Below are 57478 nucleotides of genomic sequence, written 5' to 3'. Positions count from 1 at the left end.
CTCCTCGACCGTGGACAATAACGACCGTTCGGATGTCCATTGAGAGGCACTGTTTTAAAAACTTCACGACCTCATCACGAGCTTCTTTTAACGTTTTACGATGCAGATCGAGGCGGGCTTGAATGGGATATTTACCAAGACGAAGTTTGCGGTACACTCCGTCCTGCACCCCATCACGCTTAAACTCAACAAAGTCGTCTGGTTTTAGCATTTCGGCGTGATCAAGCGACAAATACTCAGGGTCGTCTTCCGTTAACCATATTGCTGCTTCACGTTTCGCAAGCTGCGCTTCGGTCACTTGGTGAACCTTTGGGTGTTCGGCGGTGTCTTGAGTGATCGGCTTTACATCGCCCATCATCTGTTGGAACAGATCAAAATCGTCATCGTGAGACATAGTAGTAATCTCATTAAGAACAGGGAGGAATAATAGGATTATATCAATGAGTGGTGCATTGAGATCAAATAAAAAACCGGAGTAGGCAAGTAACCGACTCCGGTGCAAAGCGTTTCTAGAGCTAAGCGAGATCTAGTGAGGAGATTTGTCGTTCATAATCTTGTATATGAAGAAACCGCCGTAAAACAACATCAGACCAATTGCCCCAAAGATTACTATCATTGATGATAGACCCACTGCATTACCAAATAGGAGATCAAGCCAAAAGTCCATATGTTTCCTCCAAGATATTTCCGACAAGCATAAAGTTAAAGGGCGGCGATTTTATGCACACTGATCTGGATCAATTATGTTGCTGAGGTTAATAAAGTGTATTTTGTTGTGAGTTATCAATCACATTTTACGTGCTAGTGTTCAGTTCATCATCAAACAAATTCAGATCTTTGTTTTTTTGTAAAAAGCACTTGCGTCTCAGATCAGAATCCGTAATATACCCAGTCGTTGACGAGGATAAGTCCTTGGTTAAACATCTCGGTGAATAGCGCAGTTTGGTAGCGCATCTGGTTTGGGACCAGAGGGTCGGGGGTTCGAATCCCTCTTCACCGACCATATTCAAAAAAAGGCTCTGTAGAAATACAGAGCCTTTTTTGTATCTGATAATAGGTGAGTGGGAGAGACCCGCCCGTGAGCTGGAACGTCAGGCCACCGAATGTCTCTTCACCGATCATGTGATAAAGCCTGTTTTTATAGCAGGCTTTCGTTGTTGTGGCGCGGGTCAATTTCATGAGTCATGATTCAGCCCCGAGTGGGTTCGTGTGAAGTTAGCATATGATGCTGCATGAGAACTTTCTAAAAGGTTCTGGATAAAAACAGAACCTTTTTGACGGCTAATGTTTTGGCATCTTAATTTAGCTTTAGGTTCTTATTAAGATAATAAGCCTAGATATTACACATGGCTTGACGAGTATGACCGAGCGGCTTCACGTCAAAACCACGCTTTTCAAGTAGCTCAATAAGATTATCTTTACCGACCAGATGTAAACTGCCGACGACTACCGTGTAGCGACCTGAATTTTGAGGTAGTACGCTGCCAGTATCGAGCTGTTTCGCCCAATCTCGATTGCGTTCATATAAGAAGGCTTGATTAAAGTCGTCTGTTGCCTGATCAATTAATGAAACTTCTACCAACATATTGCCATCACCGCTTTTCCAGCTTTCTATCAGGCACCGGATTAACTCTTCTCCGCCGTTATATTCTTCAATGGATGACAGAAGCATCTCTTTACCTGCGTCGGGTTGGCCAGCGAGCAAATCAATTTGAAATTGCACCGACTCTAATGGAATGACCGGAGTTTGATTTTTATCTGCTAATTCAATCAAATGCATGTCGACGCCGTAGTCTGGAATGTAGCCGAGCTTATTGACTAAAGCGAGTTGAATGGTAAGTGCTGCGGCCCATGGTGGCGAGTTCAAAAGCTGAGTTTCAGGCAAGCCTAGATCTTTCGCTATTTTTACAAGATGGCGACGTTGAGTTCTGTCTAGGACGTTTTTAGAGCGAGTCGCGGTTTGTGGATAAACCACACCTTTTGAGTTTCTTACGTCCGCTTCGATAATTAATCCGGCACTTTGATTTAAATACTGAGTGATTTTTTTAGGTAATGGGTACATGCTTTTATCACCCACATGTACCGAACCGATGATCATCAGCTCTATTTCATCTTTTTTCGCTAACCAGTGTTGTGGCTCTGCATAGGATGAAAAAGAAGTAATGGCGACAAGTAGAGATGACATCAGCGTCAATAGACGGAACATAGTTTTATCCTCAGGTACGGGGTCTGTAAACTTTATCCCCAAACAAGCCGTGTGACGAGCATCGAATAATGGCGCTGGTTGTTTTACAATTAGAGGCTGTTTGCTGAAAGCCCTCAACATATGTTGAGGGCTTTGTTTTTATTGGTCGTTACCTTCGTGATGGCGGTATTCGAATACTTGGCCTTGTTCGTTGAAGGCGTAAACCGTATAACTGTCTTTCTTATCGCCATACTCCATCCCCGGAGATCCCATTGGCATACCTGGTACAGCTAGGCCTTTGGCATTACGTGGTGGATTTTCTAAAAAGGCTTTAATGTCTTTGGCTGGAATGTGACCTTCGAATAAATAGCCATTGATCTCCGCAGTGTGACAAGAGTAAAGCTGTTCATTGTTGATCCCCAGATCGCGTTTGATGACATTCATTTCATCGTGCAGTTTTTCTTCGACCGTAAAGCCGTTCTCTTCCATGTGTTTTGTCCATTCACCACAACAGCCACAGTATGGCGATTTGTGGTTAATGACATCGGCTGCCAATACGTTGGCGGATGCGGTCGCAAGCATTGCAAAGGTCAATAATTTCAACTTCATAATAGCCTCAAATATTAGTGGTTATTTTACTGAAAAAAGTCGTAGTCGATTTGCATTACTAACGACAGTAATAGATGACAGCGCCATTGCCGCGCCTGCGACTACTGGGCTGAGCAAAAATCCAAATGCAGGATAAAGTACGCCTGCCGCAACAGGGATACCCAGCGAGTTATAAACGAAAGCACCAAATAGGTTTTGTTTCATGTTTTTAAGTGTAGCGCGCGACAGTGCTATCGCATGTACAACTGCCATTGGTGACGTATTCAAAATCGTCATTTGTGAGCTCTCGATCGCCACATCGCTACCGCTTCCCATCGCAATACCAAGGTTGGCTAACGCAAGAGCAGGGGCATCATTAATGCCATCCCCCACCATTGCAACGGTGTGGCCTTGAGATTGAAGTTGCGCAATGTGCTGTGCTTTTTCATCAGGCATGACTTGCGCAATAACCTCATCAATGCTCAACTCTTTACCGATGGCATTGGCTACATGCTGGTTATCTCCGGTTAGCATCACGGTTTTAATATTTTGCGATTTTAATGCAGAGAGCGCTTGTTTTGCATCCGGTTTGATTGGATCAGCAATGGCTATCAAACCTATTAGCTCGCCGTTCAATGCCACAGCTACCGGAGTCCAAGCGTTTTGAGCGCATTCATCTATTGCTTGTTGAAGCGTCTCTGTTGCAACGTTTTCCGCCTGCATAAATTGCAGTGAGCCAATAAGCAGCGGTTTATCTTGATACGTTGCCAAAATGCCGCGCCCACGGATATTCTCAAATTTATCTAAGGTCACCTCTTGTGCATCGTGCTGTTGCGCGAAGTCACACACCGCTTTTGCCAGTGGGTGCTCTGACTGACGTTCGGCGGCGTATGCTAACCCCAACAGATCTTCTTGGCTGGTGGCGTGAGTAAACACGTGCTGCACACTCGGTTTTCCTTGGGTAAGCGTGCCCGTTTTATCAAAGACGACGGTGTCAATTTTGCTGGCTAACTGCAACGCATCCGCGTCTTTGATTAAGATGCCTAGCTCTGCGGCTTTACCCACCCCAACCGTGACAGAAAGTGGGGTCGCGAGGCCAAGAGCACAGGGACAAGCGATGATCAGCACCGTCGTTGTTACGACTAACATGTAGCTGGCTTTTGGCTCTGGACCGACAGCAAACCAAACCAATGCAGCCAGTATCGCTATACCGACAACAACCGGCACAAATACCGATGAGATCTGATCGGCCAATTTAGCGATAGCAGGTTTACTACTTTGAGCAGTGCGTACCATACGAATGATGCGTGCCAGCATGGTGTTCGCCCCAATGCCCGTAGCCTCAATAATGAGAGAGCCGTCGGTATTTAATGTGCCTGCAGAAACGTGGGCCTCTTGTGTTTTGAGTACCGGAACGGGTTCACCCGTTAACATGGACTCATCGATGTATGACTCGCCATTAGCGACTGTACCGTCGACGGGCACTTTCTCTCCCGGCTTGATACGTAACTTCATTCCTAGTGTGATTTCTTCTACCGAGATTTGCTTATCACCTTTCTCAGTGATGACTGTCGCTTGTTGAGGCTGTAAGTTCACCAAAGCCTGCAATGAGCGAGTGGTGTTCGCTTTAGCTTTGGCTTCGATATAGTGGCCGAGTGAAATCAAACCAATGATCATCGCACTGGCTTCGAAGTAAACATGGCGAGAGGCGAGTGGGAACCAATCTGGGAAGATCACCACAAGCATGGAATAGAACCACGCCGCGCCAGTGCCGAGCGCTACTAAGGTATCCATCGTGGCGCGTTTGTGAGTAGCCGCTAACCAAGCGTTACTGAAGAATTGTTTTCCAGCAGTGGCAAGCAGCAGTAAACACACAACACCGATCGCGCCCCAAACCAATTGGTCATTGGTATTGCGAATCATCATATTACCGCCGGCAATCCCCCAGATCATCAAAGGAGCCCCGACGACTAAACCAGCAATGGCATCCAACTTAAAACGTTTTTGTTGCTGATGTTGTTGTTGTGCCTGCTTTTCTTGTTGAGTTGCGGCATCTTGAAGAACTTCCCCTTGATAACCCGCTTGTTTGACGGATTCTAAAATCGTTTGATGCAACGCATCAGAGTCCTCAGTGACAAAGACAAGCGCACTTTGTTCGGCTAAGTTCACTTGGGCTTTTTCTACCCCTTGGACCTTGGTCAGTGCTTTTTCTACGGAAGCCACACAACTGGCGCAAGTCATGCCTTGAATTAACATTTGCAGTTGAACCGTATCAGTTGGTGGCTCTGCTTTTGTTTGGTTGTCTGGCTCGGTATTTTGGTTTTGTTCTAACGTTGATGTTGCTGGTGATTGTTCTGTTTGAAATTCGTTGTTCGCGGTATAACCCAAGCTTGCAACGAGTTCGATGACGCGTTGCTCAGTGAGTAAAGTGCGAATAGTTAAATGCGAGGTAGAAGCGTCAAATGAAATCACTTCAGGGTCAGACGCTAGTAAAGAAGACAGCTTTTTAACGCAGCCGTCACAGCTCAAGCCAGATAAGTGAAACTCATAGTTATGACCGGCTTGATAGCCAAGAGATTCAATCGTTGCAACGATCTCGGATACAGCTGAATGGGTTTTGAGTTTTACTTGGGTCGGGGACAAATTGAGGATGGTGACATCGTGATCCGCGTGTAAAGCTTTCTCAACTTTTCGTGCACAACCCATGCAGTTAAGCCCCGCTAAAGGTACAACAAATTGATTCATAATTTGCCCTCGTTAATAGTGATGCATTGAGCTTAAACCTTGCCGTTAGGGTAAGGTCAAGCCTTTCAGCCTCGACATCAATTTCGTCAAAACCAAGGGAAATGTGGCGGGAACGTCAGGTTTTCTTGCGAGTCACCTCAAGATTTTTTCTCTCCGAATATAAAGTTCCGTTAAAACACCTAAAAGATGAATGAAGTCGATCGTGATTTTAAGGCTGCCTCAATGTCAGTGCGGTGTGAAAAATCTATTTTGACGTTTTTTTGTTTTTATTTTTCGGGTTAACTTGCTGAAAATATTTAATTTATATTCTTTTTGATTTTCTCACTTTGAAGTCGCTCAGATTGCTAGTGGTCGCGTTTTTTACCGCGAAAAAAGTTTGTCATATTTATCCCGTCCAAACGTTATTTCAAGTTCCTTTCATGTCCTAGTTAGCGAATTTGAAAATGGAATAACTAAAAAAATATAGGGGTTAAAAATGTCTTACCTAAAGAAAAGCCTACTTGCTACGGCAATCACAGGCATGATGTTCAGTGGCGCTGCTTTTGCTGATGGTGCAAACAGCGATGCAGCGAAAGAGTACTTAACTAAAGATTCATTCTCTTATGAAGTTTATGGGATCATCGCGATGCAGGCCGCGTACCGCGATTACGATTCTGGTAGCCAAGCAACGGACGATGACCTTGGTGGTATGCAGCTCAACAACGAATCTCGTATCGGTTTTCGTGGTAAAAAACAATTTGCTAACTTCAACCCTACCTTTATTTGGCAAATTGAAGGGGGTTACGTAGACCCTAGCTTTGGTGGTGAAGGTGCAGGTCTTGGTGAACGTGACACATTCGTCGGTTTTGAAAGTGCATCTTGGGGTCAAGTTCGCTTAGGTCGTGTATTAACACCGATGTACGAGTTGGTGGACTGGCCAGCGTCGAACCCAGGCCTCGGCGATGTATACGACTGGGGGGGCGCAATTGGTGGTGCTAAGTACCAAGATCGTCAATCAAACACCATCCGTTGGGACTCGCCAATGTACGCAGACAAGCTCTCTTTAGACGTTGCTGCTGGTGCGGGTGATAAAGCGGGTTTGGGTGGAGGTGATGACTACTGGGGTGGTATCGCCGCTCACTACAAACTTGGCCCAATTCAGTTAGACGCGGCGTACGAAGGCAACCGCAACATTGAGATGGAAGACCAAACGTGGGAAAACAACTCTTATCTAATTGGTGCGCAAGGTTGGTTTGATAACGGTATCTCTTTCTTCGCGCAGTACAAATACATGGAAGCTGATGGAAGCAAAGGCGTGAGTGAGAAGCAAGATGCGTTGTCGACGGGGTTGATGTACACCACCGGTGACTGGCAATACAAACTGGCTTATGCAGCGAATTTCGATTTAGAACGTGACGGCAAGACCATCGATGATACTGCAGATGATGTTGTTTCTGCTCAAGTCATGTACTTCGTCGACCCATCGGCAGTGCTTTACGTACGTGCTCGTACCCTAGACTTTGGTGACGGTGCATCCTACGCGAATGGTTACATTGACCCAGGTAATGGTACAAATCGTTGGAAGTCAGCGGACTACGACGAGTTCTCTGTCGGTGTTGAATACTACTTCTAATTTAGAAGCAGCTAAAAGGGCGGAAACGCCCTTTTTGTCTTGATAACTATTCAAATAAGCCTTTGAAATGACCGGCCTGTAAGTTTCAGAGGCTTATCTAAATTGGTATAAAGTGAGAAACCACGATGAAAAAAACAACGACACTTCTCGGACTTTGCGCAATGCTTTCTGCGCCTGCTTTTGCTGCTCAACTGACTCTGCAAGCGAAATTGGTACCTCGCGTACTCAACGGTGAGTTTGTGTACCCTGAGTGGATTTCTAAAGACAACAGCATTGAACTCAAAAAGGGTGAGAACCAGTTAGCCGTGACGGTTGGGCAAATTGTATATGAAGACGGCAAGCGCCGTAAGTTCGACTCGCAGCCGCTGGTATTGGAATTTGATGCAGAAAAAGACGCCGAACTATCGCTGACTTACAAAGCGTTCCGCACCATCGAAGAAGCGAAAGCCTTCGAACTCGCTCCAAAAGTGGTATTAAAAGACAAAAACGGCAAAGAAGTGGAATTCTCTATGGTTCAACTTCGTAAAGGTGGTTTGCAAGGTTTTCGTGATTACGAACGAGAAGTGGCAGACTATAACAACGCAATGAACAAAGCATCGACCAAGGCAAGCATTGCGTCTTCTCCGGCGGAAACCAAAACACTAAAAGTATCGTTTAATCATCTGAGCCGTGAAGAGCAACAAGAGTTTATGCAATGGGCAATGCAGAACCTGAAGTAATTTCGTTCCGCGCTTAAACCGTAAAATATGAGGGCAGTGCCTGTACTGGTGCTGCCCTGTTTGTATTTCTGCTGTCAAACCGATTGTAGAATTGACTTACGGTGGTAAAATGTCGCCACTTTTATCCTTGACATTACAACGAGAGATCTCTCGTTGATCATTACCCCTAAGGAACTCAAATGACGGTTAAAACTCGTTTTGCTCCTAGCCCAACTGGCTATCTACACGTTGGTGGTGCACGTACTGCACTTTACTCTTGGCTATACGCTAAAAACCAAGGTGGCGAATTTGTACTGCGTATCGAAGATACAGACCTTGAGCGTAACTCTCAGGAAGCGGTTGATGCGATTCTAGAAGGCATGGAATGGCTAGGTTTGGAGTGGGATGAAGGCCCTTACTACCAAACTCAACGTTTTGATCGTTACAACGAAATGGTGGATAAGCTGCTGGCAGAAGGCAAAGCTTACCAATGTTACGCGTCTAAAGAGCTGCTAGATGAAATCCGTGCAGAGCAAGAAGCAAATAAAGAAATGCCTCGCTACGATGCCAACCATCCAAAAATCAAAGCGGCAAACGAAGCGGCAAAAGATGGCGATCCATGCGTAATCCGTTTCCGTAATCCAAAAGAGGGCAGCGTAGTATTTGACGACCAAATTCGTGGTCGCATCGAAATCCGCAACGATCAAATGGATGATCTGATCATTCGCCGTACCGATGGTTCACCAACCTACAACTTCTGTGTGGTTGTTGACGACTGGGATATGGGCATCACGCACGTTGTTCGTGGTGAAGACCACATCAACAACACGCCTCGTCAGATCAACATCTACAAAGCGTTAGGTGCGCCAGTACCGACTTTTGCTCACTGTGCCATGATCCTAGGCGATGACGGTGCAAAACTGTCGAAACGTCACGGCGCAGTATCGGTAATGCAATATCGCGACATGGGTTACCTGCCTGCCGCACTTAACAATTACCTAGTACGTCTTGGTTGGTCTCATGGTGACCAAGAGATTTTCTCTCAAGAAGAGATGATTAACCTGTTCAGCCTAAACGCCGTCTCTAAGTCAGCATCGGCTTTCAACACTGACAAACTGCAATGGTTGAACAACCACTACATCAAAAACTCAGATCCAGCGTACGTTGCAGAGCACCTACAATGGCACCTCGATCAACAAAAACTGGATGTGACTAACGGTCCTGCAATCACGGAAGTGATCAAGCTAGTAGGTGAGCGCTGTCACACGCTAGTTGAGCTAGCGGAGCAAATCCGTTACTTCTACGAAGATTTCTCTGAGTTTGAAGCGGGCGCAGCGAAGAAGCACTTACGTGGTGTGGCTAAAGCACCGCTAGAGCTGGCTCTAGCAAAAGCTGAAGCACTGACAGAGTGGACGACAGCGAACATCAAAGATGGTGTTATTTCTGCTGTCTGTGAAGAGTTGGAAATCGGCATGGGCAAAATCGGTATGCCATTACGTGTTGCTGTAACCGGTGGCGGTCAGTCTCCTTCTGTAGATGCAGTAATGGAACTGGTTGGCAAAGAGCGTTGTATTGCTCGCATCAAAATGGCACTAGCATTTATTGCCGAGCGTGAAGCAAACGCATAAACACGATGAATGACTAGTCAAAAAGCCGTGATATTTAACACGGCTTTTTTGTATTCTAAAACTGACAAGTATCTATTCTTCTATCTTTTGATTTCTATTTTTAATCGTGAAAGCTCCCCTCAAGATTCATCGCTACAGATGCATGGATTACTTGAGGTCAATACTATTTAATCGCCCCATGAACGTCAGGATCTCTAAGTTATCTTTGTGTGCTTCCAATAATGCTTTTTTGGTTTGCATATAGGCAGCCAACTTACCGTATTTACTGATAGAACGTACGATGGTTTTATATTTATATTCGCCATTTTCGTTAAACTCTCGCCATTTAGCGATGTAACAAGTATCTCGGTTATCAGGGTTCTCAAGAGTTGGATTAGGTTTGTGAACAATTTTAGGTTCAACGCTGTGAGGAAGCCGAGTCATTAGGTAGGGATCTTTCAATAGACGTCGCCAAAATTTGCCCCACATTTGCCGACCCAATTCATTCCTGAGTTTGATGGCTTTCTTCAAGCCTTTCTTTTCTCCAATACGCACAAATCCCACCGAGCGGTGCAGTACCGTATCCTCCGGTGTATGGATATGAATCTTGAAGGCAGTTTTGCCTTTCGAGATAAAGCGGTGTCCGGTGTTAGTGATTAAATTGCTCTTAGACATAGTGCTAACTAATAATCTTGTTAATAGCCAAAAGGGTAAGCAAAACTCATAGACAATTAAAGTAATAAAATACAAAACTGTAAATAGAGTGCCAATAAAATGATTTCAAGAGGAGGAGGTCTGAATAGTAAGTACTTACGTGTCAGGACATTCTCGGCAAAGGTTTGTACCTATAATGTCCCGGAAAATGAGTATAAAAAGTCTTAGCCCAATAAGGAGCTAAGACTAAAATATGGCGCCCCCAGTAGGATTCGAACCTACGACCTGTCCCTTAGGAGGGGACTGCGCTATCCAGCTGTGCCATGAGGGCGTAATGCCAATAGTCGTAATTCATTGGAGCGTATTGCTGAGTCAAAGCTTGGCAACGGTATCGATTCACTTGTCCGTGTCAATCTGAACACCTAACGACGACAATGGGCATCATCAAAAAAGATGACTTGCCTATGATATTCAAAAGTGAGGATACCTCAAGGTTTAATGCTTGCTTTTATAATATCTTGTTCATAACGTCGCCAATTTGGACACTCGATGCTAAATTTGGCTGATCAATGGTCAATTCTGCTTCGTTCTCATAAATACGTGATACCGTCAATGTGATCTCACTTTGTGAAACTTTGTTACGTGGTAAACCATTTTGGTCAATGAAAGAGGCGGTATGCCACAGTTGCAAGGTGTCACCTTCTTTTACGCCATGCATACGACCAAGATCCATGGTTACAGTGTTGCCATAAACCGCCACCACTTCTGGTAGTGTGATTTTACAAGACAACTCTGACTCCAAATCCAGCATGATATTACGACTAACGCGAAGCATCATCTCGCCGTAGGCCGACGCCCAAAAACGAGCGCTTCTGGTATCGACTTGACTGGTTTTCGCAAATGGCCAATGAGCGACTTCTCGATAGTTTTTGTGGAAGACTTCATGGCCGGTTTTGCCATCAAAAACCTTCATCTCTAACGCAAACTGACGGTTGATAATGTCATCTTGCAATATTTGAGATTCGACGGTGGCGGTTAAATCCGTAATCACGCCACCAATGATGTATTGTGCTCCGTTGTCTTGAGCAATCATTTGAGTGCGGGCAGGGTAATGGCTGTTGATGGAATAGTCAGTGGTTCCTACGGACACAAAGCTACGAGAGGTTTGATCCAATTGGCGGTTCACCACTCGGCTGAAGTCATCCCCAACTTGATAGAGCTGTCCCATTACGGCTTGCTGTGGTGATGCGATCTCAATGTTACCGACAAGCATCGTCTTCTTGTATTGAGCGGTATGGCAACCCGTTGCCGACGGATAAATGTCTACACGGATTTTGACCTCGACTTTTCCGCGGCGCTTACGTTCAGATTCGACCAGAATGTAACGGACTTCATGGTTAGTGAACAGATACTCTTTACGACTTTCTTCCAATAGCGGCATTAAATTGCTCACACTGCCAATATCGGCGCCCGAAAAATTAACAGCTTTAAATAGAGCGTCTTCCAGTGCATGTAATCTTGCCGTTTCTTCAGAAGAAACGATGGTGGCAACGCCTGTTACTTCGTACCACGATGCCACGGCTCTAAAAGGCAAAAGCATTATGAAAGTGATTGAAAATAGGCTGATTAATATTTTTTTCATTGATTATAACCATTCAGGTATAAATATTGCTTTAACAATTCTAGTGAAGTTTGGTGGATTTGTCTTCGTTAGGCAAACAAAGGAAAGCAAAGATTGTTCCAATATTCACTTTCTTGGAAAGTAATTAATGAGAGCTGTGTCACCTAAGATTATCTGGAGAATCAAACCATGAGAAAGTGGCTTATCGCCGCATCGATGATGGCGCTTTTGACATCATGCGCGTACTCACCAATTTACAATGGTAAAGAACCCTATTCGGGGAGCCAGTTCATGCTTATGGACAGTCCACGTCATACGATGGACTTTTTCATTGAAAGCATGACGGAAGATCTAATGGTTTCTAATGTAGCGGTATCAGCGCGCACGCCGATTGCTATTACGTCGTTTGTTGATCTACAAAGTATGGATGCAACGAACTGGTTAGGTAACTCTGTATCTGAAGGGTTTATTCATCAGTTCCAGCGCCGCGGTTTTAAAGTGGTTGATTTTAAAACCACAGGCTCAATTCAAGTGACTCATCAAGGTGACTTTGCGCTAAGTCGTGATTGGCAAGAGTTGGCCCACGAGCAGCAAGTTCAATATGTATTAACCGGAACCATGTTGCGCCAAGAAGGTGGCGTATTGGTGAACGCTCGTGTGGTGGGCATGCAAAGCCGTGTCGTCGTCGCAACAGCACAAGGTTTCTTGCCTGCGGATCGTATTGGTCGTGATTTAGATACATTAAACAGCATCCGCACACAAGATGGTGTGCTGATTCGTTCTGATCCAACCATTCGTCAGCCTTACACCGTGATCCTCCGTCCATAGGATAGAACCATGAAGAAGTTATTATTTATTATTGCCACACTGATTTTGGTGGGGTGTCAGCCATTACAACAGATGCGCCAAGATGAGATCTTAGTGGCGGTGGGTTATGCAAGTGTCACTGAACAAACTGGTCGTACCGTTGAAGAAAAGCGTGTGCGTGCTATGCGAGCATCAAAAATCGATGCTTACCGCGAGTTAGCGGAACAAGTTTACGGCATGAGAGTAAGCGGTCGTGCAGAGTTACAAGATCAGCGTTTAGGCATAGAGAATACGACGGGAGCCGTTGATGGCGTAATTCGAGGGGCTGAAGTCGTGCGGAGTTACCTCGTCGAAGACAGTTACGTGACAGAGCTGCGTCTCGATATTCGTAAAATGGATAAATTGCGTGATTACGGAGAAGTACAACAGGTGCCAGAGAAGCGACAACAGACCTTGTTCTAATTCGCATAGAGCGAATATTCCCAGTGTAGATAATCTGTCCAGCGGCTAATTGATAACAATTGGTCGCTTTTTTACACGTGACATACCAGACAGGGGGATTGAGCTGTGATAGTTAAGCTTTAATATTGGTGCCTAGTGTGGAAATGGTGTGGGTTTTCCCGCCAGCATTGTAAGTCATACCCACTTTGCCATGGGTGCGCTGAAGCATGTTATTGAGTTTATTAAAGCTCAATTGTGCGCGATGAAGCGATTCACCGTTGACTTGATTGACTTGTTGGCAGTCAAGCACGATTGATTGAATTTGGGTGACAACCTGACTTAGGTTTTCATCCTCACTAAGCTGATTGACGTGTGGATGAGAGGCGATTCGCTGATCTGTGGTTCTCAGTTGTTCAATAAGTGTCATTTTTTGTTTAGCAATACTTTCTATCTCTGTAGAAACATGGGCGGTAATCGCTTGTGTTTCCTGACGCAAAACAGCAGAAAGTGCCTTGGCATTTTCTAGTTGGAAGTTTACGAGATCGACTAATGCTGCCATACAATACTTACCTTGAGCCTAAGTCAGTTAGCTTTTGCCTTGCAATTCGTTTTCAAACTTAATCATATTGTCAGCCAGTTTTTCAGGGTCGACTTTGTATGAACCGCTTGTTATTGCTTCTTTGATTGCCGCCACTTTTGCGCTGTCATAAGCCGGTGAATCAGCCATATCCTTTTGGAGTTTGCTGACGGCTTTACCTTGTTGACTGAGTGATACCGCGTCTTGTTGTGCTGGCGATTTTTTTGATTCTGTCGTGCTGGTCGCATTCGAATCGTTACGTGCAGGTGTGCGGTTGGTCGTCGTCATCACTTGCCCTGAACGTATATTGTCTATACCTGCCATGTTTAACCTTTTGCCTTGTATCGTAATACGGGTATTCAGGGTATCGACCTATGCAAAAAGAACTTTAGTCCTATTTTGCGTTTTTATTGATCAAACTTGAACACGTTAACAGTGAGTATCAAAAATTAACAGTGATTTCCGCAATGTCAGTCACTATGCCTTCAATTATACGTTGTGACTTATCATTTTTCACTCTGACTTGATCGCCAGCTGCACCATCTTGCAGCGCTGTGCCTTGTGTTGTGATTGTCATGCCAGCATTTATCGCTTTTATGGTCACTCTCTCATTGCGGCACACTACGCAAACGTCATTCCGCTCAACAACATCACCAAGACGTACATTACGCTTCAGTTTTGCTCCAATAGCTTGTTCATAATGAGAAAAACCGTCTTTACGAAAGCGTTGTAACTCAATCATAGAAATCGTTACGTCGGCGGCGCTGATAATTTCTCCTCTTCCAAGCGGGCGCGTGGCCACAATCATGGGGATCGAGACTGAAACCCTCACAGGTACATACACTTTCCAATCGTCAGCTGGGCATTCGACCAAAACATTAATGTTGCTACGTGTGCTGCTGGTGGAAGAGGCAGAAGTATCAAGGGGGGCTGGACAATCCGTTGCTTTTATTCTTGAGTCAATATTTGCCGCATTAGCGGATAACTCGCCACCTGTAGGTTGTTCAACGGTGGCAAGAATATGCTGCTCTGCGGCCGCTTTTATTTGTTCTATCTGACTATCAGTGGCTGAGTGAACAAAAAAACTAAACATACTGAGTAAAATGCCGATAAACTTAGCGTATTTTGTAATTAGCGCTCTACATGTTGCCATAGTCAATGGTGTCGAAGTTAAAGTGAAATACGCCATACTGTCTCCTTGGTATCGTGTTGACCAAGGGTAGAGTATCATTTAAAAACAAAAAGTTTGAGATGGAGATGAGCATATGACGGGGATTCTTGACTCGGTGAATCAGCGTACGCAACTCGTCGGTCAGAACCGATTGGAATTATTGACCTTTCGACTGATGGGACAACAGCGTTACGGCATTAACGTATTTAAAGTGAGAGAAGTACTGCAGTGCCCTAAGCTGACGTTAATACCGAATCTACACCCGCTGGTAAAAGGTATCGCTCATATCCGCGGGAATACTGTATCTGTTATTGATTTGAGCCTGGCAATTGGTGGCCGTCCAACCACTGATATTGATAAGTGTTTTGTTTTGATTGCTGAGTTTAACCGTTCGATCCAAGCGTTTTTGGTCTCGTCGGTTGAGCGTATTACCAACGTGCATTGGGAGGCGATATTGCCGCCGCCAGAAGGGGCGGGTAAAGCGCACTACTTAACCGCAGTGACGAATATCGATAACGAGTTAGTTGAAGTTCTTGATGTTGAAAAAATCTTGGCTGAAATCGCGCCAGTGGATGAAACGATGGATTCTGCTATCGGTGAAGAGATTGCGCAAGCAGAACAAGAAAAGCCTATCGTGCGACGCGTGCTTATTGCTGATGATTCCACCGTGGCTCGTAAACAGGTAGAGCGAGCGATTACGTCAATTGGCTTCGAGGTCGTATCAGTGAAAGACGGCAAAGAGGCGTACAATAAGTTGATTGAGATGGCTCAAGAGGGCAACATCTACGAACAAATATCACTGGTGATTTCCGATATTGAGATGCCAGAAATGGACGGTTATACATTAACCGCTGAAATTCGAAGACATGTCGATTTGAAAGACCTTTATGTTATCCTCCACTCTTCGTTAAGTGGTGTTTTCAACCAAGCGATGGTTGAACGTGTAGGGGCCAACTCCTTCATTGCGAAATTTAACCCAGATGAATTGGGTAACGCGGTTAAATCTGCATTAACACAATAAAAGAGACATTAATGACTGCTATTACAATCAGTGATCAAGAGTATCGTGACTTTAGCCGTTTTCTAGAATCGCAATGTGGCATCGTACTAGGGGATAGCAAGCAGTACCTCGTGCGTAGCCGACTGAGTCCGTTAGTGACGAAGTTTAAGCTCGCATCCTTATCTGATTTGCTACGTGATGTCGTATCAGGGCGTAATCGTGAGTTACGCGTAGCCGCTGTCGATGCGATGACGACTAACGAAACCTTGTGGTTTCGAGATACTTATCCGTTCACCGTTTTAGCTGACAAACTATTACCAGAAGTGGCGGCAAATAAACGCCCAATAAAGATCTGGTCTGCAGCCAGTTCATCAGGCCAAGAGCCATACTCTATTGCGATGACGATTCTGGAAACGCAACAGCGTAAGCCTGGCATGCTGGCAAATGTTTCCATTACGGCAACCGATATTTCTGCGAGCATGTTAGAAATGTGTCGCGCAGGCGTGTATGACAACCTCGCTTTAGGGCGTGGACTTTCTCCTGAGCGTCGCCGAACTTTTTTTGAAGATGCCGACGGTGGTCGAATGAAAGTGAAAGACAATGTGAAACGCTTAGTCAACTTTCGTCCACAAAACTTGATGGACAGCTACGCGCTCATGGGCAAGTTTGACATCATTTTTTGTCGTAATGTGTTGATTTATTTCTCACCTGAAATGAAGTCAAAAGTGCTCAACCAAATGGCAAACAGCTTAAATCCAGGCGGTTACTTGTTACTTGGTGCGTCAGAATCGTTAACGGGTCTGACTGACAAATTTGAAATGGTACGTTGTAATCCAGGGATCATTTACAAGCTTAAATAGCGAAATCTCTTAAATAGATAATAAAGCCTGATCTAGTGTCAGGCTTTTCTTTTTCTGTGTTCATTGTCACTTTGGTTTCGCCTTTATTCTTGAGTGTAGGCGATACACCCTCGCGCTTCTCTTAACGAAACCGCCTCTCGTCTTTGCCTAGTTATCTTATCTAGGTGTATCTTTACTAAACCTAAGCATCTTTAGTTTACTTGAGTATAAATAACCTGAACTCCGCTTATGTAAGTGAAGTGGGATGACATTCCAATCACTTTGGCTTACTTATTGCTGTCTAAACGGATGATAGCGAGCCACCAATATAGTGTTCCCTTTTTTTGGCACACTAATTGCTTTTAGTTATCAATAACGGTCAGTTCTTAATTGTAGAGGCAAACATGGCTATATCTTTTGACAATGCACTAGGCATCCACCAGCACACGGTGGGCGTACGTGAGCGTAATGCTGAGGTGATTTCTACCAACATCGCGCAAGCAAACACGCCTGGTTACAAATCAAGAGGTTTAGACTTTGCTAAGGAATTGCAGGCGGCAGCCTCAGGGGCAAGCATTGGTCTTAGTCGTACTGATGGTCGGCATATTCCTGCCACTGCAACGTTGACAGGTGACAAACTATATCGTCTTCCCACTCAACCAGATACGGGTGACGGCAATACGGTCGATTTGGACTTAGAGCGTAACTTATTTATGCAAAATCAAATCAGACATCAAGCATCACTCGAGTTTCTAGGCAGCAAATTCAAGAACTTAACCAAATCTATTAAAGGGGAATGATTTAGATGAGCTTATTTAACGTTTTCAATGTGACAGGTTCCGCAATGAGCGCTGAGTCTGTTCGTCTGAATACTACCTCAAGTAACTTGGCGAACGCTGACAGTGTTAGCAGTTCTGCGAAAGACACCTACAAGGCGCGTCATGCTGTATTTGGTGCGGAGTTAAGTAACGCCATGCGTGGCGGTGATACGGTGCCAGTGAAAGTGATGGGAATTGTAGAAAGCGATAAACCGCTGAGTGCGGAGTACAAGCCTGATCATCCCCTTGCAAACGAAGAAGGCTACATTTACAAGCCGAACGTTAATGTAATGGAAGAAATGGCAAACATGATTTCGGCTTCTCGCGCATACCAAACCAATGTGCAAGTCGCGGATTCAAGTAAACAGATGCTGCTGCGTACGCTGCAGATGGGTCAATAAGGATAAGGAGGTAGCGTATGGCCGGAATTAATAACGTTGGTCAAAGCGGCTTGTCCTATATCGACCAGCTTAAAAGCCTACAAGAGAATAAAAAGACTGAAGAGAGCACTGGTAAGCAGGATCTTAAACAAGAAGACTTCCTATCTTTGCTTACTAAGCAATTGTCTCAGCAAGACCCTTTTAAGCCGGTCAGCAATGATCAGATGATTGCGCAAATGGCTTCATTTGCGACCGTAGATGGTATTGGCAAGATGAACACTCAGTTTGAGAGTTTAAACTCGTCAATGACATCGAACCAAGCGTTGCAAGCTTCCTCTTTGGTCGGGCGTGATGTTTTGGTCCCAGGCGCTGCTGGTGTGAAGCAAAATGATGCTTCGATGGCGGCAATGGTTAAGCTTTCACAACCTATCGACAATTTATTTGTTCGTGTAGAGGATGAAGTAGGCCAACTGGTTCGTACTTTTGAGGTCGGTGCGAAACCCGCTGGTGACTCTCGTGTGCTTTGGGACGGTAATGATCAAAACGGAAATCCACTGCCTGCTGGTAAATACAAAGTCAAAGCGTCTGGCTTAGTGGATGGGGAGTCAAAAGAGTTCCCAGTATCCACTTATGCCAATGTAAATAGCGTATTGCTGGGTAAGGGTGATGGAAACGTATTACTCAATCTAGCTGGTTTTGAATCACCAGTTCGACTTGCAGAAGTACTGGAAGTCGGTAAAGCGTAAGCAATAGCTCGCTAGATTAGGAGATTTTTGGAATGTCATATGTATCTTTAAGCGGTTTGTCTGCCGCCCAACTGGATTTGAACACCACCAGTAACAACATTGCGAACGCCAATTCGTACGGCTTTAAAGAGTCCCGTGCTGAGTTTGCCGATGTGTACTCAAATTCTTTATTCACTAACGCAAAAACCACACCAGGTGGTGGTGCACAAGCAAGCCAAGTGGCCCAGCAGTTCCACGAAGGTTCAAGCATTAACACCAACAACCCTATGGATTTACGTGTGTCGGGAACCGGGTTCTTTTCTGTAGCAAAAGACCGATTGACCCCACAACAAAATGAAATGACACGTAATGGTGCTTTTCATTTGAATAAAGACAACTATATGGTGACCGCGAACGATGAGTTCTTACTCGGTTATCAAGTGAACCCAGACTCCGGTGAGGTTGCTTCTTACGAGCCTCAGCCAATCAATATTCCGGCAGAATTTGGAAAACCAAAACAAACGGCAAATATTGAAGTGGGCGCAAACCTACCTGCTAATGGCGACTTGAAAGATCCAGCGCAGTTTGATTTTTCAGATCCAGATACATATAACCGTTCAACGTCTTCGACTATTTATGACTCGATGGGTCAGTCTTACAAGTTAAGTACATACTACTTGAAAGATCAGACTCAACCGAACACTTGGAACACTTACTACACAGTAACGGATAAAACGGGTGAGAAACCTCTGGACGTCGCTGCGGGTGATGCTCAAACGGCAACAGGTCACGTCGGTCATACAATGAAGTTTAACAACGACGGCACGTTGGCAAGTCTCAATGGTGGTAACCCCATTACGTCTGTTGCACTTGGCGACCCTGCAACCAATACGACCCCAGTCGATATGAATGGGGCCGATCCTGCACAAACTCTGAACTTTGGTTTAGGCTCTACAACGCAGTTTGCCGCTCCCTTCGAGCTGACGAAGTTTGACGAAGATGGTGCTACGACGGGCTTCTTAACCAAAGTTGACTTTGATGAAAATGGTAGCGTATTGGGCACATACTCAAACGGTGAGAACGTGACATTAGGTCGAGTGGCACTGGTGCGTGTTCCTAACGAGCAAGGTCTAGATAAGAAGGGTGGGACCCAATGGGATTCAACTCAGAACTCCGGTGACAAGATCTGGGGGGAATCAAATAAAGGTTCTTTCGGTACCATCAACAGCGGTATACTGGAGCAGTCAAACATTGATATGACTCAGGAACTGGTGGATCTGATTTCTGCTCAGCGTAACTTCCAAGCTAACTCACGGTCGTTAGAAGTACACAACCAGTTACAACAAAATATTCTGCAGATCCGTTAATTTACTTAAGTAAACATGGCGTGCACTTGTCGGTTTGCTCACATCATGACATTCAGCTGCTTAGTCTGACACACCTCAAGTCGGACTGAGCATGCTTCTATCTCTCGCTTGCCGCTGTTGCCGCCAAGGGGGATCCAAATCTTGCCAGCTTTAATGGTTTATCCATTCGGATTGCCACCCACATTCTTTCTTTTGTCTTATTTCATTGATTAATAACGCTATTTTTTATTGGCATAACTATTGCTTTGTCCATTGTATAAAGAAGTTTTGGGAGTAATTTATGGATCGCGCACTGTTTCTCGCAATGAGTGGCGCCAAGCAAAATATGCAGGCTCTACAATTGCGCGCCAATAACTTGGCAAACGTGAGTACGACAGGCTTTCGTGCTGATTTAGCGCAGGCCCGTTCAATGCAAGCGTATGGTGAAGGTCACCCTTCGCGTGTATTCAGCATGACAGAGCGTCCGGGACATAATTTTGCACAAGGCAGTGTGATTACGACAGGCCGTGATCTGGATGTCACGATTGAAGGCAGCGGCTGGATATCGGTCTTGGATCATACTGGAAAGGAAGGGTTGACCCGCAATGGTAACCTTAAAGTCGACCAAAATGGCATGTTAACAAACGCAAGTGGCCATTTGGTGCTGGGCGAAAACGATGCGCCGATTACTTTGCCTATTCCTCTCTCCAAAATTGAAATTGGTCGTGATGGTACCATCTCTGTGCTTCCTCAAGGTGCCCCGGCTGAAGCATTCCAAACGGTTGATCGTATCAAACTTGTTAAGCCTAACGATCAAGGCTTATTTAAAGACACCAATGGCTTATTTCGCCATAAAACTCCAAACCAACCTTACGAAGCAGACGCGACGGTCAGTCTCCAAACTGGAGCCGTTGAAGGCAGTAACGTCAATGCCGTAGGTGAGATGACGGCATTGATTGACTTACAACGTCAGTTTGAAATGCAAGTCAAGATGATGAGCACCGCTGAAGAGATGGACAAATCTTCAGATTCACTGCTTCGTATGAGTTAACAGAGTTAGAGGTTCACTATGCATCCAGCACTATGGGTAAGTAAAACGGGTTTAGATGCCCAACAAACCAACATCGCAACCATTTCAAACAACTTAGCGAACGCCTCAACAGTCGGCTACAAAAAGAGCCGTGCGGTATTTGAAGATTTGTTCTACCAAAATATCAATCAACCTGGTGGTCAATCTTCACAAAATACGGAACTGCCAAGTGGCTTAATGTTAGGTGCGGGTTCCAAAGTGGTGGCAACGCAAAAAGTGCATACCCATGGTAACGCACAAACAACGACTAATGCATTGGACATGATGGTTGAGGGGGATGGTTTTTTCCAAGTCACGCTCCCTGACGGTAATATCGGTTACACCCGCAATGGTCAGTTTACATTGAACGGTGAAGGAACACTGGTAACGTCAGGTTCTGGTTACCCTGTTGAACCTGAAATCGTGATTCCTGAAGATGCCATTTCCATCACGGTTGGCAACGACGGTGAAGTATCTGTCCGTGTTCGTGGTCAGCAAGACAACCAAGTCGTGGGCCAGTTGACGATCACTGACTTTGTTAACCCAGGAGGTCTAGAGCCAATCGGTCAGAACCTTTACTTACCAACGGGCGCAAGTGGTGATCCGCAAGAAGGTGTTCCTGGTTTGGATGGCTTGGGGGAAGTTCGCCAATCTATGCTAGAAGCGTCTAACGTGAATGTCACCGAAGAGCTGGTTAACATGATAGAAGCGCAGCGCGTTTACGAAATGAACTCTAAAGTGATCTCGTCCGTCGATAAGATGATGGGCTTTATTAACCAGCAGTTATAACGGTTGAGAGCAGGAAAAAGATGGCCACAATGAAGCGTATTTGCCTACTTACTCTGATTGTCACGATGTCTGGTTGTGCCATGTTGGAGCCGATTGATACGGATGAAGTGACTCAGTCAACAACGGTTGTTGACGCAGTTGAAGGTGACAAATCGAAAGAAGAAAGCAGCGGCATTGTGGATACCCTGCGCGGCAGAAGCGATCCGGTGGCGGGTGACCCTGCATGGGCACCGATCCACCCGAAAAAGAGGCCAGAGCATTACGCAGCAGCAACGGGGTCTTTGTTTAGCGCCGAGCACATCAGTGACCTTTATGATGACTCTAAACCTCGTGGCATTGGGGATATCATTACGGTCACGCTCGATGAAACAACCAGTGCGACCAAGAGCGCTAATGCGGATTTATCCAAAACCAACGAAGCGCAAATGGATCCGCTCGAAGTCGGCGGAGAAGAGCTACAAGTTGGCGGTAAGTACAATTTCTCCTACAACTTAAACAACACGAACACATTCGCTGGTGACTCCTCAGCAAAACAGAGCAACAGTATCAGTGGTTATATTACTGTGGAAGTGATCGAAGTGTTGACAAACGGCAACTTAGTGATTCGCGGAGAGAAGTGGATGACACTCAATACTGGTGATGAATACATTCGTTTAAGCGGCAGTATTCGCCCAGATGACATCAACTTTGACAACACCATTGCGTCAAATCGCGTTTCTAACGCAAGAATTCAGTACTCAGGCACAGGGCTACCACAAGATATGCAAGAGCCGGGATTCTTGGCACGATTCTTTAATGTAGCACTGTAAGGTGTCGCGTTGACGGCAATTTGACGGCAAGAGATAAGTAAGCATGAAGAAAATCCTTTTAGTACTGATGAGCGTTGTGTTGTGGTCTACCGCAGCCCAAGCCGCACGTATCAAAGACGTCACGCAAGTGGCGGGCGTGCGGAGCAACCAACTCGTGGGTTATGGTTTGGTTTCAGGCTTACCAGGTACAGGTGAAGCGAACCCGTTTACTGAGCAAAGTTTCGCCGCGATGCTGCAAAACTTCGGCATTCAAATGCCGCCAGGCACGAAACCAAAAATCAAAAACGTGGCCGCGGTAATGGTCACGGCAGAGTTGCCGCCATTTTCTAAGCCAGGCCAGCAAGTGGATGTCACCGTCTCCTCCATTGGCAGTGCAAAAAGCCTGCGTGGTGGCACGTTGCTACAAACCTTTCTGAAAGGTCTGGATGGTGAAGTCTACGCGGTGGCACAAGGCAACTTAGTGGTGAGTGGTTTTAGTGCCGAAGGCGCCGATGGATCTAAGATTGTCGGCAATAACCCGACCGTTGGCCTTATCTCTAGCGGTGCAACGGTGGAGCGTGAGATTCCCAACCCATTTGGTCGTGGTGATTACATTACCTTCAATTTACTTGAGTCTGATTTCACTACAGCACAACGCATGGCTGATGCCGTTAACAACTTTCTTGGCCCACAAATGGCCAGTGCGGTCGACGCGACATCGGTACGTGTTCGTGCGCCGCGGGATGTGAGTCAACGTGTGGCATTTTTATCGGCGATTGAGAACTTAGAGTTTAATCCAGCCGATGGCGCCGCAAAAATTATCGTCAACTCCCGTACCGGTACTATTGTTGTCGGTAGGCATGTGCGACTTAAGCCAGCGGCGGTGACTCACGGTGGGATGACCGTCGCCATTAAAGAAAACCTTAACGCTAGTCAACCAAATGGTTTTTCTGGTGGCGAGACGGTGGTGGTCCCCGATACTGATATTGAAGTGAGTGAAGAGCAGGGCAAAATGTTTAAGTTTGAGCCTGGTTTAACCTTAGATGACTTGGTCCGTGCGGTTAACCAAGTGGGCGCTGCGCCTTCGGATTTGATGGCTATATTGCAAGCATTAAAGCAAGCTGGTGCCATTGAAGGCCAGTTGATTATCATTTAAAAGGTTAGGCGCAAATTATGGTTAAAAATCCTAACGACATCGGCTTTATTCATGACATCAGCTCGCTTGACACGTTGCGTCAGAAAGCAGTCAAAGAAGGCAAAGAGGGTGAACAAGAGGCGCTGCGCGCGGCGGCTCGTCAGTTCGAATCCATTTTCACGTCAATGATGCTCAAATCGATGCGTGAGGCCAACGAAGGCTTTGAGTCTAATCTGATGAACAGTCAAAACGAAAAGTTCTATCGCCAGATGCAGGATGAACAGATGGCGAGTGAACTCAGTGCTTCTGGCTCGATGGGGTTAGCCGACATGATTGTTGCACAACTGACAGTCGGGCAAGATAACGATAAGAGTGAAACGGCAATGCGTGATGCGTCGAACAACGCGGTGGAATACCGTCGTGTTGATCCGAAAAAAGCGCGTGAAATCGAGCAACGTTTGATCGAGTCAGGTCAGTTATCACGGCCAAATCGTGAGTTAACTCAATTCGATTCGCCAGAATCTTTCGTCAATTCAATGAAGCCATATGCTGAAAAAGCGGCAAAAGCGCTGGGTGTTGAACCATCTTTGCTTCTTGCCCAAGCAGCGCTTGAAACGGGGTGGGGACAAAAAGTCGTCAAGAATGCACGCGGCAGCAGTAATAACTTGTTCAACATCAAAGCCGACCGAAGTTGGCAAGGTGATAAAGTAACGGCTCAAACGCTAGAGTTCCATGACAACACGCCAGTTAAAGAAACCGCTGCTTTCCGTTCTTACTCGAATTATGAAGACAGTTTTAATGACTTCGTGCGCTTTTTAAACGATAACCCACGTTATGAGACTGCGCTACAGCAGGGTACAGGTTCTGAATCTTTCATTCGTGGAATTCACCGCGCCGGTTATGCCACGGATCCAACCTACGCCGATAAAGTTTTGCAAGTGAAGCAAAAAATCGAAACGATGTAATACCAGCCTTGGTTAATTACTGAGTACCCTCGTCTGTTCAACGACTAATCGAAATGTGGCTTTGTGTTCATGCATTTTTTCGCCGCTAGTTTCTAAACCATTACTCACGGTAATTTGAATAACTCCCTCCGTTATCCTTACACTGCTTTTCGAAGGCTTGCCGTCATAGTGCAAGCTTTTATTTTCCGTTCTTCTTATAAAATTCAGCTGGCACGCCTTTTGCTTTAATTAAATCAGTGGTCGGTTTTGACCGATTTTATTTCGTTTTTGGGGGCATGTATGGCGTCAGATCTTCTGAATGTAGGTACTCAAAGTGTGCTTACCGCTCAGAGGCAGTTAAATACCACTGGTCACAACATTTCCAATGCTAATACAGAGGGTTATAGTCGCCAGTCTGTTATTCAAGGTACGAATGACCCGCGTATGTTTGGGGGTTCTACCTACGGTATGGGCGTGCATGTGGAAAATGTTCGCCGCTCGTGGGATCAGTTTGCCGTAAATGAACTCAACCTCTCTACGACTAACTATGCCCAAAAACTCGATGACGAAAAAAACCTAGACCTTCTATCGAGCATGCTTTCTTCGGCTTCCTCGAAAAAAATCCCTGAAAACATGAACGAATGGTTCGATGCTCTAAAAAGCATGGCGGATACTCCAAATGATATGGGGGCACGTAAAGTTGTATTAGAGAAAGCCCAACTGATCAGCCATGCCTTAAACGACTTTCATGAAACGGTACGTCAGCAATCGGATGTGACAAACAAATCGCTAGATATGGGCATTGAGCGTATGAATCAACTGGCTGTTGAGATCCGTGATGTTCATCGGTTAATGATGCGTTCTCCTGGTCCTCATAATGATTTGATGGATCAACATGAAAAGTTAGTGAATGAGTTATCCGAGTACACCAAAGTCACGGTGACGCCGCGTAAAAACGCTGAAGGGTTTAACGTGCATATTGGTAATGGTCATACCCTAGTTTCGGGAACAGAAGCCAGCCAATTAAAGATGATTGATGGATCACCAGATGTTCACCAACGTCGACTAGCGATGGTTGAAGGACAGGGGATAAAACCGATCAAAGCGGATGGTATTGACGGCAAAATCGGTGCACTACTGAAAATGCGTGATGAGCATCTTCCACAGGTGATGGACGAGCTTGGTCGTCTGGCAACGGGGTTTTCTAGCGAAGTGAACCATCTACAATCGCAAGGTTTAGATCACAACGGCAACGTGGGTGAACCGTTATTTACCGATGTGAACTCTGAACGGTTGGCGACATCACGTGTGGTGGCAGGGCCGCAGTCGACGACTGATATGGCGGTATACATTAATGATATTAGTGCGCTGAAAGGTGGTGAGTACTCGCTACGTTATGACGGCGATAATTACAATGTGACAAAGCCAAACGGTGAAACCTCAAAGCTGAATACTGATGGCAATAATGCGTTTTATCTAGATGGTATGAAAGTAGAAGTACGTCAAGCACCGAAAGTCGGAGAAGCGATTCTACTTCGTCCTACACGTGCTGGTGCTGCTCAAATGACAGTAGAAACCAATGACCCTAAAGCCATTGCTGCGCAAAGTTATGAGGCATCGACAACTTTTGCGCAAGGTAATGCCCAGTTTGAAATCATGCAGGCAGGTGACTTACGTGAATTTGAAGTGGTGGTTTCTCCTGATGGAGGCCAATTTGCCGTTACTGATACCAAAGGCAATGTGATCATGGCGCCACAGGCATACCCGCCAACCGGCCCCGTTGCTGTTAGTTTACCCAGCGACCACCCCGACTTCATAAAGGGTGAGGCAACAGTATTTGAGCTCAGTGGCGGGGCATTTGCGAACGATAAGTTTGCAGCAAACTTAGTTCCATCTGAAGGTGACAACGGCAACTTACGCAAGATGCTAAACATTCAAACCGACAAGAAGATGAACGGTGACGATTCGACTATTTTAAATTTGTATTTTAATTTGAATACCGACGTGGGGTTGAAAACGTCAACAGCAATTCGATTAGCCGACGTGGCAAATTTAGAAAGTGAAGCGGCACATGAGCGTGTAGCGTCTATTTCTGGCGTGAATTTAGATGAAGAAGCGGCAAACATGATGAAGTTTCAACAAGCATACATGGCCTCTTCACGCGTGATGCAAGCGGCGAACGATACGTTCAACACTATCTTGCAGTTGCGATAAGAGGAGGTTGTAGATGTTAACGCGTATTTCCAGCTTCCACAATTACCAGTCGGTGCAGAACGATCTACGCCGGCAGGAAAACAAAATACACCACAATCAGGAGCAGCTTGCTTCTGGTAAGCAGTTGACTAAACCAAGCGATGATCCGTTGGCGACACATTACATTCAGAGTATTGGTCAACAAGAAGAGCAATTAAACCAATACCTAGACGCAATTGTGTTGATTCGTAACCGTTTAGAGAATCAAGAAGTCATGATTGCCAATGCCGAAAACTTTGCCGATGAGTCTAAGCGCTTGACGATGGAAATGATTAATGGTGGGTTTTCCGTTGAAGACAGGCAAGCTAAGAAGCGTGAACTAGAAGAAATTGCGAGTAATTTTCTTCATTTAGTTAACTCGCAAGACGAGTCTGGTAACTATGTCTTCGCGGGCACAAAACCGAAAAATCAGCCTTTTTATCGTGATCAAGATGGTAGCGTGCAATATTCCGGCGATGACTACCAGCGCAAAATGAAAGTATCCAGCATGCTTGAAATGCCAGCAAATAACCCTGGCAGCAAGTTATTTATGGAAATAGCTAACCCGTTTGGTGACTATCAACCGAATTACGATCTACAAGATGGTTCTGAACTACTTCTCAATAAAGCCACCAATGCTGATGCGAAAGACGAGGCAGCTTACCGAGTGACGTTTGTTGATATGAGCAATGGCAAATTTGGTTACCAATTGGAACGTAATGGAAAAGTCGTTGATGCTGATGAGTTTTCTCCGGAAAAAGGCATTGAATACAAAGGTCTGAATATGCAGATAAAAGGTCAAATTACGCCTGGTGATAGCATTGAGATCGAAAAGCGCGAGTCTTTCAGTATTTTTGATACCTTTGAGCAAGCAATGTCTTGGTCTGATGAGTCGGTATCGGACACATCGGCCACGGCCAAGCTGCATCAAATGACGGAAGAGTTCCAAGCCGCATTTATCCATTTAAACAAAGCACGATCCGATGCGGGTGCGCGGTTAAGTACGCTCGATATCCAAGAGCAAAACCACGAAGATTTTAATTTGTCTCTAGCCAAAGCGAAGAGCAACTTTGAAGACTTGGATTACTCCAAGGCGGTTATTGAATTTAGTGAAAACTCACGCGCGCTGCAGGCATCGCAGCAAGCTTTTGGTAAAACCAAAGACTTAACACTGTTTAACTACATTTGATTTGGCTCACCGTTCATTGTGCGGATTTTAATGCCTTATGTGCCAAGCCTTAAGTGCGAAAAATCGACAGATAATGTGAGTAATTAACACTGAGCAACACGATGTTACCTAAAGCGGCAATACCCACTAAGCGGCAACAAGAAAACCGTAACGGCAATGAGGAAGATAGCCTCTATCGTGGTATGTGTTTCAGTGTTTAGTGTAAGTTGTTGTTAATTTTGGTTTTTTTGTTCGTTGCAAGGTTGGCACACAAATTGTATTAAAAACACCAGAACAAGTTTGGAAATTCTATACCTGCGTTAAGGCAGATTTAGCAAGTTAGTATTACGGTCAGTGCTTATCCAAATGAGAGTACAGCTGGCCGCTTCGCAAAAGCTTGCGGACTCAAAAGGAGAGCAAAATGGCTGTAACAGTTAGTACTAACGTTTCTGCGATGACCGCACAGCGTTACTTAAACAAAGCGACAGACGAATTAAATACTTCGATGGAACGACTATCTTCAGGTCAGAAGATTAACAGTGCTAAAGATGATGCGGCAGGCCTACAGATTTCTAACCGTTTAACGGCACAGTCTCGTGGCCTTGATGTTGCCATGCGTAACGCGAATGATGGTATCTCGATAGCCCAAACCGCTGAAGGTGCGATGAATGAGACTACGTCGATTCTACAGCGTATTCGCGATTTATCGCTTCAATCTGCGAACGGAACGAACTCATTGTCTGAACGTTCCGCGATAAACGAAGAAGTTAACGCACTACAAGATGAGTTAAACCGTATCGCAGAAACAACGTCGTTCGGTGGGCGGAAACTGCTTAACGGCTCTTTTGGAGAATCTTCCTTCCAAATAGGTGCGAGCTCTGGTGAGGCGATCAGCATGGGTTTATCCAGTATCCGTGCCGATGATTTTCGTATGGGCGGCCAAAGTTTTATTGCGACTGAAGGCAAAAATAGTGAATGGGGCGTACCAACGGATGCAAATGACTTAAAATTTGAATTCACCACCCAAGATGGTGAAGCCGTTGTTGTTGACTTGTTTGCAAAGCAAGGGGATGACATTGAAGAGCTTGCAACGTATATAAACGGTCAGACAGACAAGCTGAAAGCGTCGGTTGACCAAGATGGTAAACTGCAAATATTTGCCGCAGAATCGGATATTGAAGGTAACCTAGCAATTTCCGGTGGTCTAGCGACGGAATTAGGGCTTAATGATGGTCCAGGTGCTAAAACAACCGTACAAGACATTGATGTTCGTGACGTAGGCGGGGCACAAAACGCAGTCGCTGTTGTGGATGCTGCACTTCAATACGTCGATTCACAACGTGCAGATCTTGGTGCAAAACAAAACCGTTTAAGCCACAGCATTAATAACTTGGCAAACATCCAAGAAAATGTAGAAGCGTCAAACAGCCGTATCCGTGATACAGACTTTGCGAAAGAAACAACAGCGATGACGAAAGCACAAATTTTGCAACAAGCAGGTACCTCTATCCTTGCTCAAGCGAAACAATTGCCAAACTCTGCAATGTCTCTATTGCAGTAGTTTACCTAGCTTGTGTTCATATTATCCAGACGTGGATAGAGCGCGAGCTATTGGCAAGCAGCTTTAAAATGGAATGTGCGGCTCTCTCACTTTTTATCTGCCAATCATTCTCGATGTAAAGCTGCCCCCGGTATGCCGGAATGGGGTCATTTCTCTTGATCTCCACATAGGCTCTGGCGACCAACCTAGCCCCAGTTCTCTCAAAGGAAAAGGGGCTTTTCTTTTCTTACTTGCTGAGATTGTTGTATTTTTATTGGTGGTTTTTCATATCATCAGGCCCTTCTGCTCAACTTCGAGAAACTTGATCTCTTCCTGACTTTTCTCCCATTTTTTAAGCTAAATCTCGCTCAGTTCTTTTTTTCAATTTTTTCCTAAAGCTTCTGACTTTGGTGTCGTTAATAAAGGTAACTTTGAGAGAACTACTTGGTTTTCCGAGACGTCGGAAACCGCATTACCGGAAAATCAATTGGAGAAATTATCATGGCAGTGAATGTAAACACAAACGTATCAGCAATGACCGCTCAGCGTTACCTCAACAACGCAAACTCAGCGCAACAAACGTCAATGGAGCGTTTGTCTTCGGGTTCTAGAATCAACAGCGCAAAAGATGACGCTGCGGGCCTGCAAATCTCAAACCGTTTGAATGCACAAAGCCGTGGCCTGGATGTGGCTGTTCGTAACGCGAACGACGGTATCTCAATGGCACAAACGGCGGAAGGTGCCATGAACGAGACCACCAACATCCTGCAACGTATGCGTGACTTGTCTCTACAATCGGCAAACGGCTCTAACTCAAAATCAGATCGTGTGGCGATTCAAGAAGAAGTAACCGCACTGAACGATGAACTCAACCGTATTGCAGAAACCACATCGTTTGGTGGTAACAAGCTGTTAAATGGTACCTTTACAACCAAGTCGTTCCAGATTGGTGCCGACTCTGGTGAAGCCGTGACACTTACGTTGAATAACATGCGTTCAGACAACGTGAGTATGGGTGGCTCTAGCTATAAAGCGACAACGGCAAAAGATCCGGACTGGGGAGTATCAGGCACTGCAAATGATATCGCCATTGAACTGACTGACACGAACGGTGAAGCCCATACCATCAATATCGCGGCGAAAGAAGGCGATGACATTGAAGAATTGGCAACCTACATCAATGGTCAAACCGATTTGGTAAAAGCGTCAGTGGATGAAGAAGGCGCGCTACAAATTTTTGCAGGTACGAATAAAGTGGATGGCGACGTCACATTCAGCGGTGGCCTTGCTGATGAGCTAAACATGGGCGCGGCTAAGGCGGTTACGGTTGATAATATCGACGTTACCTCTGTTGGTGGCGCACAAGAATCGGTAGCGGTGATTGATTCGGCGCTAAACAACGTCGACAGCCATCGTGCAGAATTGGGTGCCTTCCAAAACCGTTTCGACCATGCGATCAGCAATTTGGACAACATTAACGAAAACGTGAATGCGTCGAAGAGCCGTATCAAAGATACTGACTTTGCGAAAGAAACCACCGCAATGACCAAGTCACAAATTCTATCGCAAGCGTCAAGCTCTATTCTGGCGCAAGCGAAACAAGCACCAAACTCAGCGCTAAGTCTGCTAGGTTAATGGTGCTAAGAAAGTCTTTAAAAAAAGCCAAGTTTTGCTTGGCTTTTTTTAGCGCATTAATATTTTAGGTAACCAAGAGAGAGAGCATGTGTAGATCCGATGGTCTCTTTAAAAAGCAAGTTCTAAGTTTGGATGGTTAAATTAATAAATGACCGGAAATAAAAAACGCTGCCATTGGCAGCGTTTTTTTGTGTTCAACTCAGTAAATCTTTACTTAGTTACACGTAAAACCGGAGTCTCACCAACAGTTACAGAACCGGAAAGCTTGTTCAGCTCTTTGATTTCATCCATGTTAGAGATTACAACTGGAGTTAGCGTTGATTTCGCTTTTTCTTCTAGAAGAGCTAGGTCGAATTCAATAACTGTATCGCCAACTTTAACCGCTTGGCCTTCTTCAGCGATGCGCGTGAAGCCTTCGCCTTTTAGCTCAACAGTATCGATACCGAAGTGAACGAAAAGCTCAACACCGTCGTCAGATTCGATCGAAAATGCGTGGTTAGTTTCAAAGATCTTACCGATAGTACCGTTTACAGGAGCTACCATTTTGTTACCTGATGGCTTGATAGCAATACCGTCACCAACGATTTTCTCTGCGAAAACCACATCTGGCACGTCTTCGATGTTCACGATTTCACCAGAAAGTGGTGCGATGATTTCGATTGCACCAGCATCAGCGCTGTCATCAGATACAAGCTTCTTAAGTTTGTCAAACAGACCCATTGTGTCATGCTCCTAAGGTTTGGTTTTATTCTGTTGAATTATAGTATACCAATATAGTCCATTAGACGACTTTTTTCGCCGTCTAATGGTCATTAAGTATTGAATTAATTGGTACTACTGATTACTGAGCTTTCTCGGCAATAAACTTTTCTACGACTGCTTCGATTTCTGCGGCCGTTGGTAGAGAAAGGGCTTTTTCGGCCATTGCCTTCACGTCTGCGAAGTTAGAGTCACGAACCACTTTTTTCACTTTAGGGATAGAGATTCCGCTCATTGAGAACTCGTCCAAACCCATACCTAGAAGTAGCAATGTCGCACGTTCGTCACCTGCGAGTTCACCACACATACCAGTCCACTTACCTTCAGCATGCGAAGCATCAATAACTTGCTTGATTACATTCAGTACCGCTGGTGACAGTGGGTTGTATAGGTGAGAAATCATCTCATTACCACGGTCAACCGCTAGTGTGTACTGAGTTAAGTCGTTCGTACCGATAGAGAAGAAAGAAACTTCTTTTGCTAGGTGGTGCGCGATTGCTGCCGCTGCAGGTGTTTCAACCATTACACCAATCTCGATGTTTTCGTCGAATGCATGACCTTCAGCACGTAGCTCCTCTTTGTATTCTTCGATGGCTTTTTTAAGCTCACGAATTTCTTCAACAGAGATGATCATTGGGAACATGATGCGTAGCTGACCGTGCGCAGAAGCGCGTAGGATACCACGTAGCTGATCACGAAGGATTTCACGACGATCTAAACTAATGCGTATAGCACGCCAGCCTAGGAATGGGTTCATTTCTTTTGGCAGGTCCATGTACGGAAGATCTTTGTCTCCGCCGATATCCATAGTACGGATGATGACAGCTTGCCCTTCCATTGCTTCAGCAACTTCTTTGTAAGCTTGGTATTGCTCTTCTTCTGTTGGAAGTGCATCACGGTCCATGAAAAGGAACTCGGTACGATACAGACCAACACCTTCACCACCGTTACGGATGATACCGTTACAGTCTTTCACTGTACCGATATTACCGCACACTTCTACACGATGACCGTCAGTGGTTTCTGCGTGTAAGTCTTTTAGTTTTGCTAGCTCTTCTTTTTCAGCGAGGAATTCCGCTTTAACGGCTTTCGCTTCTTCAAGTTCAGCTTCTGAAGGGTTAATAACGACCTTATTATTCATCGCATCAAGAATCAGCATATCGCCGTTCTTCACTTTCTTAGTGATGTCGTTAGTGCCAACGATAGCTGGAAGCTCAAGCGAGCGAGCCATGATAGACGTGTGAGAAGTACGACCGCCGATGTCACAAGCGAAACCCAGTACGTAGTCTAGGTTGATTTGCGCAGTTTCAGATGGGGTTAGGTCGTAAGCCACTAGGATAACTTCTTCACTGATGTCGCTTAGAGAGACAATATTGATGCCTAGTGCGTTTTTCACAAAACGAGAGCCGATATCACGGATATCTGTTGCTCGTTCTTTAAGGTATTCGTCGTCTAGTGATTCAAGAGCTTTTGCTTGCTCTTCGATAACTGAGTAGATTGCCTGATCCGCAGTCATCTTATCGTTTTTTATAAGTGCTAGGATTTCCTCTTCTAGCTCTTCGTCTTCAAGAAGCATGATATGACCTTCAAAGATCGCTTCTTTCTCTTCACCAAACGTTTCAAGCGCTTTTTGCTTGATTGTTTCTAGTTGAGCTGCAGATTTATCACGAGCGTCAAAGAAACTCTGAACTTCAGTTTCTACTTGATCGTCAGAAATAGTGTGTGTGTTTAGGACAATTTCATCTTCTTGAAGTAGTAATGCTTTACCGATTGCAATACCAGGAGATGCTAGGATGCCTGAAATCATAGCCTTACCTTAAGTTTGGTCAACTTTATAAAACGGGAGAATAATGGGTGCGCTAACGAATAGTTTTAGCTTAGTTTTGAGCTTATTTCCAATGAAGCCATTTTGCTTTCACAAAATGGCTTCTGAAATAGGAGACCGAGTTAGTGTAGTTGGTCCATTAGAGCAACTAGGTGATCAACGGCTTGCTGAGCTTGTGGGCCCTCAGCAGAAATAGTGACTTGAGTCCCTTTTACTAGGCCTAATGTTTGTAGTTTGAATAGGCTCTTCGCGCTAGCATTTTTACCATTAGAAGTCACAGTGATGTCTGCGTCGAATGCTTTTGCTTCTTTAACAAACTGTGCAGCTGGACGAGTATGAAGACCGTTTTCTGCTGTGATTTCTACTTGCTTCTCGTACATGTGATATACCCCAATAAATGTATTTTTTTGTTAGTAGTGACTAGATTTAGCTTAACTGCTTTATATCTTGTGCGCTAGCACGGGAGAGTTCAAAGCGAGTCAGTTCTGATACTAGTCAAAAGTTTGGTAACAACGCAACTGTTAGCTAGCGCCATTACTTTAAAACTTTTTTTGTTTCGCTTCTTTATTTTGAAGCTAAAAATAAAACACCCTGATATTACCAAAGGTTGGGCAGGGATCAACAAAAAAGCCCCGTTCAGGGGCTTTTTTAAACGAAAAATTGATTTGGACACATATTATTGTTGGTTCTCTTTTTCGGTAAAGATACCTGCAAATAGTGCTGTACTGAGGTAACGTTCCCCTGAACTTGGCAGAATTGTAACAATGGTTTTCCCTTCAAATTCAGGGAGTTCTGCAAGTCGGTTGGCTGCAACAACAGCCGCACCTGATGAGATGCCGGCTAGGATACCTTCTTCTTCCATTAGGCGTCGAGCCATCTCAATCGCTTCTTCTGAGGTGACTTGTTCAACGCGGTCAATAATGTCTAAATCGAGGTTACCTGGAATGAAACCAGCGCCGATACCTTGGATTTTGTGCGGAGCAGGTTGGATTTCTTCGCCAGCAAGTGCTTGTGCAATCACTGGAGACTCTGCTGGCTCAACTGCGACAGAAGTGATGGCTTTGCCTTTTTCACCTTTGATGTAACGGCTTGTACCTGTGATAGTACCGCCCGTACCGACACCAGCAACGAATACGTCGATTTCACCGTCTGTCGCTGCCCAAATCTCAGGGCCCGTTGTCTTTTCGTGAATTTCTGGGTTAGCAGGGTTGTCAAATTGCTGAAGAAGTAGGTACTTCTTAGGGTTGCTAGCGACAATTTCTTCCGCTTTAGCAATCGCGCCTTTCATGCCTTTCGCTGCTTCAGTCAGTTCAAGGTTAGCACCTAGTGCTTTAAGTAACTTACGACGCTCTAGACTCATTGATTCAGGCATGGTCAAGGTCAGCTTGTAACCGCGAGCGGCCGCTACGAACGCTAATGCCACACCTGTGTTACCACTGGTAGGCTCTACAAGCTCTACACCTGGCTTAAGAAGGCCCGCTTTCTCTGCTTCCCAAATCATGTTTGCACCGATACGGCACTTAACACTAAAGCTAGGGTTACGCGCTTCAATTTTCGCGAGAACTTTACCTTTGCTCACTTTGTTTAGGCGAACGATAGGTGTGTTACCAATAGTAAGAGAGTTATCTTCGTAGATTTTGCTCATAGTTATGTTCCTTCATTACACGTTGTGTGAATATGGATAGAAGAATATGCGGTATGAAAAAAAGGGAAAAGGATTAAAAAGTTATATCTTATTAGGTTGACCCAGATCTCGATAAAAGAAAAGGGAAAAGCTTGCGCTGATCCCTTTGCGTAATCACTAGTAGGTTATCGCTGGTGCTTAAATTCCGCTACCCACATTGCGGTTGCACCGCATATTGCTACGGGCATCACGATAAGGTTCAATATTGGAATCGTTGTAAAAACGGATACCAACACACCAAAGCTATATGCTTTACCTTGCTTTTGTTTCAATTTGTAACGCATGTCATTGAATGAGATTTTGTGGTTATCAAATGGATAGTCGCAGTACTGAATCGCTAACATCCAAGCCGTGAAAATAAACCACAAAAATGGGCCGACCGTTTGTCCCAGAGCTGGGATGAGTAATAGCAAGAACAAGCCAATCGCTTTAGGCAGTACGTACAGCAGCTTTCTCCATTCTCGACTTAAAACACGAGGAACATCTTTAATGACTGCGGTGAAACCATCATCATTCACTTTTTCCCCTGTCAGGCTCTCTTCCACTTTTTCTGCCAATAGACCATTAAACGGTGCGGCGATGAAGTTAGCGAGTGTGCTGAAGAAATAGGAAAAGGTGGCAAGGATGGTCAAGGCGAGTAAAGGCCATAGAATATAGGTCAGCCAAGATAAAAAATCGGGTAGTTGTCCAATCCAGTCTTCAATCCAAATGTTAAGGTTTGAAAACAGATAGAAGAGCGCACCACCCACGAGCAAAATATTTGCAAGTAAAGGTAACACGACAAAGCGTCTTATCTTGGGGGCAAGTGCTAATTGTATTCCGTATAGGAAGTAACCAAACCCGGTTCTTTGTTGATTATTTAGCTTCATGTCTTTATTTGCTTCGTGTGAATGGCAACTCATTGTACCTGTGAGGATTTTTCTTTCAATGTCCTGACAAATGAGGTGCTGTTAAGTGGAATCGTGGCAAGAATCACAACAAAAAATGGAACTTCTTGCATTAAGTTGTTCTAAATCTACATATAGTTTTGGTAAAGTAAACGCATCATTCAGATTTTTTGCACTTGGGTTGCTGCTCAAGAACTACGAGTAGTAAAAACAAGTATATTGAGAGTAAATAATGCAGGAATTGCGATTCGTACTCATTGTTGTTGGCGCATTAGCCATCGCGGCATTACTGTTTCATGGTTTATGGAGCAGTAAAAAAGAAGGCAAAGCAAAATTTGGTAACAAGCCGCTTGGTAAGCTGGATGTTGATCAAGGAGACAAAAACGACGTTGCCGATAAAGCACGAAACTTTGCTTCGGCTCCTGAGGATGACTTTGAGATCATTCGTAAAGATCGCAAAGAACCGGATTTTTGGGGGGAGAACGCGTTCGACAATAAGTTCGAGTCCGACCCTTTGTTTGACGGTATACCAGAAGTAAAACCCTCAAAGCGAGAACCAGAAGATATCCCTCCTTTTGTCGCTACCAAAGATAATGAAGAGGAAGTCGAGTCTGTTACTCAAGCCCCATTGGTTGAAGAACCATCTCAGCCACAACATGTGAAGGAAGAGACGATTCCATCAGCGTTTGATATAGCGGATCAAGAACAAAAAACAGAAGCGGCTAGAGAACCTGATGTGGCAGAACCTCAACAAGAGTCAAAGCCAGAACCTGAAATGCAAGTGATTGTATTGAACGTTCATTGTGCCGGTGAAGAGCCATTTGTCGGCACAGACCTATTTGAAAGTATGCAGCAAAATGGCCTAATTTATGGTGAGATGAATATCTTCCATCGACATGTTGACCTATCTGGCAACGGCAAAGTGCTATTTAGCGTTGCTAATATGATGCACCCTGGTACGTTTGAGCATGCTGATCCTGCTGAGTTTACAACGAAGGGTATTTCATTCTTCATGACATTGCCTTGTTATGGCGAGGCTGAACAGAACTTCAACTTAATGCTCCGAACAGCGCAGCAAATTGCTGATGACTTAGGTGGTAACGTACTTGATGACCAGCGCAACTTAATGACGCCCGATCGTTTAGCGTCTTATCGACGTCAAATAGTTGAGTTTAATGCCGCTAACGCATAATCTTAACAGCAAATAATAATAGGGCTCCGGATGGGGCCCTTTTTCTTGGATTTCCCAACCTCACCGATTGAAAATACACGGGGCTTTACTATGTCTGAATCAGTACTTCAGCGACTAGAAGAACTAAAAGAGTCGTTGCATTACCACGCTGTGCGTTACTACGTGGAAGATAATCCAGAGATCCCTGATGCCGAGTACGACCGCTTAATGCGAGAGCTCCTGGATATTGAAGCTGAGAACCCTGATTTAATTACCGTAGATTCACCAAGTCAACGTGTCGGTGGACAACCTCTCTCTGCGTTTAGCCAAGTGACACATGAAGTACCGATGCTTTCGCTTGATAATGCGTTTGATGACAGCGAACTTGATAGTTTCCACAAACGAGCACAAGAGCGTGTAGGCACTCAAAGCGTTAAGCAATATTGTTGTGAGCCGAAATTGGATGGGTTAGCCGTGAGCTTGCTGTATGAGAACGGTGTGTTAGTTCAGGCGGCAACACGAGGCGATGGCACTACTGGCGAGAACATCACAGAAAACGTGCGTACGATTAAAGCCATTCCTTTAAAACTCAGAGGTAATGACTGGCCAAATCGTCTTGAAGTTCGTGGTGAAGTCTTTATGCCGAAAGCAGGGTTTGAAAAGCTAAATGAATTAGCAAGGAAGAAAGGCGAAAAAATCTTTGTTAACCCACGTAACGCTGCGGCTGGTAGCTTACGACAATTGGATTCACGTATTACGGCTTCTCGTCCGCTTAGCTTTTATGCATACAGTGTAGGTGTGGTGCAAGGCGCAGAATTAGCGGCGAGTCACTACGAACGCTTCTTGCAAATCAAATCTTGGGGGCTGCCGATGTGCCCGGAGACCAAGCGAGTCGAAAGTTTGGCTGACGTAAAAGCCTATTACCAAGATATCTTGCAGCGTCGTGATGCCCTTCCTTATGAAATTGATGGTGTCGTCATTAAAATTGATGATATTGCCGTGCAAGAGCGACTTGGCTTTGTTGCTCGCGCTCCACGCTGGGCGATTGCTTACAAATTTCCCGCTCAGGAAGAAATGACGACACTGAATGAGGTGGAATTCCAAGTCGGTCGTACTGGTGCGATTACGCCTGTTGCTAAACTGGAGCCTGTATTTGTTGGCGGGGTAACGGTAAGTAATGCGACGCTTCATAACGCAGACGAGATAGAACGTCTGCAAGTTAAGATCGGTGACCAAGTCGTCATTCGTCGTGCTGGCGACGTTATCCCTCAGGTGGTGTCTGTTATTAAAGAACGTCGACCAGAAACGGTGCGAGACATTGTTTTCCCATGCCAATGCCCGGTTTGTGGCTCTCACGTTGAACGTATTGAAGGGGAAGCCGTGACTCGCTGTACCGGCGGTTTGGTCTGCCAAGCTCAGCGAAAGCAAGCCCTCAAGCACTTTGTATCTCGTAAAGCATTAGACGTTGATGGTTTAGGTGATAAGGTTATCGAGCAGCTCGTCGACCGTGAAATGGTGAAAACACCAGCTGACTTATTCAAGTTATCGGCTGGTATTTTAACAGTGTTGGACCGTATGGGGCCTAAGTCTGCGCAGAACATTGTGAATGCGTTAGAAAAATCCAAAGAAACAACATTGCCTCGCTTTTTGTATTCTCTTGGGATTCGTGAAGTTGGCGAGACAACCGCCGCAAACCTAGCAAGGCACTTTAAAAGCTTAGAAGCGATTCAAAATGCAACGAAAGAGCAGTTGGTTGAGGTGCAAGATATTGGTGTGATAGTGGCTCAACATATCACGACATTCTTTAGCGAAGAGCAAAACCAAACGGTAGTTCAAGACTTACTCGAGCAAGGCATTCATTGGCCTGAAATTAGCGCGGCCGAACCAGTGGGTGAATTACCATTAGCAGGTAAGACGGTGGTACTAACGGGAACACTTTCTCAATTAGGTCGTACTGAAGCTAAAGAAGCACTCCAAGCTTTAGGCGCGAAAGTCACAGGCAGTGTCTCTAAGAAAACGGATATATTGTTTGCTGGTACAAGCGCGGGCTCTAAATTAACAAAAGCGCAAGAACTTGGTGTTGAGATTAAAACGGAGCAAGATTTAATCGAATTAATGAATTAATCCATATCAAAAAAAGTAAAAAATAACTAAAAGCCCCACAAGGTATGCCTGTGGGGCTTTTTCTTGCGCATAATTAAGTCGTTTTTTTCCATCTATCTTAGAGTTTTAATCATTTCAATGATCAAAACCTATCCTTGAGTTATTCAAAGGGTTTTATCTTCTATTTTGCGACTTGCTTCATCTATAGTTTGTGCGTTTAAAGGTAACGTTTTGATATTGATAGGTTTATATAACTGCTAGGTAACATTGTTAAAAGTAAGATCTGGATCAACAACTTAGATGGAACTTTGGTGTGGCTCATATTTTTTTAGAAAAAAAATAAGTTCCATTTGGTTTTTTTTAGGTGCGAAGTTAGTCTTGTGCTCGTGGGTACACATTGTGTATGCAGTAACAAAAAAGAACCGAATTAATAATAATGAGGTTTGTTTAGGAATTGACTTCTCTCCTTCGGCGGCCAACTAAAGGCGAGATAGAAATTACAGCTATATCCATTTTTAGGAGTTTTTCCATGGACAAAATGATCAAACGTACTCTTTTAGGTGCAGCTATTGCTAGTGTAGCTGCTGCAGGGTCGGCAAACGCAGCAGTTCAACTTGCTGGTGAGAACTTTGAAATTTACGGCACAGCGGCTGCCTACAACATGTTTATTACAAACGATGCTGATGGTAAAGATTCAACAAATACCGTTGGTATTGAATCAAAAATCGGCTTTAAAGGTAAACACGTTTATGAAGACTTTGGCGCTGATTTCTTGTGGCAAATCGAATCTGGTTGGGCATCTCATGACGATTCATCTTGGGCTTCAGACCGTGGTATTTTAGGTGGTCGTGACACCTTTATTGGTCTAGGTTTTGATGCGGGTAATCTAAAAATTGGTCGTATGACGCACGCCGCTTACGACATCGTTGACTGGCCACACTCAAACCCAGGTCTGGGTAACGTGTTCGACTGGAATAACGACTTGGGGGCAGGCTTCCAAGACCGTGCAGATAACATGATTCGCTTTGAATCTGCTGCGATGGGTCCAGTAAAAGTTAATGTGACAGCTTCTGGTATGGAAAGCTCAACGTCTGACATTATCTTGTCAGGTGCGGTTTACTTCACGCAAGATATGTTTGGTTTACATGCTGGTTACTACAACCGCGGTGAAGCAGAAGATAAATCGTTTGCCGATCACTCTTATGCCATCGTCGGTGGTAACCTGTACCTCGATAAGTTAACACTATCTGCTGCATACAAAATGATGGAGTATGATGGTAATGATCAAAACGCGATTTCAGCAACTGCGCAGTATATGTTTACTGATAAATTCCTAGCGAAATTAGGTTACGCATCAACTGATGAAGCTGATGGCACAAAAGATACTGATGACCAAGCGATTACTGCTCGTCTAGGTTACTTGCTACCAAGCACTTACCTTTACGTGGACGTACGCAGCTACGACTTCAATGCTGATGATGACTCTGCCGATAATACTCGTCTACTCATCGGTGCTGAGTACTACTTCTAAGCTAGGTTTTTATGACCTTTCTATTATAATGCGAGCACCTTTGGTGCTCGCATTTTCTTAAAGAGGATTAAATAGTGAAATTATTGAAAAAAACAATTGCGATAACAGCGATGATGGCATCATTTAGTTCTTTTGCTGCTGTGAACGTTGAATTCGATGTGGCGATTGAGCCGTTACTGGTGAACGGTGAAGAAGTGAGTTCGCTTGTTTCTCAGATGACCCAAGTTGAATTGCCTAATGGGGCCAACCAACTGGTAGTGAGAGTCTCAAAGCTGATCAGAAAGAATGGCGTATACACAAAATTCAAGTCAGAGCCTGTCGCTGTTACTTTGGACGCATCAGATACCACAGTGATTATTGAGCCGGGCAAGCATATTAACTCCGTGCAGGAAGTGGGTGACTTTGAAAAAAATCCAACGCTGAATATTCTAAATAAAGCCGGAGAAGCAGTGGAAGTACACTCAGGGATCTTGCAACGAGGAAAAGGGTTAGTGCGAGATTACGCAGAGGAACTTGCTGCTTACAACATGGACAACGATTACACATTTTCATTCAAAGGGAAGGAGTCTGTAGCTAGTTCTAACAGCTCCGAAGCAGAGATTTCAAATACAAAAGATGAGGCTTCAATTGTCGTTACGGAAAAAAAACGTGATAACAACCCTGAAAAAGTGACCATATCTTTGCGCGAAACTATACAAGTAGAAAGCTTGAAAGGACAATTTAAGAGTTTGTCGCCAACAGAAAAAAAAGAGTTTCTTAGGTGGGCGATAATGCAGTAGCTCGTCATTAATAATTAAACCAGTGAGCATGCTCACTGGTTCTATATTAAATTGATGATGTTATGTTAGGCAATACCAACGATGTTGCTAGTGTTTCCCACCAACTAATTTACAATAACCAATTGGCACATACATTACCGAACCATCAGGATAAACGCATTCAACATTATTACCTGTACCAGCACCTTGAGAACCGGCCATTTGAGCCGTAGCGCTGAAAGCTAATACAGACGCTAAAGTCGCTAAAAGAAAAACTTTCATTTTTGTTCCTCCACTTACCTGTTACCTAAAAAATATAATGTCCTAAAAATATAAGCATTTAATTTATTTAAATGCCATGTATTAAGTATGTATAGGGACTTAAAAAGATCAAAAAATAATTCAATAGTATTTTATTTTTTAAAATTAAATTAGAAAGTATTTTTTAGTTCAATACGTTTCTATCTTATTGATTATGATATTTAGATAAAGAGATTATTGATATTTAAGGAGAGGATATTAATAATATTATGTTACTTAATTATTGTTGGATTTTAAATAAAGCAATGAAATTAAAGAGGTTGTTTAGATAAGTAGCAATGGAGCCGAGTTCGCTCCATTATTTTTGCATAATTTAATCAGACTCTGGTTCAATTATTAAAATTATGCCATCTACAGCAGTGATTTTTACGCGTGTGCCTGCTGGAAGTGCTCGCTCCGATTGTGCAGACCAAGTGGTATCGGCAACCTGAATTCGATTGAGTCCGATATTAAAGTCTTCTTCTATGGTGATAGTACGCCCTATGAGCTGCTTATATTTTTGGTTTAAGTCTCGCTCTTGATCTTCTTGTTTGTCTTTTGACCATTGTCGACGCCACCATAGCCAAGTTGTGATTAGGCTGAAAGTGGCAAAACATAGCCATTGCAATTGCCAACTCATAGGAAGAACGGTAAGCAGAGCCCCGACAATAAGGGCTGAGAGACCGAGCCAAAGAAAGTAACCTGCCGTGCCGAGCAACTCTACAGCCAGAAGGGCAAAACCGAATGCTAGCCAATGCCAGAAAGAGACACCTTCCAGTAAACTAAAAAAGTTCATAAGCTATTCTTTATTTTGTGGTTTAAACATCTCAGCAATACCAGCAACCGATCCCATTAGTCCAGTTGCTTCTAACGGTAACATGATGATCTTACCATTTTCAGCTTGACCGATACTCTTGATCGCTTCGGTATAACCTTGTGCGATAAAGTAATTTACGGCTTGCATGTCACCTTTTGCAATCGCTTCTGAGACCATATAAGTGGCTTTCGCTTCTGCTTGCGCTGCACGTTCACGAGCTTCAGCATGGAGAATCGCAGACTGCTTCTCCCCTTCTGCTTTCAGAATATCCGATTGTTTATGACCTTCTGCTTTTAGGATCTCCGCTTGGCGAACCCCTTCAGCTTCAAGGATTTCAGCTCGCTTATTACGCTCTGCCTTCATTTGTGCATTCATCGCTGCAGTCAGATCTGCTGGTGGTTGGACATCTTTAATTTCAATTCTCGTGACTTTTACGCCCCACGGATTTGTTGCTTGGTCGACGATAACAAGTAGCTTTGAGTTGATCATATCGCGTTGGCTCAGCATTTCATCCAGTTCCATTGAGCCTAATACGGTACGGATATTCGTGAGCGTCAGGTTTCTTATCGCATGCTCGAGGTCATTAACCTCATAAGCGGCTTTTGCGGCGTCAACGGCTTGGACAAAACACACCGCATCAATGACCACATTTGCGTTGTCTTTACTGATTACCTCTTGTGCAGGTATATCTAATACACGTTCCATCATGTTGATTTTATGACCGATTCGATCAATGAATGGAATAATCAAGTTTAGTCCTGGCTTAAGCGTAAGGGTGTAGCGGCCAAAACGTTCCACTGTCCAGTTATTTCCTTGAGGAACGGTTTTTATTGCGGAAGCAAGAATGACAACGGCAAGAACGACAAAAATACCGATGGTAATCAGTGAATCAATAGGCATGAGTTATTCCCTTAAGTGCATAATGTCGGATTCATTTTTACCTATTTATAGACAATAGACAATTGAAGTTCTGAGAACCTTAAGAGGTTATTGGGTTTTTATATCACAAAGGCCGGAATATCCGGCCTTTAATTGAAGTTTTCGCTTTTCAGCAAGTTAGTACAGAATCGAATATAGCTGACGGCGATATTTGCTTGCTAACGCGTTGCCTTGACCTAGTGCGCTGAGAATATCCATAAAAGTCTTCTTCACTTCACCGTCTTGGGCTCCCAAGTCTTTTTTAAGAATATTCCAAAGTAGATCTAGCGCTTCTTCATCACGACCCACTTGGTTATATTGTACGGCAAGTTCACAAGCGAGTGCGAAGTTTTCCATATTTGCAGCATAGGTTTGCTCCAGTCGCTGCAATTCAGGGCTATCCGCGGCCTGTAAGTGCAGTTCGAGCTTTGCGATTAGGCTCTTGTAGTAGTTATCTTGGTATTCAAGTGAGATAGAGCCTAATAGCTCTTGGGCAACATCAAATTGTTTGGTTTCTAACAAACAATCTGCCATGGCTAATTTTACATCACCACGCTCTTGCAGCTCTTGTGGCAGAGTATGGATAATACTCAATGCTTGGGCATGTTCACCTTGCTGAAGAAGCTCGCTAACCTGCTTTAGCAGTTGTTCATCCGGGCTTGGTAAGTGTTTTTGCAACATAGTCGCAATGGCGTCAATAGGCTGAGGACCACCTAAACCATCAACGGCTTGGCCATTGACAAATAAAGCGATAGTTGGAAGTACTTGTACGCCAAACTGGGAAGCTAAGGCTGGTTGATCTTCACAGTTAAGTAAAGCAAGCGTAAATGCTCCGTTGTATTGTTGAGCCAGAGATTGTAACTCAGGGAGTACCTGTACGCTTTCTGGTTGAGTATTTGCCCAAAAGTGGATCAAAACAGGGGTGTTCATTGATCCTTCAAGTGTTTCGCGAAAGTTCTGTTCTGTTATCTCAACGATAAATGGGGATTGCATCAGAGTATCCTTGCTTTGTGTCTTGTCGTTGATTGTAGATATGGAGTTGATTTATGAGAAATTCAAGCAGTAGAAAAGAAAAACGCGACCTAAGCAGCGCTGTCCTTATAGCGCGCGAAGCTGCTATAAAAGTATAAAGCGTTCTCGAGGTGAATGGTGTGGTATCAAAATAGGATGAACATGGCCAACACTACACCCACACTAAGCCAGTTAAGCTGATTCAATGTCATTGTTGTCTCGCATTAGTACAAAACATAATGGGTGGCGATACCAAATCTAGTCAAAGTTAAGTACTCAATTCGTATTATTGAGTGCAGAATTTTGTCTAGGAATTGATTCGTTTGGTTGAGGCTTTTTAACCTTCATGCTCATAATGACATCACATTATTACGCTAAAATTACATGACGACAAAAATCAAGCGACTCGCTGCAAAATTTTATCAAGTGTGCGGGTTGGTAACACTCGTTTGAGTACCGAAAACAGTTTGGTTGGCATTGTAATACGATAACGAATTTTAGGAGAAGAGCTGGTTAATGCATGAAGAACCGGTTCGATACAGGCTGATGCGGGTAAAACAAACTTATTATTAGACTTATCGTTATCCAAACGTTTTTTTTGTCCTTCATAAGCGAGACGGTGCGGGCTGGATCCAACATCAATCCACTGTTCGAATGCTTTTAATGCATTGCTTCTAAATCGGGTCTCAATTGGACCTGGCTCTATCAATGCTACTTTGATGTTGGTATCGGCGAGTTCTAAGCGCAGTGTATCTGTCCAGCCTTCTAGTGCGAATTTCGATGCATTGTAGGCCCCTCGATATTTCATTGCAGCAAAGCCAAGCACGGAACTATTTTGGATAATACGTCCTTCGCCTTGTGAACGCATATGGGGGAGGACTTCCTGAACCAGTTGATGCCAACCAAAAAAGTTGGTTTGGAACTGGGCTTTTAAAGCCTCGGTCGGTAAATCTTCAAGGGCACCTGGTTGACCGTATGCGCCATTATTAAATAGTGCGTAAAGCTTACCGTTGGCTATTTTCAGGGCTTGTTCGGCACCAATACTGATGCTGTGGGGGTCATTGAGATCCAATTGGATACAGTTCAATCCTTCAGTTTGGAGCCGTTCCACGTCATGTTTATGCCGGCAAGATGCAATCACATGAAAGCCTTTCTTGTTCAGAGCATGCGCGCAGACATAACCAATTCCAGTGGAGCAACCAGTGATAAGAATCGACTTTTTCATAAATTTAGCTCACAGAAACGATGAATGAACCTCATCATTCATCAGCTTCGCTCTTGAAGCAAGTGCTTGAGTGCAGGCTCTATTCTGGAGTAGCTAAATTTAAAACCAAGTTCTGTAAGTTTTTTGGGTTTGGCTCTCATGCTATCGAATAATAAGCAGGCAGATTCACCCATTGCGATTTCCATGACCCACTTCGGTGTGAAGAGAATGTGCGGCCGCTTTAGGGTTTTAGCGAGAGTGCTGCTGAAAATCCGGTTAGTGACGGGATGAGGTGCGCACATATTGAACGCACCGTGTGCATGAGAAGTTTCAAGCAGATACATGATGGCGCGAACCATATCGAGGATGTGGATCCAAGGCATATATTGATTGCCGTTTCCCAGTGGTCCGCCGACCCCAAGTTTATAAGGCAATAACATTTTCGCTAAAGCCCCGCCATGCTCTCCCAGCACCACGCCAGTTCGTAAAAAGCACACACGAGTCTGTTCTGACTTGGCTCTTTTGGCAATATGTTCCCATTGTGCGCAAACCATGTGCGGGAATTCATCACTGTTTACTTTGAGGCATTCGTCGAAAGGATGTTCTTGTTGATCGCCATAGTAACCAACAGCGGAACCGCTAATAAACACGGAAGGAGGTTCGGTGCTCGCGTGGATCAATTCAACGATTTTCTCGGTAATTTCCCAGCGGCTTTTGCAGATTTTCTCTTTTTGTTGGCGGGTCCATCTTTTGTCTGCGATAGGCTCACCCGCAAGGTTAATCACGGCGTCAATATGATTGAGATCGGCCAGGCGATCAAGAGAATCAAGGTATTCAATATTACCAAGATCAGTGTGTTGTAAGTGTTGTCTTGCGCGCTCAGGAGAGCGTGTGAGGAGCACCACTTGGTGTGTGGTGAGTAGCTTAAGCAACTCTGAGCCAATAAACCCAGTTCCACCTGTTAGTAATATTTTCATGGCATCTCTTTGAATGTACAACTATTACGACATTATAGTCGTTTTGTGCTTGGCTGATCATCTCTGCGCTTCTTATTTTGTTGATTCGCACGAAGCCGTAAAGCGCACTATCTACTTCACATATTGAAAAAATGTAACTAAATGTTATTAGTGGAATGGGCTTGTTCACGGTAGGGGAAATGAATTTATGCCAAACTGAAAGAATCGCCAATGGAGCTGATATGGATAACAACAAACACGGCCAGCAAGGAGGACCAGTATGGAAGCATTTATCGCTCTCTTTAGAGCGCTGATGAATAGTACTCGAGACCTGCTACCTATTGTTATCGTCATCACTTTTTTTCAATTAGTTGTATTGCAAGAACCTCTTCCTCATCTTGCTTCCATTCTTTTTGGCTTATTGTTTGTCGTTCTGGGGCTTACCTTTTTTATTTTTGGTTTAGAGCTTGGCCTTTTTCCTATTGGAGAAAGCATGGCACAAGCGTTCGCGAAAAAGGGCAGTGTATTTTGGTTGTTGGTGTTCGCATTTTGTTTGGGATTTGGCACGACGATAGCTGAGCCGGCTTTAACCGCTGTTGCGGAAGAGGCCTCTGAGGTGGCTGCTGAAGGAGGGATGATCGCAAATTCAGAGCAGGCCATACAGGAATATGGTTTAGGCCTACGCGTGACCGTCGCGCTTTCGGTGGGGATTGCCATTGTTGTTGGAGTGCTGCGCATTTTAAAAGGATGGCCGATTCACTACATGATTATTGGAGGTTATGTGGGCGTCGTTGCATTAACGTGGTTTGCGCCTGAGTCGATAATTGGGATCGCTTATGACTCGGGCGGAGTAACCACATCAACGATTACCGTGCCTTTGGTGACGGCGCTCGGAGTGGGGCTCGCATCCGCAATTAAAGGGCGAAACCCCATGGTGGATGGCTTTGGGTTGATCGCTTTTGCTTCATTATTGCCGATGATGTTTGTCATGGTTTATGGAATGGTCGTGACATGATTTCGTTTGCGCACTTTACTGAGACATTGTTGTCGACGGTTCGTGATGTTATTCCCATTACGACCATTATTTTCGGGTTTCAATTGGCCGTATTACGGCGTCCGGTCAATAACCTCAAAAAGGTATTGTTGGGATTCTTTTATGTCATTTTGGGGTTGTCACTGTTTTTGCTTGGGCTCGAAATGGCGTTATTTCCGCTAGGGGAAACCATGGCGGCTCAGCTTACTGCACCTGATTTTTTACGCGAGTTTAAAGTGTCGGTTGGCCAGAGATTAATATGGGCTGATTACTACTGGGTTTACACTTTTGCCTTTTTTATTGGTTTTAGTACCACTATTGCAGAGCCATCGTTAATTGCGGTTGCAATAAAGGCAAATCAGGTATCGGGTGGCAGTATCAGTATTAATGGCTTACGAGTTGCGGTTGCACTGGGCGTTGCGATTGGCATTTCTCTTGGCAGTTATCGAATCGTCGTGGGAGACCCGATCCATTACTACATTATTGCCGGTTACATTGTGGTCGTGATTCAAACCTTCTATGCGCCTAAATTGATTGTTCCTCTCGCTTATGATTCAGGAGGCGTTACAACTTCTACAGTGACCGTTCCACTTGTGACCGCGCTGGGGTTGGGGCTTGCCTCGACAGTACCAGGGAGAAACCCAATGATAGATGGTTTTGGTCTGATTGCCTTTGCCAGTTTGTTTCCGATTATATCCGTAATGGGGTATGCGCAAATAACCCAGTGGCTGAATAAAGACACCTCGGAGGATGAATGAAATGCGCTTTAAATTGATACTTGCGTTTGTTGAAGACAGCAAAACAGACAAGGTGCTGGATGCGGCTCGCGATGCTGGCGCCACAGGTGCGACCGTTATTAATAATGCTCGCGGACAAGGCTTAAACCAAAAGCGAACTTTTTTTGGTTTAACGTTAGAAGTACAAAAAGATGTGCTGCTATTTGTGGTGGAAGAACATCTTTCACGACATATATTGGAAACCATCAATGAGGTTGGAGAATTTGACCGAGAGTCAGGACAGGGTATTGCGATTCAGATTGATATTGAAGACGCAGTAGGCGTCGCGCACCAAGTCGAGACGTTGACGAAAGTGGTCGAGGATGAGTTATGAGTAATCAAGAAATAGTCAGAGTTCGCGATGTGATGGCGGTTACTTATGTCATGGTCGATGGTTTAATGACGGTTTATGAAGGCATTACGCTCGCCAAAAAATATCAGGTTAAAGCGCTGGTGGTGAAAAAGCGCGATGATAATGATGAATATGGCATTGTCTTGATGAATGATATTGCGAAGAAAGTACTCGCAAATAATCGTTCTTCCCAGCGCACTAATATCTATGAAATTATGACCAAGCCAGCGTTGTGTGTCGCTCCTGATATGAATGTGAAATATTGTGCTCGTCTGTTTGAACGGTTTGGGATTAGCCGTGCTCCTGTCGTTGAAGATGGAGAAGTCATTGGCATGGTCAGTTATAACAATATCGTGATAAATGGCATGGTACGAGAGGAAGAGTATTAGACGGAAGAGATGAATTTATATTTAGAACAATGATGCTTTTGAATGCGGAGAAGAACAGTACGGTGTATGTCTCGTGGTGTTACTCCTGCTTTTAAATGGAATCAGTACGGCTCAGTCGCTGGTTGAGCTGTTGTCAAAAAGCCGTAGAATAGCCTCATACTTTTTGAGGAGACGAAGTCGTGAAACTATTTTTTGCCTCAGATTTGCATGGCTCTTTGCCTGCAACCAAAGAAACCATCGAGTTGTTTCTTGCTTCTGGTGCTGAACACTTAATTCTGTTGGGTGACACACTCAATCACGGACCAAGAAATCCAGTTCCAGAAGGTTACAATCCGCCACAGGTTGCGGAGCTGTTGAACCAGTACAGTGAGAGCATCATTTCCGTACGTGGAAACTGTGATAGTGAAGTCGATCAAATGTTATTGAACTTCCCTATGATGATGGATTACTCATGGGTGCTGCTTGAATCGGGTACGCGAATCTTTTTGACTCACGGCCATTTATACCATTCCACGAAACGACCGCCACTGCGAAAAGGTGATGTTATCGCTCATGGCCATACGCACATACCGGTTGCGGAGAGGCAAGAAGGTGTCGTGATCTTTAATCCAGGCTCAATGACGTTCCCACGTAATGGTTTACCGAGAAGCTTTGGTTTGCTGGATGAAGGGACTCTAACGGTGCAAACCCCAGAAGGTAAAGTACTGGCTCAGACAACCATTTAATTTGGCATAAAGTCGATGCATTTGAAAAAAGAAAGGCAAGGGAGCTGAGTGTTCCCTTGCCTTTCTTTTTATATTGACTGAGTTCAGGTTTTTGCATCTGCATGACCTAAGTCGCGCTCAGGATCAATCATATCTCTTACTCGCTGTTTTAGTACTTTCGCTTCTGGGAATCCGCCGTCTTTTTTCCGCTCCCAAATCTGAATGCCATTACAAACAATCTCAAACCGACCACCTGTATCTGGGTGCAGACTAATGATTTCGATTTCTTCACTAAATGTGTGTAAGAGTTCTTGTGATAACCAAGTTGAACGCAACATCCAGTTGCACTGGCGACAGTAATAAATGTTGATACTCGCTTTTTCCATACCCCTTCCTCTGAGCGACCTCCAGCAAGAGTGAGAATACTTGGCCAGCCCATACGCAAAAACAAAGGGGCGTCTGTCCCTTATTATTCAAACAAAATTAGTTTTGAAACAGTACCGTAGAGCCGTGATTGAGGCTAGTGAGCAGCAACGTTTTTTCGTTGACAACGTCAATGCGACGACTTTGCTCCGCATCAAGTTTGAAAATTTGAGTGATCAAACGTAATTGCTCTTCAGAAAAATCTTTCGATTGAGAAGAGGAAATGTCTTTAAACTCAGAAGGCGATACGAGCAGATAGTTGTCACTCACTTCCCAATGGCCTTTTTCTGAAATATTAATGGTTGATTCTGCGGCCGAGCTTTGAGCGAAAAGCTTGATATTGGCTACGCGGATATAATCTCCGTTAGGCAGATATTTGACGTTAGATTCAACATTAACACGACGTAGTAAACCTACCGGATCATCGGGCAAATTATCTGATATGACGGTGACCATCGTCGATTGCCACTCATTCGAAGTGAGAACCTGTTCAACTTTTAAATCGCTATCCCAGTATAACCAAGCACTGAAAAGAACGGATACGGCCAAAACCGCAGATGCTACTTTTATCTTCATTCTGGCCTCCTTTACTTACATATATCGGCTAGGTCGTTTTGCTCGGCGAGAATACGCAAAGTCACGTTTTCATACGAATGTTGGCTGTCATGAATATAGTTCAGGATCAGTTGATTGTTTTGACCACCTGTCGCTATTACTTCAATCGGCATAGAGTCTTCTGCATGGTATTTAACATAGCGACTGATGCACTGCTCAATCGACGGTAGCCATTTATTAATTTGAGGGTGATTGACTGGCGTCATCACCGGCACTTTTTGGTATTCGCCGATCTGACGGAACTGAGATTCTGCCGGATTAGTGAATAACAATACACAGATCGGGAACAGCAGAGCGACTAGGACAATAACGCGAGAAAGCCAGTTGTTGTTCGTATGAGGCGCTGGTTTTGGCTGCGGCTCTGCTGGTTTAGTAAGCGGGTTAGCGTCTAACGTCGTTTCTGGAGTATATTCTGTCGATAAGGGCTCGTCAGTCATTTCAGCTTCAGAAACAGGAGCTTCATGGTCAGAAGTTTGTTGTTCCGCTTCTGTTGTAGAGTCAGCGGATAGTGGGCTCATGCGTTCAACAGAACAAATGAGTTGGTAGCCACGCTTTGGCACAGTTTTAACAAATTCTGGAGATTTTGTTGAATCCTTCAACATCTTACGCAGAGTAGAGATAGCTTGCGTTAGGCTTGAGTCATCCACCTCAAAACCTTGTTCACGCCAAACAAACTCGTGAAGCTCATGACGGGTTAAAATTTCGTTTGGTCTCTCTGCCAACATCAGGAGTATACGGCTTTCGTTGCTTCCTAATCGCACAATGTCGTTGTCGTTTTGTTGGTCAGCGAGCGAATTACTATTTGGGTCAAAGGTAAACCTTTGAGCAAGTAGAAATTTGGTGCCGATGTTAGTCATTTAGTTCTTCTTAGATGGATGATGTTGTAATAATGGTGATTTATATCACAAAATAACGTAGACGCATGGGATATGCGTGATGTTTTAGATGCTTTTAGTCGAGTAGGATAATTAAATTTTGCTAAAAAAACACCGTTTTTAGCAATATTGACCTTGAATTTACATTTGTCAGCCACATGTTACATGACATATCAGTAAGGCAATTTCCGGAGAGTTACACACTTCTCTCCATGGAAAAGCCGATTAGTTTAGATGTTATGGAGCAAACATGAGCGAAACCGTATCTCAAAACAAAGAAACGCGTGGTTTTCAATCAGAAGTTAAACAACTATTGAATTTAATGATCCACTCTCTTTACTCAAATAAAGAGATTTTTTTGCGCGAGCTGATTTCTAACGCATCAGATGCCTCGGATAAGCTGCGTTTCCAAGCGCTTTCAAACCCTGATTTATATGAAGGCAATGCCGAGCTTGGCGTTAAGTTGTGGTTTGATGAAAGTGCGAATACCTTAACCATCTCTGATAACGGTATCGGTATGAGCCGTGAGGATGTGATTGAGCACTTAGGTACCATTGCCAAATCAGGGACCGCGGAATTTTTCTCGAAACTATCCGAAGAGCAGGGCAAAGATTCACAACTTATCGGTCAGTTTGGTGTGGGCTTTTATTCTGCATTTATCGTTGCGGAAGCGGTGACCGTGCGCACTCGTGCTGCTGGCCTACCTGCAGAAGAAGCGGTTCAGTGGCATTCGACGGGTGAAGGTGAGTACACCATTGAAACCATTACCAAAGCGTCTCGCGGTACTGACATCGTTCTTCATATGCGTGACGAAGGTAAAGAATTCTTAAATGAGTGGCGTCTACGCGATGTGATCAATAAGTATTCGGATCACATAGGTATTCCTGTTTCAATCCAAACTGCCGTGCGTGATGACGAAGGTAAAGAAACGGACGAGAAAAAGTGGGAGCAAATCAACAAAGCTCAAGCTCTATGGACTCGCAATAAATCTGAAATTTCAGAAGAAGAGTACCAAGAGTTCTACAAACACGTATCGCATGATTTCGCGGATCCACTCGTTTGGAGTCATAACCGCGTAGAGGGTAAAAACGACTACACCAGCTTGTTGTATATTCCATCCAAAGCGCCATGGGATATGATGAACCGCGACCACAAGTCAGGTCTTAAGCTTTACGTACAACGTGTGTTCATTATGGATGACGCAGAGCAATTCATGCCGTCATACCTACGCTTTGTACGTGGTCTGATAGATTCAAACGATCTGCCATTGAACGTATCGCGTGAGATTCTACAAGACAACAAAGTCACTCAATCGCTACGTAATGCTTGTACTAAGCGTGTGCTAACGATGCTAGAGCGTATGGCTAAGAATGATGAAGAGAAATATCAATCATTCTGGAAAGAGTTCGGTCTTGTGATGAAAGAGGGGCCAGCAGAGGACTTCGCAAACAAAGAGAAGATTGCTGGTCTATTGCGCTTTGCTTCAACTGAAGTGGATTCTGCGGAGCAAACCGTGGGTCTGGCTGCTTACGTTGAGCGCATGAAAGAAGGTCAAGATAAGATCTACTACTTAACGGCAGACAGCTATGCGGCCGCGAAAAATAGCCCTCATTTGGAGCAGTTCAAAGCCAAAGGTATCGAAGTTATCTTAATGTACGATCGCATTGATGAGTGGTTGATGAACTATCTAACTGAGTTTGATGGTAAGCAATTCCAGTCAATCACTAAGGCTGGCCTTGATCTGAGTCAGTTTGAAGACGAAGCGGAAAAAGAAAAGCAAAAAGAAACGGAAGAAGAATTCAAGTCGGTCGTTGAGCGTGCAAAAACATACTTAGGTGATCGCGTCAAAGAAGTGCGTACTACGTTCAAGTTGGCTTCAACGCCAGCGGTTGTGGTAACGGATGACTTTGAGATGGGAACGCAAATGGCCAAGTTGCTTGCTGCTGCAGGCCAGCCAGTGCCCGAGGTGAAATACATCTTCGAAATTAACCCAGAGCATGAGCTGATTAAGCGCATGGCAGATGAAGCCGATGAAGAAGCATTTGGCCGCTGGGTTGAGGTTCTTCTTGGTCAAGCGATGCTCGCGGAGCGAGGTTCAATGGAAGACCCAACGGAGTTTTTAAGCGCAATCAATACGCTTTTGACTAAGGTCTAACCGCCTAGCTACATCAAAAAGCTCGCACTTCGCGAGCTTTTTGTTTGTTGTCGCAAAAATTTGCATATCCGGTGTTGAGTTAGCAATCAATAAAAGGTGAAAGGGGGACACTGTTAACATTCTTTAGTCTTAATTCACTTTTTGCTCATAGAACCTGTGGTAGAATTTGCGACTTGAATGTGAGTAATAAGGCGTGTATTTTTGCTCGCCTAAATGTTATACCGAAACTTATCGTTGCGAGTGCTTCTGAGGTTTAATATCTAGGAAGTCCGGCTATTGTGAGCTTCGGTATAAATCTTAAATATTAAAGAGGATAAATCATGCGCATCATTCTTCTAGGTGCTCCAGGTGCTGGTAAAGGCACACAAGCAAACTTCATCATGGAAAAGTACGGTATTCCACAAATCTCTACTGGTGATATGCTTCGTGCTGCTATCAAAGCAGGTACAGAGCTTGGCAAACAGGCTAAAGCTGTTATCGACGCTGGTCAGCTAGTTTCTGATGATATCATCCTTGGTCTTATCAAAGAGCGTATCGCTCAAGAAGACTGTGCAAAAGGTTTTCTGTTAGATGGCTTCCCACGCACTATTCCTCAGGCTGATGGCCTAAAAGAAATGGGCGTTGACGTAGATTATGTTATCGAATTTGACGTCGCTGACGATGTGATTGTTGAGCGTATGGCGGGTCGTCGTGCTCACCTTCCTTCAGGTCGTACGTACCACGTTGTTTACAACCCACCTAAAGTGGAAGGTAAAGACGATGTAACGGGTGAAGAACTTGTTGTTCGTGATGACGATAAAGAAGAAACGGTACGTGCTCGTCTAGGTGTTTATCACGATCAAACAGCACCACTTATTGATTACTACGGTAAAGAAGCAGCAGCAGGCAACACTAAGTACCTAAAATTTGATGGCACTAAGCAAGTTGCTGAAGTTAGTGCAGATATTGAGAAAGCACTCTCTTAATTTACTGAAGTCAAAAAAATAATATTTTGATATATTGAAAGCGGCCCAAGTGGTCGTTTTTTTTATTCAGATGCTTGGTATGATGAACCTTTTCACTAAGTGATCGTACAATCCAAGCCGTTTACCATGATTAGGATGTTATGAAAGAGAATAATAAGCAAGGTGTGCTCTTGGTTAACCTAGGAACACCAGACGAACCAACAGCTCCTGCCGTAAAGCGTTTTTTAAGTCAGTTTCTTCATGATCACCGAGTGGTAGACATGACTCGATGGCTTTGGTGCCCACTCTTACACGGAGTGATTTTGCCTGTACGTTCACCAAAAGTTGCTAAGCTTTACCAATCAGTTTGGATGGAAGAGGGCTCGCCACTGATGGTGTACTCTAAGCGTCAAACAGAAAAATTGGCTCAAAAGCTTGATATGCCAGTCGAACTTGGCATGACTTATGGAAATCCAAGTTTGCAATCAGGTTTTGAAGCGCTGTTGGCTCAAGGTGTGGATGAAGTGATTGTATTACCTTTATACCCACAATACTCAGGGACAACGACAGCCGCCGTTTCTGACGGGATCACGAAAGCATTCAAAAGTTTACCAGTGATGCCAGCATTTAGTTTTATTCGCGATTACCATAATCACCCCCAATACATTGCTGCGCTGGCGCAATCTGTTCGAGATCACTGGCAAGAGCATGGCCAAGGTGAGTACCTACTGTGTTCATACCACGGTATTCCTCAGCGCTACGCAGATAATGGTGACATTTATCCTCTTCACTGTGAAGAGACTACGCGTTTATTGGGCAAAGCACTTGAATTAAATGAACAGCAAATAGGGATGACCTATCAATCCCGATTTGGCCGAGAAGAGTGGTTGCAACCATATACGGATAAGACACTTGAAATACTGCCAGAAAAAGGCGTAAAAAAAATCGATGTAATTACACCGGCTTTTTCTTCGGATTGCTTAGAAACGTTGGAAGAAATCTCAGAAGAGTGCCAAGCAATATTTCTTGAAGCCGGAGGAGAAAGTTTTAACTATATTGCTTGTTTAAATGATAATGCACTTCATATAGAGATGATGGCTGAACTCGTTCGTTCTAAGATTTAGCATAATCGCAAGATGCTTTGCATCTCGGTGCTTGAACCAGTTTGGGTAAATACAAAAAGGGTCGCTGATGCGACCCTTTTTGTATTGTTTGCTAGAGCAATTAAGCAACCTGTACTTGTTGCTCTTCTAATTGCTCTGCAGTGCTGTTAGTGTTTTCGGCACCATGCATCCAACCAACCAGCGTATTGGAGAACAGGAGTAGGATCACACCACTGACGGTCGCACTTACCGCAATACCACTAAAGATAGCTAAAGCACCTAACTCACCCACGTGTGAACCGACATAACCCGCGACATAGTTTGCAATTGCATTACAACCAAACCATGCCCCCATCATCAGTGAAGCAAGGCGAAGTGGCGCAAGTTTTGTTACCAGTGACAACCCAATTGGTGATAAGCACAGCTCACCCAACGTGTGGAAGAAGAAGGCACCCACCAGCCAAAACATGGATGTTTTCGCGGCAGTATCACCACCTTGCTCTAGTACGGCACCAACCATACACAGAAAGCCAATCGCTAAGAAAAACAGTGCCATTGCGAATTTCACGGGTGAGTTTGGTTCTCGCTTGCCCAGTTTTACCCACAGAACGGCTAGCACAGGAGCCAGCGTAATGATGAAAAATGGGTTCAATGATTGGAACCACGCCGCAGGAATTTCGAAGCTGCCGATCATTCGGTCCGTGTATTGCTGAGTATAAATGTTCATCAAGCCACCGGCCTGTTCAAAGCCAGCCCAGAACACAATGGTGAACAAGCTCATGACTAAAATAACTTTCAATCGATTTGCTTCTTCTTTTGTCAGTGGTTGCTTCTTGTTCGAGTGTTTATTATCGAGACCTCGTGTAGCTGCGGGTTCACGACCTATATTGCCTAACCAAGATTGAGCTAACCCCATTTGCATAACGAGACTGATCAGCATACCGATGCCCGCTGCGACAAAGCCAGCTTTCCAGCCATAAGAAGTCGTGACAGAACCTGAAATTACACCAGCGAGCAAAGCACCTATGTTGATCCCCATATAGAAAATTGTAAACGCGCCGTCACGACGGT

General features: G+C 44.5%; 57 protein-coding genes and 2 tRNA genes (2 of these 59 cut by a window edge). 33 read left to right on the top strand and 26 right to left on the bottom strand.

The genetic code is table 11. From position 1 onward, the window contains the following. A protein-coding gene (gene smrA / locus ATG66_RS15990) for a DNA endonuclease SmrA (protein WP_098416251.1) crosses the window boundary here: on the bottom strand, window positions 1-394 show its 5' portion. It extends 188 nt beyond the left edge of the window; the window shows 394 of its 582 coding nt (coding positions 1-394); its start codon is at window positions 392-394; its stop codon lies off the left edge, out of view. 132 nt (window positions 395-526) lie between these two features. Further along, window positions 527-667: a DUF3149 domain-containing protein gene (locus ATG66_RS15985; protein WP_005382236.1), complete on the bottom strand. Its 141-nt coding sequence runs from the start codon at window positions 665-667 to the stop codon at window positions 527-529. Between the two features lie 259 nt (window positions 668-926). On the opposite strand from ATG66_RS15985, the gene ATG66_RS15980 reads away from it, so the two are divergent. After that, window positions 927-1003: transfer RNA gene (locus tag ATG66_RS15980), tRNA-Pro, on the top strand. 330 nt (window positions 1004-1333) lie between these two features. On the opposite strand, the gene ATG66_RS15975 is transcribed toward ATG66_RS15980, so the two are convergent. The 3 genes from ATG66_RS15975 to ATG66_RS15965 all read right to left on the bottom strand — a co-directional run bounded on the left by ATG66_RS15975 (window position 1334) and on the right by ATG66_RS15965 (window position 5518). Further along, window positions 1334-2206, bottom strand: coding sequence for a TraB/GumN family protein (locus ATG66_RS15975; RefSeq protein WP_098416437.1), 873 nt, complete (start codon window positions 2204-2206; stop codon window positions 1334-1336). A gap of 138 nt (window positions 2207-2344) precedes the next feature. After that, the gene (locus tag ATG66_RS15970; RefSeq protein ID WP_098416250.1) at window positions 2345-2794 is read right to left on the bottom strand and encodes a DUF411 domain-containing protein; all 450 of its coding nucleotides are present in this window, start codon (window positions 2792-2794) and stop codon (window positions 2345-2347) included. 21 nt (window positions 2795-2815) lie between these two features. Continuing rightward, entirely contained in the window at window positions 2816-5518 is a 2703-nt protein-coding gene (locus ATG66_RS15965; RefSeq protein ID WP_098416249.1) for a heavy metal translocating P-type ATPase, read from the bottom strand. Between the two features lie 475 nt (window positions 5519-5993). Between ATG66_RS15965 and chiP the strand changes: the two genes are divergently transcribed. The 3 genes from chiP (at window position 5994) to gltX (ending at window position 9456) form a co-directional block, all read left to right on the top strand. Beyond that, the gene (gene chiP, locus ATG66_RS15960; protein WP_098416248.1) at window positions 5994-7130 is read left to right on the top strand and encodes a chitoporin; all 1137 of its coding nucleotides are present in this window, start codon (window positions 5994-5996) and stop codon (window positions 7128-7130) included. Between the two features lie 125 nt (window positions 7131-7255). Continuing rightward, window positions 7256-7849, top strand: coding sequence for a YccT family protein (locus tag ATG66_RS15955; protein ID WP_098416247.1), 594 nt, complete (start codon window positions 7256-7258; stop codon window positions 7847-7849). Window positions 7850-8028: 179 nt separating this feature from the next. Continuing rightward, complete coding sequence (gene gltX / locus ATG66_RS15950) at window positions 8029-9456, top strand: glutamate--tRNA ligase (protein WP_098416246.1); 1428 nt, start codon at window positions 8029-8031, stop codon at window positions 9454-9456. A gap of 147 nt (window positions 9457-9603) precedes the next feature. On the opposite strand, the gene ATG66_RS15945 is transcribed toward gltX, so the two are convergent. The 3 genes from ATG66_RS15945 to ATG66_RS15935 form a co-directional block, all read right to left on the bottom strand. Beyond that, on the bottom strand, window positions 9604-10110 hold the full coding sequence (locus ATG66_RS15945; protein WP_179885703.1) for a Fe3+-citrate ABC transporter substrate-binding protein: 507 nt from the start codon (window positions 10108-10110) through the stop codon (window positions 9604-9606). Between the two features lie 233 nt (window positions 10111-10343). Next, window positions 10344-10420: transfer RNA gene (locus tag ATG66_RS15940), tRNA-Arg, on the bottom strand. Between the two features lie 177 nt (window positions 10421-10597). After that, the gene (locus ATG66_RS15935) at window positions 10598-11731 is read right to left on the bottom strand and encodes a flagellar assembly protein FlgT (RefSeq protein WP_098416244.1); all 1134 of its coding nucleotides are present in this window, start codon (window positions 11729-11731) and stop codon (window positions 10598-10600) included. A gap of 168 nt (window positions 11732-11899) precedes the next feature. On the opposite strand from ATG66_RS15935, the gene ATG66_RS15930 reads away from it, so the two are divergent. Both ATG66_RS15930 and flgP read left to right on the top strand, forming a co-directional pair. Then, complete coding sequence (locus ATG66_RS15930) at window positions 11900-12538, top strand: FlgO family outer membrane protein (protein ID WP_098416243.1); 639 nt, start codon at window positions 11900-11902, stop codon at window positions 12536-12538. Between the two features lie 9 nt (window positions 12539-12547). After that, a complete protein-coding gene (flgP, locus tag ATG66_RS15925) occupies window positions 12548-12979 on the top strand; it encodes a flagellar assembly lipoprotein FlgP (protein WP_098416242.1) in 432 nt (143 codons plus the stop codon). A gap of 112 nt (window positions 12980-13091) precedes the next feature. Here the strand turns inward: flgP and ATG66_RS15920 are convergent, their stop codons facing one another. The 3 genes from ATG66_RS15920 to flgA all read right to left on the bottom strand — a co-directional run bounded on the left by ATG66_RS15920 (window position 13092) and on the right by flgA (window position 14724). Then, a complete protein-coding gene (locus tag ATG66_RS15920; protein ID WP_098416241.1) occupies window positions 13092-13517 on the bottom strand; it encodes a flagella synthesis protein FlgN in 426 nt (141 codons plus the stop codon). A 27-nt stretch (window positions 13518-13544) separates the two neighbouring features. Continuing rightward, window positions 13545-13859: a flagellar biosynthesis anti-sigma factor FlgM gene (flgM, locus tag ATG66_RS15915; protein WP_098416240.1), complete on the bottom strand. Its 315-nt coding sequence runs from the start codon at window positions 13857-13859 to the stop codon at window positions 13545-13547. Between the two features lie 118 nt (window positions 13860-13977). After that, complete coding sequence (gene flgA, locus ATG66_RS15910) at window positions 13978-14724, bottom strand: flagellar basal body P-ring formation chaperone FlgA (protein ID WP_098416239.1); 747 nt, start codon at window positions 14722-14724, stop codon at window positions 13978-13980. 76 nt (window positions 14725-14800) lie between these two features. On the opposite strand from flgA, the gene ATG66_RS15905 reads away from it, so the two are divergent. The 15 genes from ATG66_RS15905 to ATG66_RS15830 all read left to right on the top strand — a co-directional run bounded on the left by ATG66_RS15905 (window position 14801) and on the right by ATG66_RS15830 (window position 31114). Beyond that, the gene (locus ATG66_RS15905; RefSeq protein ID WP_098416238.1) at window positions 14801-15727 is read left to right on the top strand and encodes a chemotaxis protein CheV; all 927 of its coding nucleotides are present in this window, start codon (window positions 14801-14803) and stop codon (window positions 15725-15727) included. An 11-nt stretch (window positions 15728-15738) separates the two neighbouring features. Next, on the top strand, window positions 15739-16566 hold the full coding sequence (locus ATG66_RS15900) for a CheR family methyltransferase (RefSeq protein ID WP_098416237.1): 828 nt from the start codon (window positions 15739-15741) through the stop codon (window positions 16564-16566). A 383-nt stretch (window positions 16567-16949) separates the two neighbouring features. Further along, window positions 16950-17345, top strand: coding sequence for a flagellar basal body rod protein FlgB (gene flgB / locus ATG66_RS15895; RefSeq protein ID WP_098416436.1), 396 nt, complete (start codon window positions 16950-16952; stop codon window positions 17343-17345). Window positions 17346-17350: 5 nt separating this feature from the next. Beyond that, window positions 17351-17764 (top strand): flagellar basal body rod protein FlgC, encoded by a 414-nt coding sequence (gene flgC, locus ATG66_RS15890; protein ID WP_098416236.1) that lies wholly within the window; start codon window positions 17351-17353, stop codon window positions 17762-17764. Window positions 17765-17781: 17 nt separating this feature from the next. Beyond that, complete coding sequence (gene flgD, locus ATG66_RS15885) at window positions 17782-18489, top strand: flagellar hook assembly protein FlgD (protein ID WP_098416235.1); 708 nt, start codon at window positions 17782-17784, stop codon at window positions 18487-18489. Window positions 18490-18521: 32 nt separating this feature from the next. Further along, on the top strand, window positions 18522-19835 hold the full coding sequence (flgE, locus tag ATG66_RS15880) for a flagellar hook protein FlgE (protein WP_098416234.1): 1314 nt from the start codon (window positions 18522-18524) through the stop codon (window positions 19833-19835). 280 nt (window positions 19836-20115) lie between these two features. Continuing rightward, window positions 20116-20865, top strand: a complete 750-nt coding sequence (locus tag ATG66_RS15875; RefSeq protein ID WP_098416233.1) for a flagellar basal body rod protein FlgF — start codon at window positions 20116-20118, stop codon at window positions 20863-20865. 18 nt (window positions 20866-20883) lie between these two features. After that, window positions 20884-21672 carry a flagellar basal-body rod protein FlgG gene (gene flgG / locus ATG66_RS15870; protein WP_098416232.1) on the top strand — a complete coding sequence of 263 codons (789 nt, stop codon included), beginning with the start codon at window positions 20884-20886 and terminating at the stop codon, window positions 21670-21672. Window positions 21673-21701: 29 nt separating this feature from the next. Beyond that, window positions 21702-22481, top strand: coding sequence for a flagellar basal body L-ring protein FlgH (gene flgH, locus ATG66_RS15865; RefSeq protein ID WP_098416435.1), 780 nt, complete (start codon window positions 21702-21704; stop codon window positions 22479-22481). Window positions 22482-22524: 43 nt separating this feature from the next. After that, complete coding sequence (locus ATG66_RS15860) at window positions 22525-23616, top strand: flagellar basal body P-ring protein FlgI (protein WP_098416231.1); 1092 nt, start codon at window positions 22525-22527, stop codon at window positions 23614-23616. 17 nt (window positions 23617-23633) lie between these two features. Continuing rightward, window positions 23634-24560, top strand: a complete 927-nt coding sequence (gene flgJ, locus ATG66_RS15855; RefSeq protein ID WP_098416230.1) for a flagellar assembly peptidoglycan hydrolase FlgJ — start codon at window positions 23634-23636, stop codon at window positions 24558-24560. A 279-nt stretch (window positions 24561-24839) separates the two neighbouring features. Beyond that, on the top strand, window positions 24840-26753 hold the full coding sequence (gene flgK, locus ATG66_RS15850) for a flagellar hook-associated protein FlgK (RefSeq protein ID WP_098416229.1): 1914 nt from the start codon (window positions 24840-24842) through the stop codon (window positions 26751-26753). Window positions 26754-26766: 13 nt separating this feature from the next. Further along, on the top strand, window positions 26767-27960 hold the full coding sequence (flgL, locus tag ATG66_RS15845) for a flagellar hook-associated protein FlgL (protein ID WP_098416228.1): 1194 nt from the start codon (window positions 26767-26769) through the stop codon (window positions 27958-27960). Between the two features lie 400 nt (window positions 27961-28360). Continuing rightward, window positions 28361-29500, top strand: coding sequence for a flagellin (locus ATG66_RS15840; RefSeq protein WP_098416227.1), 1140 nt, complete (start codon window positions 28361-28363; stop codon window positions 29498-29500). Window positions 29501-29980: 480 nt separating this feature from the next. Next, window positions 29981-31114: a flagellin gene (locus tag ATG66_RS15830; RefSeq protein WP_098415093.1), complete on the top strand. Its 1134-nt coding sequence runs from the start codon at window positions 29981-29983 to the stop codon at window positions 31112-31114. A gap of 210 nt (window positions 31115-31324) precedes the next feature. On the opposite strand, the gene crr is transcribed toward ATG66_RS15830, so the two are convergent. From crr to cysZ, 5 genes are all read right to left on the bottom strand, one after another. Beyond that, a complete protein-coding gene (crr, locus tag ATG66_RS15825; protein ID WP_098416226.1) occupies window positions 31325-31834 on the bottom strand; it encodes a PTS glucose transporter subunit IIA in 510 nt (169 codons plus the stop codon). A gap of 121 nt (window positions 31835-31955) precedes the next feature. Next, on the bottom strand, window positions 31956-33680 hold the full coding sequence (gene ptsI / locus ATG66_RS15820) for a phosphoenolpyruvate-protein phosphotransferase PtsI (RefSeq protein ID WP_098416225.1): 1725 nt from the start codon (window positions 33678-33680) through the stop codon (window positions 31956-31958). A gap of 140 nt (window positions 33681-33820) precedes the next feature. Beyond that, window positions 33821-34078, bottom strand: a complete 258-nt coding sequence (locus ATG66_RS15815) for an HPr family phosphocarrier protein (RefSeq protein WP_098416224.1) — start codon at window positions 34076-34078, stop codon at window positions 33821-33823. 296 nt (window positions 34079-34374) lie between these two features. Beyond that, window positions 34375-35343 (bottom strand): cysteine synthase A, encoded by a 969-nt coding sequence (gene cysK / locus ATG66_RS15805; protein WP_098416223.1) that lies wholly within the window; start codon window positions 35341-35343, stop codon window positions 34375-34377. Between the two features lie 164 nt (window positions 35344-35507). Next, on the bottom strand, window positions 35508-36251 hold the full coding sequence (gene cysZ / locus ATG66_RS15800; RefSeq protein WP_098416434.1) for a sulfate transporter CysZ: 744 nt from the start codon (window positions 36249-36251) through the stop codon (window positions 35508-35510). Window positions 36252-36501: 250 nt separating this feature from the next. Here cysZ and zipA point away from each other — a divergent pair, with 250 nt between their 5' ends. From zipA to ATG66_RS15780, 4 genes are all read left to right on the top strand, one after another. Then, the gene (gene zipA, locus ATG66_RS15795; protein WP_098416222.1) at window positions 36502-37461 is read left to right on the top strand and encodes a cell division protein ZipA; all 960 of its coding nucleotides are present in this window, start codon (window positions 36502-36504) and stop codon (window positions 37459-37461) included. Between the two features lie 90 nt (window positions 37462-37551). Then, on the top strand, window positions 37552-39564 hold the full coding sequence (gene ligA / locus ATG66_RS15790; RefSeq protein WP_098416221.1) for an NAD-dependent DNA ligase LigA: 2013 nt from the start codon (window positions 37552-37554) through the stop codon (window positions 39562-39564). Window positions 39565-40072: 508 nt separating this feature from the next. Continuing rightward, entirely contained in the window at window positions 40073-41074 is a 1002-nt protein-coding gene (locus ATG66_RS15785; RefSeq protein WP_098416220.1) for a porin, read from the top strand. Window positions 41075-41148: 74 nt separating this feature from the next. Further along, window positions 41149-41853, top strand: coding sequence for a DUF2057 family protein (locus ATG66_RS15780; protein WP_098416219.1), 705 nt, complete (start codon window positions 41149-41151; stop codon window positions 41851-41853). 87 nt (window positions 41854-41940) lie between these two features. Here the strand turns inward: ATG66_RS15780 and ATG66_RS20875 are convergent, their stop codons facing one another. The 6 genes from ATG66_RS20875 to ATG66_RS15755 form a co-directional block, all read right to left on the bottom strand. Continuing rightward, a complete protein-coding gene (locus tag ATG66_RS20875; RefSeq protein WP_179885702.1) occupies window positions 41941-42114 on the bottom strand; it encodes a hypothetical protein in 174 nt (57 codons plus the stop codon). 352 nt (window positions 42115-42466) lie between these two features. Continuing rightward, window positions 42467-42928, bottom strand: coding sequence for an NfeD family protein (locus ATG66_RS15775; protein WP_098416218.1), 462 nt, complete (start codon window positions 42926-42928; stop codon window positions 42467-42469). A 3-nt stretch (window positions 42929-42931) separates the two neighbouring features. Beyond that, entirely contained in the window at window positions 42932-43849 is a 918-nt protein-coding gene (locus ATG66_RS15770; protein ID WP_098416217.1) for an SPFH domain-containing protein, read from the bottom strand. A gap of 156 nt (window positions 43850-44005) precedes the next feature. Next, window positions 44006-44860 (bottom strand): co-chaperone YbbN, encoded by an 855-nt coding sequence (locus ATG66_RS15765; RefSeq protein ID WP_098416216.1) that lies wholly within the window; start codon window positions 44858-44860, stop codon window positions 44006-44008. Window positions 44861-45275: 415 nt separating this feature from the next. Continuing rightward, window positions 45276-46103, bottom strand: coding sequence for an SDR family oxidoreductase (locus tag ATG66_RS15760; protein ID WP_098416215.1), 828 nt, complete (start codon window positions 46101-46103; stop codon window positions 45276-45278). A gap of 41 nt (window positions 46104-46144) precedes the next feature. Then, the gene (locus ATG66_RS15755; RefSeq protein WP_098416214.1) at window positions 46145-47059 is read right to left on the bottom strand and encodes a TIGR01777 family oxidoreductase; all 915 of its coding nucleotides are present in this window, start codon (window positions 47057-47059) and stop codon (window positions 46145-46147) included. Between the two features lie 259 nt (window positions 47060-47318). On the opposite strand from ATG66_RS15755, the gene ATG66_RS15750 reads away from it, so the two are divergent. The 5 genes from ATG66_RS15750 to yfcE all read left to right on the top strand — a co-directional run bounded on the left by ATG66_RS15750 (window position 47319) and on the right by yfcE (window position 50313). Continuing rightward, window positions 47319-48053, top strand: coding sequence for a DUF1538 domain-containing protein (locus ATG66_RS15750; RefSeq protein ID WP_098416213.1), 735 nt, complete (start codon window positions 47319-47321; stop codon window positions 48051-48053). Next, complete coding sequence (locus ATG66_RS15745) at window positions 48050-48829, top strand: DUF1538 domain-containing protein (protein WP_098416212.1); 780 nt, start codon at window positions 48050-48052, stop codon at window positions 48827-48829. The genes ATG66_RS15750 and ATG66_RS15745 overlap by 4 nt, the downstream gene beginning before the upstream one ends. Window position 48830: 1 nt before the next feature. Continuing rightward, the gene (locus ATG66_RS15740; RefSeq protein WP_005382084.1) at window positions 48831-49181 is read left to right on the top strand and encodes a P-II family nitrogen regulator; all 351 of its coding nucleotides are present in this window, start codon (window positions 48831-48833) and stop codon (window positions 49179-49181) included. Then, complete coding sequence (locus ATG66_RS15735; RefSeq protein WP_098416211.1) at window positions 49178-49588, top strand: CBS domain-containing protein; 411 nt, start codon at window positions 49178-49180, stop codon at window positions 49586-49588. Before ATG66_RS15740 ends, ATG66_RS15735 begins: the two co-directional genes overlap by 4 nt. Window positions 49589-49767: 179 nt before the next feature. Beyond that, window positions 49768-50313: a phosphodiesterase gene (gene yfcE, locus ATG66_RS15730; RefSeq protein ID WP_098416210.1), complete on the top strand. Its 546-nt coding sequence runs from the start codon at window positions 49768-49770 to the stop codon at window positions 50311-50313. Between the two features lie 83 nt (window positions 50314-50396). On the opposite strand, the gene ATG66_RS15725 is transcribed toward yfcE, so the two are convergent. From ATG66_RS15725 to ATG66_RS15715, 3 genes are all read right to left on the bottom strand, one after another. Next, window positions 50397-50678: a SelT/SelW/SelH family protein gene (locus ATG66_RS15725; RefSeq protein WP_098416209.1), complete on the bottom strand. Its 282-nt coding sequence runs from the start codon at window positions 50676-50678 to the stop codon at window positions 50397-50399. 97 nt (window positions 50679-50775) lie between these two features. Continuing rightward, window positions 50776-51291 (bottom strand): regulatory protein ToxS, encoded by a 516-nt coding sequence (locus ATG66_RS15720; protein WP_098416208.1) that lies wholly within the window; start codon window positions 51289-51291, stop codon window positions 50776-50778. 11 nt (window positions 51292-51302) lie between these two features. After that, the gene (locus ATG66_RS15715; protein WP_098416207.1) at window positions 51303-52187 is read right to left on the bottom strand and encodes a transcriptional regulator; all 885 of its coding nucleotides are present in this window, start codon (window positions 52185-52187) and stop codon (window positions 51303-51305) included. Window positions 52188-52455: 268 nt separating this feature from the next. Between ATG66_RS15715 and htpG the strand changes: the two genes are divergently transcribed. The 3 genes from htpG to hemH all read left to right on the top strand — a co-directional run bounded on the left by htpG (window position 52456) and on the right by hemH (window position 56428). Then, window positions 52456-54360, top strand: a complete 1905-nt coding sequence (gene htpG, locus ATG66_RS15710; protein WP_098416206.1) for a molecular chaperone HtpG — start codon at window positions 52456-52458, stop codon at window positions 54358-54360. A gap of 320 nt (window positions 54361-54680) precedes the next feature. Next, window positions 54681-55325, top strand: a complete 645-nt coding sequence (adk, locus tag ATG66_RS15705) for an adenylate kinase (protein ID WP_098416205.1) — start codon at window positions 54681-54683, stop codon at window positions 55323-55325. Window positions 55326-55465: 140 nt separating this feature from the next. Beyond that, window positions 55466-56428, top strand: a complete 963-nt coding sequence (gene hemH / locus ATG66_RS15700) for a ferrochelatase (protein WP_098416204.1) — start codon at window positions 55466-55468, stop codon at window positions 56426-56428. 100 nt (window positions 56429-56528) lie between these two features. On the opposite strand, the gene ATG66_RS15695 is transcribed toward hemH, so the two are convergent. After that, on the bottom strand, window positions 56529-57478 hold the 3' portion of the coding sequence (locus tag ATG66_RS15695; RefSeq protein WP_098416203.1) for a peptide MFS transporter. It continues 439 nt past the right edge of the window; the window shows 950 of its 1389 coding nt (coding positions 440-1389); its start codon lies beyond the right edge, outside the window; the stop codon is at window positions 56529-56531.

This window comes from Vibrio sp. ES.051, assembly GCF_002563795.1.
GTDB lineage: Bacteria > Pseudomonadota > Gammaproteobacteria > Enterobacterales > Vibrionaceae > Vibrio.
This window is presented reverse-complemented; position numbering and strand designations above follow the sequence as displayed.

Coding starts and splice junctions, on each gene's coding strand:
- ATG66_RS15985 (WP_005382236.1), bottom strand. CDS start 667: ATGGACTTTTGGCTTGATCTCCTATTTGGTAATGCAGTGGGTCTATCA.
- ATG66_RS15975 (WP_098416437.1), bottom strand. CDS start 2,206: ATGTTCCGTCTATTGACGCTGATGTCATCTCTACTTGTCGCCATTACT.
- ATG66_RS15970 (WP_098416250.1), bottom strand. CDS start 2,794: ATGAAGTTGAAATTATTGACCTTTGCAATGCTTGCGACCGCATCCGCC.
- ATG66_RS15965 (WP_098416249.1), bottom strand. CDS start 5,518: ATGAATCAATTTGTTGTACCTTTAGCGGGGCTTAACTGCATGGGTTGT.
- chiP (WP_098416248.1), top strand. CDS start 5,994: ATGTCTTACCTAAAGAAAAGCCTACTTGCTACGGCAATCACAGGCATG.
- ATG66_RS15955 (WP_098416247.1), top strand. CDS start 7,256: ATGAAAAAAACAACGACACTTCTCGGACTTTGCGCAATGCTTTCTGCG.
- gltX (WP_098416246.1), top strand. CDS start 8,029: ATGACGGTTAAAACTCGTTTTGCTCCTAGCCCAACTGGCTATCTACAC.
- ATG66_RS15945 (WP_179885703.1), bottom strand. CDS start 10,110: ATGTCTAAGAGCAATTTAATCACTAACACCGGACACCGCTTTATCTCG.
- ATG66_RS15935 (WP_098416244.1), bottom strand. CDS start 11,731: ATGAAAAAAATATTAATCAGCCTATTTTCAATCACTTTCATAATGCTT.
- ATG66_RS15930 (WP_098416243.1), top strand. CDS start 11,900: ATGAGAAAGTGGCTTATCGCCGCATCGATGATGGCGCTTTTGACATCA.
- flgP (WP_098416242.1), top strand. CDS start 12,548: ATGAAGAAGTTATTATTTATTATTGCCACACTGATTTTGGTGGGGTGT.
- ATG66_RS15920 (WP_098416241.1), bottom strand. CDS start 13,517: ATGGCAGCATTAGTCGATCTCGTAAACTTCCAACTAGAAAATGCCAAG.
- flgM (WP_098416240.1), bottom strand. CDS start 13,859: ATGGCAGGTATAGACAATATACGTTCAGGGCAAGTGATGACGACGACC.
- flgA (WP_098416239.1), bottom strand. CDS start 14,724: ATGGCGTATTTCACTTTAACTTCGACACCATTGACTATGGCAACATGT.
- ATG66_RS15905 (WP_098416238.1), top strand. CDS start 14,801: ATGACGGGGATTCTTGACTCGGTGAATCAGCGTACGCAACTCGTCGGT.
- ATG66_RS15900 (WP_098416237.1), top strand. CDS start 15,739: ATGACTGCTATTACAATCAGTGATCAAGAGTATCGTGACTTTAGCCGT.
- flgB (WP_098416436.1), top strand. CDS start 16,950: ATGGCTATATCTTTTGACAATGCACTAGGCATCCACCAGCACACGGTG.
- flgC (WP_098416236.1), top strand. CDS start 17,351: ATGAGCTTATTTAACGTTTTCAATGTGACAGGTTCCGCAATGAGCGCT.
- flgD (WP_098416235.1), top strand. CDS start 17,782: ATGGCCGGAATTAATAACGTTGGTCAAAGCGGCTTGTCCTATATCGAC.
- flgE (WP_098416234.1), top strand. CDS start 18,522: ATGTCATATGTATCTTTAAGCGGTTTGTCTGCCGCCCAACTGGATTTG.
- ATG66_RS15875 (WP_098416233.1), top strand. CDS start 20,116: ATGGATCGCGCACTGTTTCTCGCAATGAGTGGCGCCAAGCAAAATATG.
- flgG (WP_098416232.1), top strand. CDS start 20,884: ATGCATCCAGCACTATGGGTAAGTAAAACGGGTTTAGATGCCCAACAA.
- flgH (WP_098416435.1), top strand. CDS start 21,702: ATGAAGCGTATTTGCCTACTTACTCTGATTGTCACGATGTCTGGTTGT.
- ATG66_RS15860 (WP_098416231.1), top strand. CDS start 22,525: ATGAAGAAAATCCTTTTAGTACTGATGAGCGTTGTGTTGTGGTCTACC.
- flgJ (WP_098416230.1), top strand. CDS start 23,634: ATGGTTAAAAATCCTAACGACATCGGCTTTATTCATGACATCAGCTCG.
- flgK (WP_098416229.1), top strand. CDS start 24,840: ATGGCGTCAGATCTTCTGAATGTAGGTACTCAAAGTGTGCTTACCGCT.
- flgL (WP_098416228.1), top strand. CDS start 26,767: ATGTTAACGCGTATTTCCAGCTTCCACAATTACCAGTCGGTGCAGAAC.
- ATG66_RS15840 (WP_098416227.1), top strand. CDS start 28,361: ATGGCTGTAACAGTTAGTACTAACGTTTCTGCGATGACCGCACAGCGT.
- ATG66_RS15830 (WP_098415093.1), top strand. CDS start 29,981: ATGGCAGTGAATGTAAACACAAACGTATCAGCAATGACCGCTCAGCGT.
- crr (WP_098416226.1), bottom strand. CDS start 31,834: ATGGGTCTGTTTGACAAACTTAAGAAGCTTGTATCTGATGACAGCGCT.
- ptsI (WP_098416225.1), bottom strand. CDS start 33,680: ATGATTTCAGGCATCCTAGCATCTCCTGGTATTGCAATCGGTAAAGCA.
- ATG66_RS15815 (WP_098416224.1), bottom strand. CDS start 34,078: ATGTACGAGAAGCAAGTAGAAATCACAGCAGAAAACGGTCTTCATACT.
- cysK (WP_098416223.1), bottom strand. CDS start 35,343: ATGAGCAAAATCTACGAAGATAACTCTCTTACTATTGGTAACACACCT.
- cysZ (WP_098416434.1), bottom strand. CDS start 36,251: ATGAAGCTAAATAATCAACAAAGAACCGGGTTTGGTTACTTCCTATAC.
- zipA (WP_098416222.1), top strand. CDS start 36,502: ATGCAGGAATTGCGATTCGTACTCATTGTTGTTGGCGCATTAGCCATC.
- ligA (WP_098416221.1), top strand. CDS start 37,552: ATGTCTGAATCAGTACTTCAGCGACTAGAAGAACTAAAAGAGTCGTTG.
- ATG66_RS15785 (WP_098416220.1), top strand. CDS start 40,073: ATGGACAAAATGATCAAACGTACTCTTTTAGGTGCAGCTATTGCTAGT.
- ATG66_RS20875 (WP_179885702.1), bottom strand. CDS start 42,114: ATGAAAGTTTTTCTTTTAGCGACTTTAGCGTCTGTATTAGCTTTCAGC.
- ATG66_RS15775 (WP_098416218.1), bottom strand. CDS start 42,928: ATGAACTTTTTTAGTTTACTGGAAGGTGTCTCTTTCTGGCATTGGCTA.
- ATG66_RS15770 (WP_098416217.1), bottom strand. CDS start 43,849: ATGCCTATTGATTCACTGATTACCATCGGTATTTTTGTCGTTCTTGCC.
- ATG66_RS15765 (WP_098416216.1), bottom strand. CDS start 44,860: ATGCAATCCCCATTTATCGTTGAGATAACAGAACAGAACTTTCGCGAA.
- ATG66_RS15760 (WP_098416215.1), bottom strand. CDS start 46,103: ATGAAAAAGTCGATTCTTATCACTGGTTGCTCCACTGGAATTGGTTAT.
- ATG66_RS15755 (WP_098416214.1), bottom strand. CDS start 47,059: ATGAAAATATTACTAACAGGTGGAACTGGGTTTATTGGCTCAGAGTTG.
- ATG66_RS15750 (WP_098416213.1), top strand. CDS start 47,319: ATGGAAGCATTTATCGCTCTCTTTAGAGCGCTGATGAATAGTACTCGA.
- ATG66_RS15745 (WP_098416212.1), top strand. CDS start 48,050: ATGATTTCGTTTGCGCACTTTACTGAGACATTGTTGTCGACGGTTCGT.
- ATG66_RS15740 (WP_005382084.1), top strand. CDS start 48,831: ATGCGCTTTAAATTGATACTTGCGTTTGTTGAAGACAGCAAAACAGAC.
- ATG66_RS15735 (WP_098416211.1), top strand. CDS start 49,178: ATGAGTAATCAAGAAATAGTCAGAGTTCGCGATGTGATGGCGGTTACT.
- ATG66_RS15725 (WP_098416209.1), bottom strand. CDS start 50,678: ATGGAAAAAGCGAGTATCAACATTTATTACTGTCGCCAGTGCAACTGG.
- ATG66_RS15720 (WP_098416208.1), bottom strand. CDS start 51,291: ATGAAGATAAAAGTAGCATCTGCGGTTTTGGCCGTATCCGTTCTTTTC.
- ATG66_RS15715 (WP_098416207.1), bottom strand. CDS start 52,187: ATGACTAACATCGGCACCAAATTTCTACTTGCTCAAAGGTTTACCTTT.
- htpG (WP_098416206.1), top strand. CDS start 52,456: ATGAGCGAAACCGTATCTCAAAACAAAGAAACGCGTGGTTTTCAATCA.
- adk (WP_098416205.1), top strand. CDS start 54,681: ATGCGCATCATTCTTCTAGGTGCTCCAGGTGCTGGTAAAGGCACACAA.
- hemH (WP_098416204.1), top strand. CDS start 55,466: ATGAAAGAGAATAATAAGCAAGGTGTGCTCTTGGTTAACCTAGGAACA.